This is a genomic window from Paenibacillus mesotrionivorans (genome assembly GCF_046098205.1).
Taxonomy (GTDB): Bacteria; Bacillota; Bacilli; order Paenibacillales; family NBRC-103111; genus Paenibacillus_AR; species Paenibacillus_AR mesotrionivorans.
Genome location: NZ_JBJURJ010000013.1, coordinates 170,626 through 227,936, shown reverse-complemented (window position 1 = coordinate 227,936; position 57,311 = coordinate 170,626). Strand labels below are relative to the sequence as shown.

The following is a 57,311-nucleotide window of genomic DNA, read 5'->3' as shown; positions in this document are numbered from 1 at the left end:
TTCGGATAGGCTTATAATGTCACTGGATATATCCTATTACAAGACAGCGTTTATCCTGGTATAAATACTACTATTCTCATAAGGGGGATGCAGATGACTTCCCAGATCCGGCTGCAGGCATTATCTGTTTTCCTCAAAAACCAGCGGGCGAAGCTTAACCCGGAAGCGCTGGGTTTTCCGGCAGGCACACGAAGAAGAACCCCCGGCCTGCGCCGGGAGGAGGTTGCCCAGCTGGCCGGTGTCAGCACCACCTGGTACACCTGGCTGGAGCAGGGCAGGGATGTGAAGGCCTCTGCATCCGTATTGGACTGTATTGCTACCGCTCTGCAGATGAATGCCGACGAACGGAGGTATCTTCATTCCTTGGCCTTCGACAGCAGCAGCGAGCCGGTCCCGCCCCGGCAGGAGCCTGTCCAGCTGAGCCCCTCCCTGCAGAAAATCATCACGGAGCTGGCCTATTGTCCAGTTATTGTATCCGACCGCATGTGCAATATTGTGGGCTGGAACCCGGCGGCTGCTTATGTGTTCCTGGACTTCGCGCAGATTCCACCGGAGGAGCGGAATATGATCCGCCTTTTGTTTACGCGGAAGGAATTCCGGCGGCTGGCGGTGAATTGGGAGCAGTTCTCCAGCAGCTTCCTCTCCATGTTCCGTTCCTATTACGGCGAATATGTGGGAGACGGGTGGTACGAGGATTTTTTGGAGGAGATGATGGGGGAGCATCCGGATTTTAAAGCCATGTGGGAAAACAGCCAGGTCAGCTATGCGCCGGAGGTGCATCTGGAGTTCCGCCATGCCCGGGCCGGGAGGATGGTCTACGAGCTTACCTCGTTGAAGGTATATGGCCCGGACGACCTGCGGTGCAACGTCTACACCCCGGCGCCAGACACCAACACCGAAGCCAAGCTGCGGCAGCTGATGGAAACGGAGTAAAACCTCGAACGGAGGGAAAAGGAATGTTGGCAGGCAAAATACCGACGAAACTAAACAAGGGAGATACCATTGGCATCATCTCCCCAAGCCATATCGCTGATGCAAACCGGTATGCAGGGCTTATTGCCGTTATTGAAGGCTGCGGCTTCCGGGTCAAAGCCGGGCGGAATTTGTATAAAAACACGTACGGGTATGCCGCCTCCGAGCAGGAGCGGGCTGATGATCTGAACGCGATGGTAGTTGACGATGCGGTCAGGATGTTGTTTTTCGGAGGAGGATATGGCGGTTTGGAGCTGATCCCGCTGATCGACTATGAAGCAATCCGGCGGAACCCCAAGCTGTTCCTGAGCTACAGCGACGGCACCTCCATCTTGAATGCCATCTATGCCCGCACCGGCGTTCTGACCTATTACGGCCAGGCTCCCGGCTCATTCGAACGTATCCGGCCCTATGGTCTCAGCCAATTCATGAGCCATTTGGTGGAGGGAAATCCCGGGGATCTGGTTAAGAACAGCAAGTGGATATCGCTTTATGATGGAGTAAGTGAAGGGATTCTTATGGGCGGATATCTTCTGAATGTGGCGCTTATGGCCAACACCGGAATCAGCGGAGCGGAGGCCGACGGGAAGGTGGTGCTGTTTTTGGAGGACCACGAAAAATTCAGCAATATGCCTTGTGTCAGTATGCTCTTGTCCCATCTGGAGCAGAGCCCGCTGATAGGCCGCATTTCCGGGCTGCTGTTCGGGCATTATTCCGAGAACGAAAACCCTCAGTTGCTGAATCGATTAAGTCGCTTCGGCGAGAAGCATAAGATCCCTGTAGCCTATTGCGACGACTTTGGGCATGGGGCCAATCAGGCGGTGCTGCCTATCGGCTGCCGGGCTGTTTTGGATACAAGGGAAAACAGGCTGAACTTCCATTATTCATAAAATGAGGTTATGCTTCGAACCCTGGCGGGCGTTCCCGCCGGGGTTTTTGCTGCTGCGGAACCGGTCCGAAAAAAGGGTTCTGCTGGAAAGTGTCGAATTAGTGACCCATAGTGCAGGAGCAATTGGCGCTGGCAGAGGTTGAACCGAAGACAACGTTGGTGAAAACGGAAAGCGGGGGCTGACTATGCAGACGCGGCATGTTCGCATTATGGGAACCGGCCAATATTTGCCGGAACGGATCGTAACGGATGAAGAGATGGATCACCGCCTGGGAACGCCGAAGGGCTGGGTCCGCAAAATGACGGAGGTCACGGCCCGCCATTTCGCAGGTGCTCACGAAACTTCGTCTTATATGGGGGCAAAAGCGGCGGATGCGGCGTTAGTGGATGCGGGGCTCCGCTTCCAGGATATCGACTGCCTGGTGTGCACGAGCGGCACCAAGGAGCAGGCGCTGCCCAGTACGGCGGTATTGATCCAACGGGCGTTGGGACAGGAGATGTCCGGCGTGCCCGCCTTTGATATAGATGCTACCTGTCTTAGCTTCCTGACGGGACTGGACCTGATGTCTTACCTGGTGGAGGCGGGGCGGTACCGGCATGTGCTGCTGGTGTCCTCGGAGGTTGCTTCCGCGGGTTTGAATTGGAAGGAAAAGGAGAGCGCCGCCCTGTTCGGGGACGGAGCGGCTGCGGTTGTGATCGGACCGTCGGACGGGACCTCCCGGATCGTTGGGGCGTCCATGCGCACCTACAGCAAAGGAGCGGCCCTGTCCGAAATCCGCGGAGGCGGCACCCGCATCCATCCCCGGGAACATAGTGAGGCTACGGAGGAGGACTTCCTGTTCCATATGAACGGGCAGGCCATCTTCCGAATGGCCTCCCAGCTCCTGCCGGATTTTGTGGGAGAGCTTCTGGTGCAATCGGACATGCGGATGACGGATTTCCAGGCGGTGATTCCCCATCAGGGAAGTGCCATGGCCCTTCGGCTGATGCAAAAAAAGCTGGGCATCTCCGGCGGACAGATGGTGAATATTACGCCGGACCACGGCAATACCATCGCCGCCTCCATCCCGATGGCGCTTCATGAGGCCATCCGCCAAGGGAGGATCACACGGGGGGGCCAAGTGCTGCTATTGGGTACGGCCGCGGGGCTTTCCCTCGGAGGGATGACCCTTGTTTATTGAACCTGTTTCCGGTAACGGGCGGCGTACCGTGCTGCTCACAGGCGGCCGGGCGCCGTGTACCTTGGAGCTGGCCAGAGCCTTCCACACCGTCGGACACCGGGTGCTGGTTGCCGAGAGCGCCCGCCGCCACCTGTGCCGCGTATCCCGGGCAGTGGAGCGGAGCTTCGTGGTGCCGCCGCCCAACGGGGACACCGCTGCTTTTTTGGCGGAGCTGGAAGCAATTGTGGTGCAGGAGGGTGTGGATGTGCTGATTCCCACCTGCGAGGAGATTTTTTTTGTCTCCAAGGGTTTGGAGCAATTAAAGCCACATTGCACCGTTTGGGCGGCGCCCATCGGGGAGCTGGACAGGCTGCACAATAAGTGGCGGTTTGCTCAGCTTGCCCTGGGTTTGGGTTTAAGGGTGCCGGAAACCACCCTTGTGACAAACCGGGAGGAATGGCTGGCGTTGGCGGAGGAGCAATGGCTGGAGGAAAGCCTGGTGCTGAAGCCTGCTTATTCCCGGTTTGCCTCCAAGGTTTTGTTCCTGGACAAAAGCGCTTCTACTGAACAGCGGAGGCGGGTTTTGGCGCAGACGCTGCCGCCCTTATCTCCGGAAGCTCCATGGGTAGCCCAGCGGCGGATTGAAGGGCGGCATTTGGCCACCTACAGCATCGCCTACAACGGGCATCTGCTTCTCCACGGAGCCTATCCGTGCCGCTACCGCCTGGGACAAGGAGCGTCGGTTTATTTTGCGCCGGTCCGCCATGAACGGTCCAAGGAATGGGTGCGGCAGCTGGTGCAGGCTACTGGGTTCACAGGGCAGATCGCCTTTGACTTTATTGAAGAGGACAACGGGGGGGTATATGCGCTGGAATGCAATCCCCGTGCCACCAGCGGCATCCATCTGTTCAACGGGAACGCAGGGCTGGTGGAAGCTTTTCTCCAGCCGGAGGCGCTGTATGACGCAGGATTAGTGGTGGAGCCTACGGATTCATCCGGCACCATGCTCACTTTCCCGATGCTGGCCGCAGGGTTAAGCGGCATTCGCAGCCTCCCGCAGCTGCGCGACTGGCTCAGAGCTGTGCATACCGGCCGGGATGCGGTGTTCCACCGGAGGGATATGGGACCGGGGCTGGAGCAGCTGCGGGTAGTGGCGGATGCGTGGAGAACGGCAAGGAGCCGGGGGATTTCCCTGACAGAAGCAACGACTATTGATCTAGAATGGAATGGTGAGCCATGACCAAGGCTTTGGTAACCGGAGCCACCGGTTTTTTGGGACGGCATGTTTGTTTGAGGCTGCAGGCAATGGGCTGGGAGGTGGCCGGGATGGGGCGGAACCGCTGGGCCGGGTCGGAGCTGGAGGCGTTGGGCATCCGGTTTATCCATGCGGACCTGCGCGACCGGGAACAGGCGGAGCTTGCCTGTTGGGGCCAAGATGCGGTGTTCCACTGCGGGGCGTTGTCCTCGCCTTGGGGGCCGTACCGGGACTTCCAGGCCGTCAATGTGGATGGCACCGCTCATATAACGGCAGGATGCCTGAAGCATGGGGTGGGACGTCTGGTTCATATCTCTACGCCGAGCATTTATTTTAATGGGCATGAGGAACGACTGGGGGTCAAGGAGGACGCGGCGCTTCCGTCTAAGCCGGTGAACGCCTATGCGGCGACCAAGCTGAAGGCGGAGCAGGTGGTGCGGCAGGCCTTCCGGGAGGGGCTAGCGGGATTGATTTTGCGGCCCCGGGCCATCTTCGGTCCCGGTGACACAGCCCTTTTGCCCCGGCTGATGCGGGCCAACGATACCTCAGGCATTCCACTTTTCCGGAATGGGCAGGTGCTGCTCGATCTCACCTATGTGGATAATGTGGTGGATGCCATGCTGCTGGGCTGGCAGGCGCCGGAGGAGGCGTTGGGGCAGGCCTACAACATCACTAATGGTGAACCGGCCCTGCTCAAGGATGTGCTGATGGAGCTGTTTACTATGCTGGGGATGCCCTTGCGCACGAAGAAGCTGCCGTACCCGGTGGCGTATGGGGCGGCGGCGCTGCTGGAATGGAGCCATACGCTTCTGCCCGTGCTGGGCGAGCCCACCTTCACCCGGTATTCGGTGAGTGTACTGGCTCAAAGTCAAACGCTGGATATTTCTCGGGCTCATAAATTGCTGGGGTATACACCGCAGGTGAGCCTTCATGAGGGGCTGCGCCGTTTTGCGGAATGGTGGATAGAAACGGAGGGGAGCAGGAATGAGCACAGATAATGCGGCGGGCTGCGCCCCGCTTCTGGATGGACCGCTTGTGGAGCTGACGCTGTTTGCGGCAGGGTACTGCCGTCACCCGGAGTTTTTCACCATACGGGGCGGGTCCTGGAGGCCGGTTCCATTCCCGGCAGGCTTTGCGCTGATCCGTCATCCGCAGCATGGCTATATCCTCTTCGACACCGGGTATTCCCGGCGTTTTGTGGAGGAGACCCGGCGTTTACCGCAGCTTTTGTACCGGATGATCACTCCAGTGGTATTCCGGGAGGAGGACGGTGCGGTAAGCCAGCTGGGCCGCAAGGGCATCCAAGCGGAGGAGATCGGGACTGTGGTGCTGTCCCATTTTCATGCGGATCATACGGCGGGACTGCGGGATTTCCCCCGGGCCCGGTTCATATACAAGCGGGAGGCCTATGCTGCCGTCAACAAACTAAGCCCCTTCGCTGCAGTGAAGGCCGGTTATCTGTCCGGGTTATTGCCGGAGGACTTCGGGGAACGGTCGGCTTTTATGGAGGATGTGAGCCCGTATCCGCTGCCCGGTTCATTCCCCTTCGAACACGGGTACGATCTGTTGGGCGACGGAAGCCTGGTGGCCGTTGATCTGCCCGGACATGCGGCAGGGCAAACAGGGCTGCTGCTGCGGACGGCGGAAGGGGAGGTTTTCCTCTGTGCGGATGCCGTGTGGTCCAGCCGGGCTTTCCGGGAGGACCGCAAGCCCCACCCGGCAGCGCGGATCATTATGGCGGATGCCGGGGAATACGGGCAGTCCTTCCGCAGGCTCATCCGGCTGCACCGGGAATACCCGCAGCTGCTGATTATCCCCAGCCATTGCGGGGAGGCGCTGGGCTGGACCGGAGAGGAGCGTAGGCCATGAGGGGCGCAGGCGGGTTGGGCGTCAGAGGACTTGCTCTTTTTCTCACCCATTATGTAAGGACGAAGTACAGGCGGCAATGGTCCGGTCGTGAAGCCTTGGAGCGCTGGCAGGAGCGGCAGGTTCAGAAAAGGCTCCGGTTTGTCCGCAAACACTCCCCCTTTTACCGGGAGCTCTGGGGCGGCAGGCCCTTGACGGAATGGCGAGAGTTTCCCGTCATTGACAAGGCGGTGATGATGGAGCACTTCGACCGGTTGAACACGGCGCGCATCCGCAAGAAGGAAGCCATGGAGCTGGCGCTGGAGGCGGAGCGGACCCGTAATTTTACCCCGCAGCTGGGCGGCATTACCGTGGGGTTATCCTCCGGCACTTCGGGCAGCCGGGGGCTGTTTCTGGTCAGCTCGGACGAGCAGGCGGCCTGGGCGGGTATGATGCTGGCGAAGGTGCTGCCGGGACCCTTATGGCAGCGGGAAAAAATCGCCTTTTTCCTGCGGGCCAACAGCAATCTCTATGCATCCGTGGGCAGTGGCCGGCTGCAATTCGAATATTTCGATTTGCTGGAGGACACGCAGAAGCATGTGGAGCGGCTGAACCGGTACCAGGCGAGCATCTGGGCGGCCCCGCCCTCTGTGCTCCGGCAGCTTGCCGAGCAAAAGCGCATAGGACGCTTAACCGCCGTTCCCCGGCGTATGGTGTCGGTAGCCGAGGTGCTGGACCCGGTGGACGCAGAGGTGATTCGGGACACCTTCGGCCTGCCGATCCATCAGGTGTATCAATGTACGGAAGGGTTTCTGGCCAGCACCTGCTCCCACGGAACGCTGCATCTCAACGAGGACATTGTCCATATCGGGAAGGAAGCCGTGCCGGATGACCCCGGCGGACGCAGATTTGTCCCCATCATTACGGATTTCTCCCGGACCACCCAGCCCATTATCCGCTACCGGCTGAATGATGTGCTGACGGAGGCGGAGCAGCCCTGTCCTTGCGGCTCCCCTTTTACCGCCATTGAACGGATTGAAGGACGCTGCGACGACATCTTCTATATAGAGCGGACGGAGGACGGCAAACTGAAGCCCGTTTATCCCGATTTTATCACCCGCGCTGTGCTGGCCGCCTCTTCGGCGATCCGGGAATACCGGGTGATCCAGCAGGTGGAGGAGACGCTTACGGTGGAGCTGCTGCTGCAGGACGGCGCCTCGCAGGCGGAGGTTGAACGACAGGTGACCGCTTCGGTGGAGGCGTTGATGCTTAGGCTGGGCTGCCGTATGCCGGACCTGATTTTTACCGGATACACCCATCCCGAAGGAGCCCGGAAGCTGAGGCGGGTGGAGAGGAGGTGGGCCATTGAGCGGACGCGTCTTCCTTTATAACCGTGAGAAGCTGCATCAAGTGGAGTGGCCGGACACGGAGGACGGCCGGTATGCCAGAGCTTATCTGGAGCCGCTGATGGTGCAGGGGGCAAGCGGGTTTATCCCCAATGCGGAAACGGAGCTTCTGCTGGCCCGGCTGGATGATCTGGTGCTTCCGGTGACGGTGAATTATGCGGAATACGGCAATTCCTATGTGTGCTCCCCCTACACTCATTATGTGCGTTATGCCAAGCAGGAGCTGTCCCTTCTCCAATCCCCCCTGCTGGAAAAAGGTCTGACGCTCCTGCTGGATGGATTGGGCGGGCTGATGATGCGTTCGCACATCAACCGGGTGGTGCATATCAACAACTGGCTGCTGTCCACCAATCTGTTTCCCCGTATGTCCGGCGAGCAGGCGGCAGCGGTGCTGCAGGCGGTACGGGAGCAGTTCCCGGAGCATACAGTGATTATGCGGTCCTTGAGCCCGGCCCTGCACAAGGAGCTGCTGGAGGCGCTGCGCACGGAGGGCTGCAAGCTGGTGCCCAGCAGGCAGATTTATTTGTTCCAGGCCGGTGGCCCGGACTTCGGGAATGCCAAGGCCCGCTGGTTATTGAAGCGGGATGGGGAGCTAATGGCCAAAACCGGCTACAGCTTTGTGCCCGGAGAGGCGATTACGGAGGCGGACTACCCCCGGATTGCGGAACTGTACAAGCTGCTGTATTTGGATAAATATTCCTACGATAATCCACAATTTACGGAGGCGTTTATTGCTTTGGCCCACCGGACAGGCGCTTTGACCCTCTACGGCCTGCGGAAGGATGGGCGTCTGGATGCGGTGATGGGGTATTTTTGCCGGAACGGGGTGATGACAACGCCGCTGTTCGGCTATGATACCGTGCTGCCCCAATCGGTTGGCCTGTACCGGATGTTATCCGCATGCCTGATCCGGCAGGCCCGGGAGGCCGGTGTGCTGCTTCACGAAAGCGCGGGCGCCGCCCAGTTTAAGCGGAACCGTGGCGCGGTGGCGGATTTCGAATATTCCGCTGTGTTCGACCGGCATCTGCCGCCGGGCAGGCGTTGGTGCTGGACGCTGCTGGAGCAGCTGCTGAACCGGGTGGGCGTTCCGTTGATGAGGAAGCTGAAGCTATAATCTCTCAATAAAAGAAAGGGGAGTGTGCTTATGTCAACATCTACTGAAGAATCTGCCCATATCCATTCCGGCAGTCGGGTTGCCCTGGTTACCGGAGCCTCCAGCGGCTTCGGTATGCTGATTGCGCTGGAGCTGGCCCGCAAGGGGATCCATGTTGCAGCCACCATGAGAAATCCCGCGAAGGCGGGGGAGCTGCTGCAGCTGGCGGAGAAAGCAGGAGTCTCCGGCCGGGTTCAAGTGCTCCAATTGGATGTGACGGACCCCCTCTCCATCCGGGGGGCTATCGAGGAGACCCTGCGTGTCCATCAGCGGTTAGACATTCTGGTCAACAACGCAGGGTTTGCCGTCGGCGGTTTTGTGGAGGAGGTGTCCATGGACGGATGGCGTCAGCAGATGGAGACTAATTTCTTCGGACTGGTGGCGGTGACCCAAAGCGTCATCCCCATTATGCGGCAGCAGCAGAACGGGCTGATTATCAATATCAGCAGCGTCAGCGGCCGGGTGGCATTTCCGGGCTATGGCCCTTATGCCGCCTCCAAATTTGCCGTGGAGGGGTTTACGGAAACCCTCCGGCATGAGCTGGCTCCGCTGGGCATTGGCGTTGTGCTGGTGGAGCCGGGGGCCTACCGGACGCCCATCTGGAGCAAGGGGATTGACGGCATGGTGCCGACTGCCGATTCCCCCTACCGGGAGCGGCTGGAACGCATTTCGCAATACTCCCGCCGGACGGGGGAAACCGCACCCGATCCGCAGCAGGTGGCGGATTTGGTAGGCGTTCTGGCCGATGCCCGTTCCCCCCGCCTCCGTTACACCCTGGGCAGCGGCTCCAGGCTGGCGATATGGAGCAGGGCCCTGCTGCCCTGGAAATGGTTCGAAGCCATCATCAGGCAGGGGACACGGTAAGGATGCCAAGAAGACAGATCCTAGGCCGTGTTTGCAAACCCGTTTTGCTCCCCTCGGCGTTTGCAAGCACACCCTAGCTGAGGAGGCGAAAGCTTGAGACAGGATTTTTCCAAAGTAACGGCGGCGCGGCTTTCGGAGTTGTTTCCCATTCTGCATGAGGAGCATAATCCCTTGTGGAAGACGCATTATCTGGAGGAAAAGGCATTTCTGAAATCGGTATTTGGCGGCAATCTGGTCCGCATCAGCCATATCGGCAGCTCCTCTGTTCCCGGCTTGCTGGCAAAGCCCACTGTAGATATTTTGCTGGAGATACGCAGGGATACGGACTTAAATGCGGTAACGGAACGGATGAAGGATGAGGGCTATGTGGTCAACACACCAGCGGCCGATCTGATCATGTATCTGAAGGGGTACACCCCTGAGGGTTTCCGGGGCCAGGCTTTCCATATCCATGTCCGGCACAGTGGGGATTGGGGGGAGCTTTACTTCCGGGACTATCTCATGGCGCATCCGGAGAAGGCAGTGGAATATGCCGCCCTGAAGATAACGCTGAAGGAGCAGTTTCCCCATGATCGGGACGGTTACACGGAGGCAAAAGGGCAATTTGTGCTGGCTTGCACGGAACAGGCGAGAATGGAGTTTCCGGGGAGATATACTCCGGGGGAGTAAGATGAAAAAGGAGCTTAGCCCATGGTGAATCAAAAAAAACTGGAGTTGGCTTTCAAAAAGTACAAAAAAGGCCACAATTTCGAAGGGATCAAACAGGATTACGAGGAAAGAACGGTTGATGTTCAAAATATAGTGGATTCAAATCTTATAGAAAAGGACCATATCTTACTGTTGAGCCTTGAAGAAATTTTTAGGTATTACATGTCCCTTTGGAAGCGGGATGTTCTAGTAAAGGGCGGCCATACAATAGAACCGCTGAAAGTGATGCAGATGACGGCATTTTACCAATGTATGGGACATGATTTGTACAAAGTCAAGTATCCGAAAATGCGGTTGGAGTATTCGTTCGGTGATGTTGTCAGGTCATTGATTCATTGCTCTATGTTTGGCTGGGAGAAGGAAGAGAGCCTTTTATTTGATTTTATTGTCCATCATCTGGGCGATAATTTAATGCCGGCTAAGGAATGGGAAACCCATATCTGGTTTTTGCTGGAGCTATATTTGCAATATAGGGAAAAGACTATTTTAGCTACCAACCGTCAGGTTCATTTGGCCGTGATCGATAAGTTTAGGGAAGAAGGGATTCCTTATGGAAATATCCCCGAAGACCTCCACCTTTACGCTAAGGTGTTGGAACAATGGAAAGATGCAAATGACGATGAAATGCAGCAGTTTATCGTGGAAATGTCGGAGTTTCATACCGGATTGGTCTCGGAGATCGACAAAATGGGTGAATTTGGTGATTACAGATACGGCTTTTATCCGTATGAGATCATCTATCTGATGCATGTAAGGCAAAAAATCGGCAAGCCGATTACCAATTCATTAACCGATTTCTTAATGGATACACCGGAAGCAAAGCTGGAGTTTAACAACCCCGAACCTTATCCGGAATGGGACCCGGTGATGCGGAGGATCGACGATTTTTACCGCCGCCATTATCCCGAATATCTCCCTAATACATACGGCAGTCTATTTCAATAATCCCCGGATGAACCTGGTATGAATGACGATGAGCTTGTGCAGATCATTTTCGAGGACAGGAATGTGGCAGAGGCCATTTTGGAGGATAACGGAAATACGAAGCACGAGAGAATGTTGGAGATAGGGCTTTCAACACAAACATTCTTGCATCTGGATTAAAAGGTGAAGTGCATCAGGAAATCATCCATTTTATTCTGGATTATGAAAGTAATAAAGATCTGGAGCTGGTTGCTGCGGATGAGCTCGAGGAACTGGATGATTCGGAGTATGAGCAGATTAGAGAACAGGGAGAAATTAGTGCAGACAGAGCTAATGAAAGGAGAACATATACCGCCTGAAGAGAGAGGCATACAGTATTACCATTACGGTGAGGAATAGGTTGAAGCTGAAGCGCAATCACCGGTTTCTGCGGACACAGGAGACGTTATTTCCTCCAAAAGCGGACGTCTTCCGTTTATGCGGACTGAGGTTCCGCTAATTGCCGGAAAAGCCCCCGATTGTAACACCCGCCGGGCAATTAAGGGTTTCTGGGTCCGCAAGCTCCGGAAACAAGCCCATTTTCACCAAATAGAGGATCGTGAGTCCGTAACGACGACGTTTGCCCGGTTCATTATTACATTGAAGAGGAGAGCTGTCCCATGAGTGGCTTTGCCCAAACGCCAAAACCACCGTATTATGCGGTCATCTTTAGCTCCCTGCGGACACCGGGGGATCAAGGCTACGGCAGAATGTCTGATGAGATCGAAGCCATTGTTTCCCAGCAAAAAGGCTTCTTGGGTGTGGAAAGCGCCCGGAATGAGCAGGGCTTCGGCATCACCGTCTCCTATTGGGATTCCCTGGACAGCATTCAATTGTGGAAGAACAACGCCTCCCATATGAAGGCCAAGGAAATGGGAAAAAAGCTGTGGTATGAGCATTACAGGATCCGCATCTGCAAGGTGGAATCCGACGGTTTGTTCCACTAAAACTGCCGATGGTTTAAAGAAACCATAAATTGCCAACCCTAACCCTAGGATGATCTTGAACAATCGGAGGGGTATGTATGGCAGTATTGGAGCCGTTTTGGCGGGAAACAGCGGATATTCCCAAATTTCAAACGCTGGAGGAAAATGGGGAAGCGGATGTGGTTATTGTCGGCGGCGGGATTACCGGAATCACTGCGGCTTATCTTTTGGTCAAGGCAGGACTAAAGATTGTATTGCTGGAAGCGGATACCCTGCTCAATGGCACCACCGGGCACACCACAGCCAAAATCACGGCGCAGCATGATATCATTTACGATGAATTTATCAGCCACTTCGGCGAGGATACAGCCAAGCTGTATTACCAGGCCAACAGCGAAGCTCTGGAGTGGATTCAGGAAACCGTGCTGGCCCATCACATTCCATGCGATTTCAAGAGGCAGGACGCCTTTCTCTACGCCACAACGGAACAATCCGCCCGCAAGCTGGAGACGGAATGGGCTGCCTACCAGACGCTGGGTATACAAGGCGGTTTGGTTGGGAAAATCCCCTTTGCTATCCCAATCATCAACGCGCTCAGAATGGACAATCAGGCGCAGTTCCACCCCCTGCAGTATCTGACCCGGCTGGTTCAATTCATAACCGAGGGGGGCGGCAGGATCTTCGAGCACACCACTGCGGTGAACGTGGATAAAAACGGGGAACGGACGGCTGTTCTCACGCGTGACGGACACCGTGTGGAGGCGGCCAGAGTTCTGGTTTGCTCCCATTTTCCGTTTTATGAGGGGCTGGGGCTCTATTCGGCGAGATTACACGCGGACCGTTCCTATTGCCTGGCCTGCAGGACCAAAACCTCCTACCCCGGCGGCATGTACTTGAGCGTGGACCAGCCTACCCGTTCCTTGCGCTCCGTTACCTATCATGGGGAGGAGCTTGTGATTATTGGCGGTGAAAGCCACAAAACCGGACAGGGCAAGGATACCCGGGAGCATTACCAGGCGCTGGAGACCTTCGGCAGAGAGGTTATGGGTGCGGAGAAAATCCTGTATCAATGGTCCACTCAGGACTTGGGCACCTTGGACAAAATTCCTTACGTGGGGCCGGTAACAGAGGGGGAACCCCGTATTCTTATTGCCACCGGGTACCGGAAATGGGGCATGACCACCGGCACCGCCGCCGCGCATCTGCTTGCGGATTATGTTCTGGATCGGGATACTCCCTACCGGGAGCTGTATACCCCTTCGCGGTTCCAAGCCGATCCTTCGCTGAAGAAGCTCATCAAGGAAAACGCCAATGTGGTGGCCAATCTGGTAAAAGGCAAGCTGGAAAAGCCGGATACCCACCTGGAGCAGTTGGCCAAGGATGAAGGGGCTGTTATCACGCTGGGCGGGGAACGGAAGGGGGCGTACCGTGACCGGGAGGGCAAGCTGCATATTGTGGATACCACCTGCACCCATGTGGGGTGCGAGGTAAACTGGAACGCCGGCGAACGGACATGGGACTGCCCCTGCCACGGCTCCAGATTTTCGTATACGGGTGAGGTCGTCGAAGGACCTGCGGAAAAACCCCTGAAGAAGCATCATTATGATATGCTGGACAACTTGACCGACGAGGGTTCGGGATACTAAGAGCTGCGAGGAAATTAGCGGTACTTTATTTCGTCGAAGTCTCTAAAGGCCGGTTGGTTGAAGCAGCGGAAGAGAGCAAACTTGCGGATGCTCTCTTCTTTTTTTAACGGCGGTGAGAGACGCTATTTGCCCAAAAATGGGGTGCTGCAAAATCTAACGGAAGCAGGAGACGCTATTGAGCTAAAAAAGTCCCTGCAGAGTGGAAATGGGGCCCAATAGAGGCTGTGGCCGCCGTTAGATTTGTGGAAGGAGTGTTTTTGGCGAAATAAGGGCTCTCTCTTCCGTTAGCGAACAAAACCGGCCAAACGCGGCACGTTCGTGTAGGATCTGACTCGCAAAAAAAAGTAACCAGCTCAGGCTATCAGCCTGCGAGCTGGTTACTTTGCTTTCAACCATTACCCATCGGTGCGGGTGACCTTCTTTTTGGCGATGCGGTAGCGGTAAAAAACAAGGGCGAACACCAGCATGGAGATAGCCAGCAGGGCGTACACCACATTGGAGTACATATCCATGTAAGCCAGAACGCTGTCCCAGGAATTGCCCAGAATCGAGCCTACATAAACCAGGGCCGTGTTCCAAATCAGGGAGCCCAGGGTGGTCAGCAGCAGGAAGGAGACCAGATTCATTTTGGCGCTGCCCGCGGGAATGGAGATCAGGCTGCGGATCAGGGGAACCAGTCTGCCCAGCAGAACGGTCCAGGTTCCATGCTTGGCAAACCAGGTCTCCGCCTTATTGATATCCTCCGGCTTTAGGCGCAGCACCTTCCCGTACCGGACTACAATATCCGTCAGCCGTTCGGCAGACAGCAGCCGGCCTACGCCGTATAGGCAAAGCGCCCCTGCCACAGAACCGGCCGTTGCCGCGATAATCGCGCCTATCACCGTCATGCTAGTGGTGGTGGTCATAAACCCGCCCAAGGTGAGGATCACCTCGGAGGGGATGGGCGGGAAGAGGTTCTCCACCGCAATCAACAGGAAAATTCCGGCATAGCCGAACGAATCCATAATGCTGTAAACCCATTCCTCCATCGAACTCCACTCCTTTTGTATGGTTTCTCTTTTTTGGTCTGCGCGACGGGCTACGAGAAATAATTTTTGAGCTTCTTATATATGAACAGGTCCAAAAGCTTGTACAGCACGTACACCCCGAACAAGGAGACGCCGTACACTCCTGATACCGAACTGATGATCAGCCAAACGAGTGGTGGCTGCGCCAGAAGCATTTCAACCGACGTAGCCATAGCACAAACCCCCAGCAGCAGGATGCCATACCCCAGCAAATAGTGGTGCCCGTGAGTTTCGAAGGGAACGGTGTGTTTGGACATGGCCAGAAATTCCCTGACCTGAAACTGGCTGATGACCTCCTTGGCCGCTTCTTCCCCGGACCGGCCCTGCTCCTCCAGATCCGCTGCGAAGTCTTCCAGAAAGTTGCGCAGTTCGGTTTTGTCCTCGGCATCCATCACCAATTGCTCCACATACGCCCCGATATCCCCATGCTTCCGGTATAGATTATTGACGCGGATATGCCCGATATAGTTTATCCCGCACCATAAAGCAGCCAGTGAGAAGGATATATAATAGGTCACAGCCAGCCAAAGCTGGTCTTGGGGATCGATCTGTTCGTCAATCGTATACGCCACCACACAGACCACGATGGACAGGAGCAGCACCGGACTGTAGCGCAGCTCCGCCAGGCTGAATACCTTACGGGCCCAATTTCTCATGACTCCATCTCCTCAAATAAACCGGTTCACGATTTCCGACATCAGCTTCCAGCTGGCGATATGGGTATCCAGGAGCTGCTTGCCCTCTCCGGTGAGCCTGTAATATTTGCGGCGGCCGCCGTGGCTCTGGTCTCCCCAATATGCCGAGATGGCATGATGCTTCTCCAGCCGCTTCAGGGCCAGATATAAGGTAGCCTCCTGGATTTCGAAGGCTCCTTCCGTGCGCTCCTTGATGGCCTTGGAAATTTCGTAGCCGTAATTGTCCCGGGTGTTCAATACAGACAGGATCAACAGGTCGACAGTGCCTTTCAGCATTTCCGCGTTCAAAGGGGCTCACCTCCCCCAAACCTACCTAATAATGTTAAGTACAGAGCCATTATAAAGCATAAGTACCTAACAATGCAATGTACTTGGGGATATAGCTTGCTAACATAACTTGTGTTATGCTAAGCATATGCTTAGGATATTAGGAGGGCTTATGGGAAAAAGAGCGGAGCAGCATGAGCACCGGCGTTTGCAGCTGCTGCAAATCGCCCTGGACCAGTTTATTACCAAGGGCTTCCACGGCACCTCCACAAGGGAAATTTCCAGAATCGCCGGCATCAGCTCCGGGTTGATGTTTAACTATTTCAGCACCAAGGAAAGCCTGTTTGAAGCACTTGTGGAAATCGGCTGCAGCAAGATGATTCTGGAGGCAGAGGCCGGGGAAGGGGTCAGTCCCCTTGTTCTTCTGGAAAAACAGGTTAGAGGTTTGCTGCACATGATAGCCGAAAGACCGCAGGCTGCGAAAATGTTCGTTTTTATGGCTTATGCCAGCTACAATGCGCAAGCGATTTCTCCTATAGCAGGAGCGCTCCTCACCAATCATAACCTGATTGAGCAATGTGTGCCGCTTATCGAGGAGGGGCAGAGGCTGGGTGAGATCAGGCCCGGCCATCCGATGGCTCTTTCCATGGCATTTTGGTGCTCCATACAAGGCATCGCCCAGGAGCTTGCGTTGACCCCGGGAAACCCGCTTCCCGAAGCAGATTGGCTTCTGGATATTTTGCGCGCAAGGGAGGTACGGTGATGAAGCAAACATTGGCGTTGGAAAAGATGTTTCAGCAAACAACAGGCTCCAATCGAATTTACGAGGCCGTATTGCTGGTGGAGAACACAAAGGGGGATGTGTCAGCTTGCTTCGGATACGGGGGGAAACATGCGGATTCACCCCTTACCATGGCCAGCACGGCCAAGCTGTTTACCACGGTCTGTATCCTTCAGCTATGGGAGCAGGGACGGCTGTCTCTGGAGGACAAGGTGGCCAGGCATGTGGATGAAGCGGTGCTTAAGGGGCTGCATGTGTACAAAGGCAGGGAATATTCCTTTGAGCTGACCGTGGCGGATTTGCTGTTTCAGACAAGCGGTTTGCCGGATTATTTTGAGGAAGGCAGCAATATGCGGAAGAGAACGCTCACCGAAGACTACTCCATCACATTCGCCCAAATGGTGGAGGAGACGAAGAAGCTTCGTCCCCATTTTGCACCACAGCCCGCATCGTCCAAAGCCTATTATTCGGACATCAATTTTGATTTGATGGGACACGTGATCGAACAGATCGAGGGGCTGCCCCTGGAAAAGGTGTATGAAAAGCGGATATTCGGGCCGCTGGGGCTTGCCCGGACCTATCTGCCCACTGGGCCGGAGCATACCGTGCCGGAGATTTATTACAAGGACCAACGGCTGCATCGTCCGCAGGCAATCAGCAGCTACCGGGCCAGCGGCGGGTGCATCACCACCGCGGTAGAACTGATGGTTTTCCTGAAGGGCTTCTTCAACGGCGCCTTGTTTCCGGTCCGTCTGCTGGAGAAGCTGGCGGTTTACCGGAGGCTGCAGCTTTCCATGGGGCCGATCCGTTATGGTGGAGGTTTTATGCAGATTCCGCTCCGTTCCGCAAACACCCTTTTTATGGGGAAAGGAGAGCTGTTAGGACACTCGGGAACCACTGGCTCGTTTGCGTTTTATTATCCGCTGAAGGATTTGTTTATGGTGGGAGACTTGAATCAGCTGGCGCATCCGTCCTATGCCATCCGGCTGGTGATGAAGCTGGCCATGGGGTACAAAGCATGAAGAAACCGCTTGGAAAAGCTGCAAAAACCGGCTTTATCTGCGGAGCCATTATGATTCTGGTGTTAGCCGCCGGCTTCTTCATGCCTACATGGACACCTGCCATTAAAGGGGAAAGCAGCGTCAGCATGCTGAAGCAGATTCACATAAACGGAACCGGACACGAGGTTATGATTCGTGGAGAGGACCGGAGCAATCCCATCGTCATTTTTGTCCACGGGGGTCCGGGCTGCTCCGAAATTCCTTACATACGGGAGTATCAGAAGCGGCTGGAGCGGAACTTTACCATTGTGCATTATGACCAGCGCGGCAGCGGGAAATCCTTTCACTTCGGCGAGGACTATTCCGGGCTGTCGTCGGATTTGCTGGTGGAGGACCTACTGGCTCTGACTGACTATGTAACAGCAGAGCTGGATGTTTCCAAGGTATTGCTGGTGGGCCATTCCTTCGGCACCTACATCGGCATGAAGGCGGCGGCACAGGCGCCGGAAAAGTTCGCCGCTTATATCGGCATCGGGCAGGTCGCCGATCATAGGGATAGTGAGCTGGATGGTTTGGATTTTGCCTTAGAGCAAGCTTTGGAAGCAGGAAATACCGGTGATGCGGAGCGGTTGGAGAAGCTCCGGCCTGACATCAGTGAAGGGAAGATCCTTACACCCCGTGATCTCATCCGCAAGTACGGCGGCGCAGCCAGACAGCTGAATGATAACATGCTTTATGTAAAAGGATTCCTGCTGGCGCCGGAGTATAATCTGCTGGATGTGGTCCGTTATTGGAGAGGCGTTGGACTGTCGCAGAGGATTTTGCTGGCGGAGGAATCGGAGCGGAGTATTCCAGAATTGGTGGACAAGCTGGAGATACCTTGTTTTTTTGTGATGGGGCAGTATGACTACATGACCTCCACAAAGGCGGCCCGAACGTATTTTGACGGTCTGGAGGCTCCGCGTAAGGAATTTATCCTGTTCAACGAATCCGCCCATTATCCGCAGCTGGAGGAAGAAGAGCGGTTCGCGGAGTGGATGGAGGATACTTTCCTGAGATCCATATAAGAAAAGGAGCTGCGCCCGGCAGATGATCTGTCGGAAGCGAAGCTCCTTTTTAGGTTGCGGTGGATAGCTGATTATGCCTGCTGGACGTTCAGGCCTTTGGCAAGCTCACCCAGGTCGGCTCCCTTCAAGGCGCCTTCCACCAGAGTGGGCAGCATGGCGGGGGTGCAGGCGAAGCTGGGAGTGCCGTCCCGGGCGAACTGGCGGGCTACATTCTCGTCATAGTAGGGTTTCCCGCTGTCGGAGAGGGCCAGGAGGCAGAGGGTGCGGACGCCGGATTCCCGCATTTCCCGCATACGCCGGATCAACCCGGCCTGGCTTCCGCCTTCGATCAGGTCGGAGATCAGGATGAAGAGGGTTTTTTTGGGCTCCTCCACAAACTGCTCGCAATACCGGACGGATTTGTGGATATCCGTGCCGCCGCCCAACTGGATGCCGAAGAGCATATCCACAGGGTCATTGGCGCAGGCCTCCGTTAAATCCACCACCTCGGTATCGAACACCACCACGCGGGTGGACAAGGCCGGGATGGAAGCGAAGATGGAGCCCACCACAGAGGCCCAGATTACGGAATCCGCCATGGAGCCGCTTTGGTCGATGTCCAGGATCACGGTCCATTCCTTGCTCTTGCGGGCCCGGTCGAAGTAATAGAACTTCTCCGGCACCAGGATGCCGCGTTCCGGATCATAATGCTTCAGGTTGCGGCGGATGGTCCGTTTCCAGTCGATCCCGGACAGAGAGGGCAGCGGCGTATGCTGCCTCCGGTTTAAGGCGCCGGTCACGGCCCGTCGGATATCATTCTCCATCCGGCGGACCAGATCATCCACTACCGCCTTCACCAGAAGGCGTGCGGTGTCCTTGGTTTTCTCCGGGATTTTTCCCTTGAGGGTCATCAGAGTGCCCACCATCTGAATGTCCGGCTTCACGGTGGCCAGGAGCTCCGGCTCGAACAGCAGCTGCTTCCAGCCCTTGCGCTCCATGGCGTCATTCTGGATGATGGATACCGTATCCTCGGCGAACAGGGAGCGTACGTCCCCCAGCCATTTGGCCAGCACCGGGGCGGAACGGCCCGATCCGGCGCCGCGGCGGGAGGAGCCTCCAGTGCCCGAGCCGGTACCTGTGCTTTCGCCGGTGGTGTCATCATAAATGGCCGCCAGGGCCTGGTCCATAATCCGCTCTTCCTCGGTAAGGGAGACGGCGCCGCCTGCATATTCAGCCAGACGCTCCTCGCCTGCACTGCCCAGAATCAGTCTCCAGCGGGTTACCGGAAGCTTATCCCCAGGAGCCGCCATCAGAAATCACCGAAGTCAAAATCGTTCAAGCTGTCCAGCATCGACTTCTCCTCCTCTCCCAATTCTCCGGTTACCGCTTCTGCGGTTTCTTCCGTATCCGTCCGCCACAGCTCGCCGAGAAGCTCGGCGGCCATGGTTTTCTCCTTGTGGGAGAAGGTGCTGAAGGCCCGACGCAGGAACACCAGAGCGCGGCGGAACTGCTCCTCGTCCAGACCTGCAATATACCCGTCCAGCTGCTCCCACAGATGCGGCCTGGACAGAAGGGCGTAGCGGTTGCGCATGGACAGTCCCTCGAACCATCCCGCACCCAGCTCAGCCGGGATGCCTGGGGACAGACGGCGGGACATTTCCGCTCCGGCCTCCTCAGCCGTCAGAAGGCCACGCTCCAGCAGGATTGCACAGGCCAGGCCGGAAAGCTTGGGGTTGCGGTCATCCCGGTCCGCCAGCTTCCGCAGCTCAGCGGTCCACAGCTCCCCGTCGGCCCATTCCTCATGCTCGCGGCTTAGGGCATCCAGCTGGCCCATAGCTTGGGCCATCCCCGCCGCCGCTTCGTCGCTGCAGCCCGCTGCATCGGGCAGATACAGGCAGCTGCGCACGAACAGCTGGCGCATCATGGGACCGAGATGCCCGGTCTCCACCCGGCGGAGGGTGCCATAGCCCAGCACCACTGCCAGCTCGGCGGCTGCGCCGGCCATTCCGGCCACATCGCGGCTGTCGGCGGCCAGGCGCTGGAGGACGCTGATGCCCGTCTCCATCTGGGCGGTCAGGCCGCAGAGGCATGCCATGTTGATCAGCTGCGAGGCTTCGGCGATGCTGCTGCAGGCTTCCATGCTCTGCCGCAGCTTGAAGGCGGCCGCCAGCTCCACGGTTTCCCCCAGCAGCACGGCCTCCACCAGGCGGATTTCGCTTTCGGGGGTCCATTGCAGCACCCACTCCTCCTTCCAGGAGGCATCCTGCTGGCCGCTGGCCCGATGCTGCGCAAAGCCGATGTCCAGCCAGGCGAGCCGGTGCAGGAAGCGGGAGCGCCTTAAGTCGAGCAGGGCGGCCTCCTCCGAGGAGACTCTGCGGTTTTCCCGCAGGTCCAGAGTCAGCCCCGAGGCAACGGCGGTGCGGTATTTATCCAGCTTCAGCTCCCGGAGCAGCCGGGAGAAATCATCCTGAATTGGCGTTTGGCCCACTCCCTCGGGCAGCCGGCCGATAGCCGTGCCCACATCCAGCCGGGCCAATGCCTCCGCCACTGTGCCCAGGTCCCCTTGGCCCAGGAGTGTCCGCGCGGCATCCCGCAGGTCGGCCAGCACAGTTGCGCTGCCCTCATGCAGGGATGCCAGCGCCTCCGCCAGCCGCACCGCCTCAATCACCTCGGCGGTAGAGCGGTGGGTACCTGCACGGCGCATGAGCCGGGCGGCCTCCGCCAGATAACGGTAGGGGAGCTGGGGAAGAGTCCCCTCCAGCATGGCCTCCCACATCATGGCGAAATAGTTGGGGGCGGCGTTGCCCGCCCCGTAGCCTGACATGCTGGACAGCCGGTAATAGGAATACGGCATCAGCGCCAGCTTGGAGGAGCAGCGGGGCAGCTGCCCAAGCTCGCCGTCGGTCATGGCGGGAGCCGCTCCGGCCAGAGCGGAGGCGTGGTAAGCGCCGCAAACCACTACAGTCTGCGAGGGCTTGTGCCCCTCTGCAAGAGCCTCCTGGAGGCAGCGGGCCATATACGATTCCCGCACGGCGTTATAGGCGAACTCCCCGCCGCGTTCCCGCCGCTCCGCGTCCTCCGTCAGCTCCCGCATGTGGCGGGAGAAGGCCAGGATAGCGCTGCGGTACGCCTCGGGGTTCAGATTATGCTCAAAATGACGCTCCCAGTATGTTTCATAGTTGGGCTCCCCGGCCAGCTCAGCCAGCTCCTCATAGAGGTTCCGCCGGACAGCAGCGGGGGGGCTTTCGTGAGCGGCGGGAGCTGCGCCGGGAGCCGCCACGCGGTCCTGCGGCTCCTTTGGCTCCTCCTGAGGCGTAGTAGCCGGCTCCCGGGGGGAATCCGGGTCTTGGAGGGCCAGGGTCACATCCGAGGGCAGATCCATAAAACGAACCTCTACCCCCCGGCGCACCGCCCACTTCATGGCCTGGTACTCCGGCGAATACTCCGCCAAGGGCCACATCACTGTCCGCACGGGAAGCTCCTGCGTATAGGCCAGTATGGCCACCGGCGGTTTGGCAGCGGAGGAGACCAGATGGGGGATGTATCCGGAGGCGTCGGAGGGTCCTTCGATCAGCACCAGGGTGGGCTTGATGGCCTCAAGCAGCCGGAGGAGATGGTAAGCTCCTCCGGGCGAAAGATGCCGGACACCGAACAGATGGGGGGCCTCTGCGCCTGAAGCCGCAGCTGCGGCCTCTCTTTTCAGCTCAGGCCCGGCGCTCATCCGTTCAACTCCAAGCAGGCCTGGTAAAGCCCCCGCCAATCGCTGCCGCGCTTCTTCATAATCTGGTCCAGATACTCCTTCCAGACCAGACGGTCCTTGTCATCATCCTTGACAATGGCGCCCTGGAGCCCGGCGGCCAGGTCCTGGTCCCGCAGCTCCCCGGTGCCGAAGCTGGCGGCCAGAGCCATGCTGCCCGTCAGGAGGGATATGGCTTCCGCAGTGGAAATAGCGCCGCCGGGGGACTTCACCTTTTCTTTTTTGTCCAGCGTCATGCCGCTCCTAAGCTCCCGGAAAATGGTTACTACCTTCACCAATGCTTCCTCCGCAGGCAGAGAAGCCTGAAGCTCGTAGGAAGCGGAAATTTCTGCCACCCGCTTGCGGACGATCTCCACCTCCGTCTCCATGTCCGCCGGGGCAGGCAGTACGATGATGTTGAAGCGCCGCTTCAAGGCGGCGGACATTTCATTGACCCCTTTGTCCCGGGTATTGGCGGTGGCGATGACGGAGAAGCCCTTGCGCGCACCCGTCTCCACACCCAGCTCAGGGACGGAGATGGTTTTTTCCGACAGGATGGAGATAAGGGCGTCCTGCACCTCCGAGGCACAGCGGGAAATTTCCTCGAACCGGGCAAGCCGTCCCGTCTCCATAGCCCGCATCACAGGGCTTTTCACCAGCGCCTCCTGCGACGGGCCGTTGGCCAGCAGCATGGCGTAGTTCCAGGAGTAGCGCACCTGCTCCTCCGTTGTCCCGGCAGTGCCCTGTACGATCAGGCCGGAGTTGCCGCTGATGGCGGCAGCCAGGTTCTCCGACAGCCAGGATTTGGCCGTGCCGGGTTCGCCGATCAGGAGCAGGGCCCGGTCTGTCACCAGGGTGGCGATGGCCATCTCAACCAGCCGGTTATTGCCCATGTACTTGGGCGTAATGATCTTTTTGCCTGCTTTGCCACCTGTGATAAAGGTGAGCACAGCCCGGGGAGACATGCTCCAGCCGGTAGGGGCTTTTCCCTCATCCGTTTTGCGCAGCTCCTCCAGCTCCTCCGCATACAAGACTTCTGCAGGCTGCCGCAGAAGGGCCGCTCCATTATTTTCCGCCGACTTGGTCATTTCACCATCTCCTCCAGGACATATTCGATTTGCTTTGCGCTTTCGTAGCGGTACGTGGTTTTCAGCTTGCCGAGCCGCTCGGCGTAAGAGGGAGGCAGCTTCAGCAGCTGCTCAAACATGTACCCGTCCAGGGAATAGTAGGTTTGCATGTTTTTCTGCTCCAGCAGTTGCAGCAAGAGCTCCCGGAATACTTCGGGGTCCTCACCGGCACGCTCCAAGCCTTGCAGGTATGTGGATGCATTGTCCCGGGAATTGCGGCCCTGCTTCGTCAGGAGTTTGCCGGCGAGATAGTCCCGGCAGCCCTTGTGCCCCGGTCTGGCGAATGCAGCTACCAGGTCCGCTGCGTCGTGGCGGATAGCCCAGTCCAGCCAGCGGGGGTCCCATCTGTCAGCGATGTCCGGGGCAGCGGCCATTTCCATGCGGGTATACTCCCGCAGGCTGCCGTCGGACATCAGCGTCCGGTAGGTGCGCTGCTCCTGATAGTTTATAAGAGTTTCGATAACATGGATAATTTGCGCGGTACGGGAGACGGATTTTTTGCGTCCGATGGCTTCCTTCAGCTTGTCGGTCCAGGTGTCCCCGTAACGGTCGAACAGCTCCTTCGGCGTCAATAGCCCGGCTGCCGCCCGGAAGGAATAGTCGATGCCTGGCGGATACTGCTCCTCCAGTCCGAACAAAAGCTCCAGGGCCTCCTTGGAATGGCTGTTGACCAGATATTCCGCCGCACGCTCCAACAGCACTCCCCATCCGGCAACCAGGAAGGGCTTGCTGTTGCGGACCACCTCGGCGAACACTTCCTCCAGCTCCGGCTCCCGGCTGTGGCCCAAACCCACCAAGTAATTGCTGATGCGGCTCCATGCTGCGGCCCGTTCCTTGTCCTCCACGCCCCAGCTGCCGGCAATGGCCTTCTCCACGTCCGAGCGAAGAAGGGGGATGAGCCGGCGGCTTATCTCCGGCCAGGGATGGTTGGATAAAGCGTGGGCTGCCAACTCGCTGTCCTTACCGGAGAAAGCGGCATACAGCGTCTCTGCCCCCTGCGGATCGGCAGCCTCCGCCAGTGCCAGGTAAGCCGCCTCCCGGACAGCCTTTTTCCGGTCCTTGGTATACCCGATAATGAGGTCCGTATGGCCGGGCAAGCTTCCCAAGCTTCTTACGGCGGCTGTACGAACCTCGTCGCTGCCTTCATCGGCTGCGGCCAGGATCAGCTCCGGCTGTCCGCCCAGCTTCGCCAGCAGCTGGAGCTTGCGGGCCTCCCGCTTGCCGCCCTGCAGATTGAAGGAGGCGGTCAAATAGGGAATTGCCTCCGCCCCATACAGAGGGATGATATGCTCCTGTATATAATCCGCCAGCTCCGGATACGGATCGCCCAAACCTTCGACCACCAAGGGAAACAGCCGGAGATCGGAGAAGTGCCCCTGCTTAAAGGCTTCGGTGACGATTTCATAACGGCCGCTGCCGGTTTCTGTCAGCGCCTGCTCTATAGGAGCCAACTGGCGGCAGGTGAGCCGGGTTTCGAATTTCAGCCCGCCCGAAGCCGGCAAGGGAGCTGCCTCCTCCAAGGGCTGGGCGCCGCTTTGGGTGGCTAGAATGGACCCCAACAGGGCTCCCAATTCCTGCAGCCGCCAGGCGGGTCCGGGCTCCTGGGCAGCACCGGGCTGCTCTCCGATCAGCTCTCCGATCAGCTCCCGGATCAGCTCGGCCAGCTTGCCGAACACCGGCGCCTGGGCCGCCAAGGCCTCAAACCGGGGCAGCAGCCGCTTCAACCGGTAATCGCCCGCCGCCAGTCCGCTGCCGGCTATGTACAGCCGGTCTGTCTCCTGCTTCAGCTCCAACAGTAACGCGTTGCTCATTCGTATTCCCTCCAGTCGCTTGGGTATGTTAATACAGCAGCCGGACCATGCGGTCCCGGTGAATGACAGTCAAGGGCTGGATGGCCAGCCGGCCCGTCTCCGGGCGGTGGCGGAACAGCACGAGCATACAGGCATCCTGCAGCAGCTCCGCCGGGACAAAAGGAAGCAGCTCTACGGTTCCGCGTCCCAGCTCGCCGGTGTTCTCCAGGGCAAGCTCCGCTCCTGTGCTGTCCCGGATCACATACCCTCCCTGATCGGTGAGGCGGGTTTCGGACACATGGAGCAGGAGGGCGGGGGAACGCTGGGCCAGCGGGTTCTTCAGCTGGTTCCGCACGGTCTTCAATGCCTCACCGTATGAACGGAAGGCCTGGGCCGACACTGCCTGCCAATCCCCGGCTTCCGGCGGCCGGGAGGTCCACTCCTCAAAGCGCACCCGCCGGTTCAGCCCGCCGGGATACACATACAGCTCCTTGGCTTTGGCCACCTCCATAAAGCTGTCATCCTCGCGGATATGGCGGGCGGCCTTGTAGGGCCGGTACTGAACGGTGCGGTGAATCTGATTCGTGCCCAGCTCCAGCCAAAAGCCGGTATCCACATATTCCTGACGTGCCGCATCATCCCAGTTGGCGAAGGCCAGCTGCAGAAGCTCGGCCTGCTCCTTGTACAACCCAAGCTCCTTCAGCTCGGACAGCTGCCAAACGTGGCCCAGCCATTCCTCCAGCTCGGATTCGGTATCCGGGGCGGACTCTCCCTTGCTGTCAATGCGGGCTTGAAGATACGTCCGGCCCTTCTTAATGAGGGCATGCATGGAGCCCAACTGCTCAATGGCATATTCATAACCGGAGCGGCCTCCTTCCTGAAGCAGCAGAGAGAGACGGCGGAGCTCATTTTGGGCGCCGGACAGGTAATAATTGCCCAGCTCCTTCACCTGACCCTGGAGCAGGGTTTGGGTTTTCTGGTCAACGGTGCCCAAACCCCCGTTGATGATGTTCATCAGCAGCTTGTCCAGCCGCTCCAAACCCTCCAACTGGGTATTCATTTTTTTCAAAAGAGCGGATTTGTTGGTTTTTTTGGGTTTGGCCGGAGTGGGGTTTGCTTCCTCCTGCTCTTTTTTCTCGGCGCGTTTCTCGGCCTTTTCCCGCTTGGCTGCCAGGTCCTCCGGAACAGGCGCTTCGGTGAAGCTTTGGCCGTTGATATAGGCGTATAACAGGCCCAGCGCATGTTTGCAGGGGAATTGGCGACTGGGGCAGGTGCAGCGGAATACCGGTTTTTCCGGCTGGGCAAAATCCGCCGAGGTGGAATAGTTGGAGCTGCCGCTGCCCTGGCATTCGCCAAACAGCAGATCGCCGGTTTCGGAGCGGTGTAACCCGACGAATTTTTTCTTTTGAACCAGCCCCTGTGCGTTCTTGATGGTGGCGCTGTTAGGGGCCAGGGAGTCGGCATAAGCCGCAGTAACTTCAATCACATGGATGCCTCCAATCCTGATCTCCAAAGTGGAATTTCCAGTGCTTGCCTATGAAAAAGTGTAACATTGTTCCAAAATTCTATCAATTCAGCCGATAGACTCATATAATTAGTGCCCAAATTAGTTCTCCCAACAGTAACCCAAAGCGGGAATTTGCTCCCCGGAGGTTGCCGGAATCGACCCCCTCTCATCATTGTTATTGCGTACAAGATGAAATCATGCCCGGCGGGAAGTTTGAAATCGTGCCTGGCGGAACGTTTGAAATCGTGCTCAGCGGAACGTTTGAAACCATGCTCGGAGACACGTTTGGATTTGGGCTCGACGGGACTATTTCGAGCCGGGCTCTGAATATTCCTTTAAAGGAATATTCTCTATGAGGTATACTCGGGGTATGAAGGAAACCTTATTTGCACTTGCTGAGCGCAACCGATTGCAGATTGTGGAGCTTTTGCGGGATGGACCACTGACGGTGGGGGAGATTGCCGGGCGGCTGGGCTTGCAGCAGCCCCAGGTGTCCAAGCATCTCCGGGTGCTTCACCATGCGGGCTTGGTGGCCATACAGCCGGATGCCAACAGGCGGATCTACCAGCTGCGGCCGGAGCCCTTACAGGAACTGGATGTATGGCTGGACACCTTCCGCCGTATCTGGGATCACCGTTTTGACCGGCTGGACCGGTATCTTGAAGACTTGCAGCAGAAGCGTACCAATGAGGAGAAGCCCTCTTAGTCCGACAGTTATTATGAGGAGGAAATGATGATGAGTGAAAAGCTGTCTCGTCCGCAGTTGGTCATCACCCGCACCTTTAACGCCCCCCGGGAGCATGTTTTTCAGGCATGCACTGAGGCGGAGCATCTGAAACATTGGTGGGGGCCGGAAGGCGCCGCGCTGCATGTAGTGGAATTTGATTGTCGCCCCGGCGGCGTGTTCCGTTATTACACGGAGACGGAGGAGGGCGTGATGTGGGTGAAGCTTGTCTATCAGGAGATTGCCGCACCGGATCGTCTGGTGTTCGTCAATTCCTTCTCCGACGAGGAGGGGAAGCTGATTCGCGCTCCGTTCTGGCCCGAATATCCGCTGGAAATCCGCAATGAGTTCACCTTCACGGAAGAAGGTGGACGGACGACGCTGACGATGACCAGCGCTCCTGTCAATGCCGGTCCGGAGGACCTGGCGTTCTTCGCCTCTGTCATTCCCGATGTGGAGGAGGGCTTCGGCGGCACCTTCGAGCGGTTGGCGTTGTATGTGGAGAAGCTCCGGGAATAACACAACAGCAAAGGATAAAAAGCCCCGTGCTGCGGGGCTTTTCTGTTGGGCGCATTTTAGGATTTGCAGCGTCAGACTCCCTTTGCCCGGCGGGTTGAGGTGCGGCATTCTAACGGAAGCAGAAGCCCTTATTTGGCCAAAAATAGGGGATTCAAAATTCTAAAGGAAGCAGGGGACGTTATTATGCTAAAATGGGGCCTGCAGCAGGCTGTTTTGGTCAAATAACGGCGCTCACCGCCGTTAGAATTCTGCGGGTGGCCTTTTCGCCGAAATAGCGGCTCTGGCCGCCGTTAGCTGCTCAACCCGGGTTTCGCGGCTGCTTCCAGCCGATAGAGTTACCTGCTCTGACTACCGCCCCAGCTCATAAGAGCGGTAGCGTTGATTGCCGCTGGACACCACCAGGCTGCCTTGTTCGACCAGCTGGCGGAGGAGATGGCGGGTTTGGCGTTCCGATATTTGCAGATGGTTGGCAAGCTCCTTGGGTATAAAGGGGCGTGCCAATCTGCACGCAAAACGCAAGGCCTCCGCCTGACCCCACCCTAATCCCGACGGAACGGAGATAGAGAGGAAACGTCCAACGAACGCCAGTGTCAGTTGCTTGCACACCGCCGGATCATCCCGTATGGACAAATATGCGATGGGCAGAAATACCCAATCATCCAAAGCAAGCAAAGCCTGCTTCAGGCATAAATCCTTAAAACGCCCCGCCTCAATGTCCCGGGCATGGGTACGGTAATCCTGAATCTCGATGCAGCCCTTCGCCCCGCCTCCCGGAAGATAAGCAAGGTCAAGATAACGGCAGCCGTTGTTCATATCCCGCACCTCAAATTCGGGGTACAGGAAGTCGAAATTTCCAATGGCCGGAAACCAGATAGTCCGCAGAAAAGCTTCTGTACTATGGTTTAACCCCTTTGCCAGCAGCTCTTTTCTGCGGGGATTTGACGCCACCTTAATCTGCTCAGCCAACCATTGCTCATATACCAAATTGAATACGTTCATCCTTCCACCTCTTTGTCCATATGTACGCAAAAAGCCGCCTCAGTAGCAGCAGGTTCCTTCAAACCGGCTGTTACCAAAGCGGCATGTGCTTCACGCCAACGTAGTTGTATAGTTGATATCTGCATTATAGCATAATTAGGGTTTTCAGCGTCCAGAAGTTTTTCGGGACGGTTGATGCACAGGTTCTAACGGAAGCAGAAGCCTTTATTTGCCTGAAAACAGTGCGTTCGAAATTCTAACGGAAGCAGGGAACGCTATTTTGCTAAAAAAGGGCGTGTGGCGGGCAGTTTGGGCCAAATAACGGCGCTCACCGCCGTTAGAATTGCGAAGGGGGCATTTTCGCCGAAATAGAGGCTCTCACCGCCGTTAGAGCTCGAACCCGGTGGCACAGAGGCGGGGAGAGGCCCGAAAGAGGGGGGAGTTTGCCGACTTACCAAAATCCGAACGGCTTTTGCAAAGCCGCCGGTCCTGCAGCCCGTTATAATGACCCTAAAGGAGGCGTCCCAATGGACAGCTTGAAAGTATTGGAAGGCGTAGTGGAATACCTGGAGCAGCTGGCTGTCAGCGCCGATGAAGTGGATTACAAGGTAGTCAGCCAATTGGCAGGGAGTCCCGCTCCTTTATTCCAGCGGATATTCGTGTATGTCACCGGCGTGACCATCGCCGAGTATGTGCGGAGGCGGCGTCTCACGCTGGCGGCCTGGGACATAAGGAACAGTGAGGACAACAAAATCCTGGATACCGCCCTCCAGTACGGGTTTGGCTCCCATGCGTCCTTTACCCGGGCGTTTAAAGAGCACCACAAGGCCTCTCCCACGGAGATCCGGCAGGGAACAGCCAAACCTGCGGATTATCCCCGCATTTCATTTACCAATCTGAGAATTGTAGGAGGAAAGCGCATTATGGCGGAGCTGAAGAAAATTGAATACGTGGAATACGGACCGCGGAAAGTGGTAGGGATGATGAAACGGACCACCTTCCAGAAAGCAGGGGAGGAATGCTGGGGGGCGGCTTTTGGGCAAGGGGTGTTCGACCGGCTGGCAGCCTTGGAGGAATGGGTGTGTAAGGATCTGGACCCGTATATCGGGCTGGGGCATATGAGCAAATTCGCCGGGCAGGATGAATTCCAATATGTTATCGGCAAATTCGTGGAGCGGGAAGCCCCCGTTCCGGACGGTATGTATGACGAGCCGGTCCCCGCCGGGACCGTGGCCAAAATGTGGATTGAAGGCGATACGCTCAACGACATTATCGATTGCGCCTACCTGCTTGCCACGGAGGCAATCGCTAAAACAGGGTACAAAATCGATCATGAGCAGTTCTACTGGTGCGACATCTACACCTATGCCCGATATTGCACCCCGCTGGAAAAAGGGGAAAAAATCATGCTGGACTATATCATGCCTGTGATAAAGGACGAATAGCGGCCGGCTCTTCCACTCTGTTCTGCTACAGACGCTTCTCCCATACATAACTGGTGAAGGCGGGGACAAACCCCAGCTTTTTGTAGAAGGCCATGGTGGACCCCACATACACCTTCTCCGCGCCGTATCCGCTCAAACGGTGCAGGCCTTCCCATATGACGGCGCGGCTCAGCCCCTTCAGCCGGGCCTCGGGGATCGTCCCTACCGGCTCCAGAATGCCGTGCCGGTTCACCGGGTCATACCACAGTGTGCAGAAGGACACCACTTCACCGTAGGCATCTACCACCGATAAATCCAATTCGGCACGGTAATCAGGCGCCTCCTTCATCCGTTGGAAGGCCAGAGGCCAGGTTCTGTCCTCCGCTGCCGAATAGTAGCCAAAAGCCTTGGCATGGGCCAGGGCCTTGGCCTCCGGTGTAACTTCGATCCCTGTTTTCACATAGAAACCCTCCGGCAGCACCGACCGGGCCACATTCGTAAAAGACAGGACAGATAAGGTATCCTCCCCGCCCAGCTTGGTATAACCGCGCTCATAAGCAATGGCCTCCCGCAGAGTGTCACCGGCCGGAATTCGCAGCCGAAGCACCCGCTGGTCCTTATCCTGCAACGGCAGGGTGTGCTCGGCAAAGGCAAACATCTCCTCTAATATGGAGGTGGTTAATGGAGTGCGGACCTGGAAAAAGGCTTCGCCTCTATTTTCCCCTTCGGAGTTGACCACCCCCGTGATAACCCCGTCGGCGTCTTCCCAAATGCCTACCGTTTGCTCCCAGCTATCGTATGTATTATTCATGGTATGGCTGACCATCCGGCAAAAATTCCAGCGGTCAATCAGCCAATTTCCCAGATTACCAGATTCCGCAAAGCTCTCCACTATCATATTCCGTACAGCCATAAAATCGCCGTTACGGTATCCGCGCAGCTTTAAACTCATAGCTATCCCTCCTAGTGCTTCGTGTCCGGCTTGGATTGCCGCTGCTGCTCAGGCTCCGGACGTTTCCCATTTTATCAGAAAATGGAAACAACCCCTATACCGCAAATCGTTATAACCGTTTTATCAAAATGCCTGACAGTATACCGGAGGAAGGCCGGCATGTTCAACGGAAAACATGCGAAGGGTCAAACGAATATAGATTTTCGTGATGCTTGGAAGAAATGGTGATTTACGATTCGTCTCCTGCCAAGGTATAGTAAGGGTTGAATGTCATGTGAGCCGATCGAGGATAAACACATACACCCATACACCAGGTTAAGGGGGCGCATCATGAAGAAAACATTTCTCCGCAAATTGGCAACAGCCTTCATTACGCTGGCCGTGCTGTATACGCTGATTGCCGGCGGGGTGCATCTGTATAAGAATGCTGAGATTATGAAGGTTCAACTGGACAACCAAAGGAGAGCCTTCACGGAGCAGACTCAAACCAGACTGGACATGAAGCTGAATGTGGCTTTGAATTATGTGAATCAGCTTCGAGGCAACCAATATGTGCTGGAGTATGCATTGAATCCGGCTGCCAATAACTTCGCGATGACACAAGTATTCAAAGAATTAAAGGGAAATTTGAATGCGTTTACAAATCTGGGGTATCAAATTGATTTAGTAGCCCTGCATGATGATACCGTCATTATGCCCCAAAACACCTTAAGCCGAAGCTATTATTATCAAGGGCTGGGCTTCAGCGCCGAGGAAATTGAGCACCTGGAGGAATTGGAGAGAAGCGGGGCATGGTCCAAGGTTTATCTGGCTCATACGCCATATCCGTCAGACAGAGCACCGGAAATTGAGGAGCGGCTGGTTTTTGCCCGGAAGGAAAGCTTGGCCAACGGAGGAGAGCTGATGTTTCTTATCTCCTTTTATAAGAATATGCTCCTCCCGCAATTGAAGGGACAGGAGGATTTCGGAATTCTCTTTCAGGAACGCGTATGGGTAGATGGAGCAATGGACCGGAAACGTCTGGCAGTGCCTGATCTGCTGGCCGCTGCTGAGGTTACTGCCGATTCCACCGGCTACAGCAAATTTCCCTTGGACAGCCGCTCCATTCATATGGTCCGTTCCACAACCCTGGACAATATCGCCTATGTATATCTGGCTACAGAGGTGTCCCTTGGCCAAAGCCTGTGGCCTCTGGTGCGGAACACAGCCATGGTTTATGCGGGAATGGCTCTGTTGGGGGCTGGTTTGGCTTTTTTCATGGCCAACCGAATGTATAGGCCTATCCGGAGAATTACGGCCATATTTACGGATTACAGTGATGGGAAAGGGACAGATGAGTTTTCGTTTATCCAGAATACGGCCAGCGAAATTAGGGAGACCAATAATACGCTTCGGGAAACCATCAGCCATCACAAGCTTTCCATGAAGAGCAAATTTCTCCGCGATCTGCTGTTCGGTATTCTGACCATGGAGCAGGCACAGCAAGGGCTGGTCCGGTACGGATTGGAATGGCTCGGGCAGGAATCCACCGTGGTTCTGTTTGATTTTCCCGAGGAGAAGGATTGGGAAAACGAATATTCCTTGGAGGCCATTCTTCAGATCAAATCCCGGACGATGGAGATGATCCGCGGCCAGATTAAAGAGCTTATGCTCTGCGAAGGTGTGGAGGTAGACCAATCCAGCTATGCCATTCTGATTCCGGAAGTTCGGCTCGAGCCGATCAAGCGGATGTTAGTGGCGGCGGTCGCGGAGGTGGAGGCGGAATTTGCCATATCAATAGCGGCTGCTGTTGGCCCCCCTGCCTGCCATGCGCATCAGCTGAAGAATTCCTATAAGCCGGCATGGCGTTTACTGGAGCAGCGGCTCGTGTGGCATAAGCAGTCCGTATTGACTTACGAGGATCTGGCCCGGATGCAGAAGCTGGATTATTATTACCCGCTGGAGATGGAGCGGGAGATGATTATCCATATCCTTCAGGGCAATGCCGGGCAGGCCACGGAGCTTCTGGATCATGTGCTGGAGGAGAATCTGGGGGCTGGCAGGCTGAATGAGAATGCGCTGCCGTTTTTTCTGTATGCGTTTCTGTCCACGATTAATCGTGCCCTGCAGCAGATGAGCCGAACCGAATCGGAAGTATTCGCCGGGGAGCAGTCTGTCCGTGATATGCTCCTGTCCGGCCGGACAGAGGAGGAAACGCGACGGCGGCTTTATGCGTTGGTTGGGCGGCTGGTGGAGGCGGCGGGCCAGAAGAACCGGGACATGGACCGTTCCGTTGTTCACCAGATGATTGATTATATGCATGCCCATTACCAAAAGGATATTGGCTTGGCGGATCTTGCGGAGCATTTCAACCTCTCATCCAATTACATCAGCTTCTTGATCAAGGAGCATATCGGAGATAACTTTAAGGACTATCTCAACGAATACAGAGTCAGACAAGCCAAGCGGATTATCAGTGAAACGCCGGATATCAAGGTGAATGACCTGGCAGGAATGGTGGGCTGCAACAATGCCAATACCTTCATCCGCATCTTCAAAAAATACGAGGGAGTGTCCCCCGGGCAATATCTGAAGCAACACCAATAACACGCAGCGCTGCGTGTTATTTTCTTTTATTGCAAGCGGATTCATAAAAATCGTGAAGGCTGTAGAAAATGTACATTTCGGACTTTTCGGGAATATTGGATACCATCGTAAGTAATGATGATTTACGGGAACCAAACCCTCCTGATAGGATAAGGCAGACCAGAGAAAAAGCGTTTTCATTCCACGGATAAAAACGCACATACAACCAAAAGGAGTGAAGGCTTAATGGAGCAAAAGCTGATAAGCCGGGAGAAACGCCTGGGTATACAGCTGGATTGGCAGACCATACTCGGAAGGCTGTCCCGGGACCGCTTTTTTTATATGCTGCTGATCCCTTTTATGATTTGGTACATCGTATTCGCTTACAAACCCATGTACGGCCTGCAAATTGCATTCAAGGATTTCAGCGTGTTCAAAGGGATTGCCGGCAGTCCCTGGGTGGGATTTGAGCATTTTATGACCTTTTTTCAAGGACCTTATTTTCTGCGCACCATCAAGAACACATTGTTAATCAGCTTTTACAGCCTGGCGTGGGGTTTTCCGGCGCCGATCGTTTTGGCGCTGCTGCTTCATGAGGTCCGCAATGCCGTTTTCAAAAAAACGGTGCAGACCCTCACCTATCTGCCCCACTTCATCTCTATCGTAGTTGTGGCAGGGATTGTCACCAACTTCCTGGCTCCGGGCAACGGGTTGATCAATATCGTCCTGGAGAAGCTGGGGCTGGAGAAGATCTATTTTCTGACCGTGCCGGAATATTTCCGGACCATCTTCGTCTCCATGAATATCTGGAAGGAGGCGGGCTTTGGTGCTATCCTGTATATCGCTGCCCTTTCGGGGATCAACCCGGAGCTTTACGAAGCTGCAGTGATTGACGGCGCCAGCAAGTGGAAGCAGATGTGGAATGTCACGCTGCCCGGTATTCTGCCCACCATAATGATCATGCTGATCCTGCGGATCGGACATATTCTGGATGTGGGGTATGAGGCTATCATTCTGCTTTACCAGCCGGCTACCTATGAAACCGCCGATGTCATCAGCACCTATATGTATCGTGCCGGAATCAAGGAGGGCAGCTACGATCTGACTACGGCAGTGGGGCTATTCAACTCCGCCATCGGTCTTTTGCTGGTGATTATTGCCAACAAGCTAAGCAAAAAATTTACGGACAGCGGTCTGTGGTAAGAGTGCGCCGTCATTCGCCAACCAAGGAGTGATTTATTCATGAAACAAACCTCCGGAGAGAAGCTCTTCTCTGTTTTTAATCATATCTTTCTAACACTGCTGGCCTTTGCCACCCTGTATCCTTTTTTGTATGTACTTTCCGCCTCTATCAGTGCAGGGGATGCGGTTGTGAACGGCAGCGTTATGCTGTGGCCCGTTGATGTAACGCTGGATGCATACCGTCAGGTATTCAAAGAGGAGTCCATCTGGCTGGCATATGCCAACACCATCTTCTATACGGTGGCGGGAACCGTCATCAACGTTGTGCTGACCATCATGGGGGCCTACCCCTTATCCAAAAAACGGCTGATGGGCCGGGAAGTAATCGGCTTTTTTATTGCCTTTACCATGCTGTTCAGCGCAGGGATGATTCCCTTCTATCTGAATCTGCGGGACTTGAGCCTGCTGGACAGCCGGATAGCGATTCTGTTCGCTTTTGGCATTACCACCTTCAATGTAATTATTCTGCGGAGCTTCTTCCAGTCCATCCCGGAGGAGATGGAGGAGGCAGCGAAGGTAGACGGGGCCAGTGACTTCCGCATCATGTGGAATATCGTGCTTCCGCTGTCCAAACCCTCCATTGCCGCCATTTCTCTTTTTTATGCCGTAGGCCGCTGGAACAGCTATTTTTGGGCAATGATCATCCTGCAGGATGAGCGCAAAATTCCTCTTCAGGTGCTCTTGAACAAGCTGGTGGTAGAAATGAAGCCCACTGCCGAAATGATTGGCGCCATGGATGCGGTGGCCTATTCCCAAGAGACGGTTATTTACGCCACCATTATCGTTTCGGTCATTCCAATCGTAATTGTGTATCCGTTCATCCAAAAATACTTTGTTCAGGGTGTGATGATCGGTTCGATCAAAGGGTAACAGGCTTGGGGTTTTGCCCGGACCGTCCTGCGGCTTGCAGAGAAGAGTCCGGATCAGATAGATAATAATGTTCTACCACTCAAGGGGAGGCAAAATGAAGATGAAAACAACCAATCGGAAGTGGAAGCGTGCTGTTGCCGGAGCGGTGGTCTTTTCTGTGGCAAGCGCCTTATTTGCAGGCTGCGGGGGCGGTAAGGAAGACGGTATTGTCTCCGGGACCAGTCCGGCTCCAAGTACTCAAGCAACGGCAGGAGCAGCGCAAAATTTTTTAGCCAGCAAAACGCCTGTCACCATGTCCATTCACATGCACAGCTTTGGCGCTTTTGATGATGCATGGCCTGTATTCACGGAAGCGGCGAAACGCACCAATGTCACTCTGAAGGGCACCATTGCCAAAACGGTGACGGACAAGAATGAAGCCTTCAACCTGATGGTTGCCTCCGGAAATATTGCGGACATTGTAACCAGCACTAAGGTGAATATGGATAAGTTCGGGCAGGAAGGTGCCTTCGAGCCCTTGAACGATTTGATTGATAAACATGCCCCGAATATCAAAAAATTTCTTGAGAAGCGCCCGGATGTGAAGGCAGTGGGTACAGCCGCGGACGGCAAAATGTATTTTCTCCCCTTCGCTCCGGACGGGGAGGCCGCTTCCGGCTGGTTTATCCGCCAGGATTGGCTGGATGCTTTAGGTCTCCAAACACCCAAGACCGTAGATGAATACTACAAGGTGCTGAAGGCTTTTAAGGAACAGGACCCCAATAAAAACAAGAAGGCTGACGAGGTTCCTTATTTCACCCGGGACAACAATACGGCTGTATACGGCCTCTTGGCTTTGTGGGGAGCTGACCATGATTATTACCTGAAGGACGGCAAAATTGCCTTTGGTCCCATTGAACCAACCTTCAAAACGGGAATATCCGCTATTGCCCAATGGTATAAGGAAGGGTTAATCGACAGGGAGATTTTCACCCGTGGCGCCAAGGCCAGAGAAGTTATGCTGGGAGACAATATCGGCGGTTCGACACGGGATTGGTTTGCCAGCACTGCCGCTTTCAATACCTCTCTGAAGGATAAGGTTCCCAATCTCAATTTTGTGCCAATCGCCCCTCCGGCCGATATCAACGGCAAAGTAGTGGAGTATACGGCCAGAGCCACCGTTTCCACCAATGGCTGGGGCATTTCCTCCAGCAGCAAATACAAGGAGGAGGCCATTAAATATTTTGACTACTGGTACACGGAGGAAGGAAGAAGGCTGGCCAACTTTGGCGTGGAGGGGATCACCTATCAGCTTGTTGACGGCAAGCCCAAATTTACCGACGAAATTCTGAAAAGCGGTGCTGTAACCCAAACCTTGTGGAAGTACGGCGTAAATCTGGAGTTCGGCTATCACCAGGATTTCGAGTACGAGCGTCAATACCTGAATCCTGTTGCAGAAAAAGGGATGTCGGAATACATCAACAACAAATATCCCCGCCAGCAAATTCCCACACTGGCCTATACTTCAGCGGAAGAGAGCAAGCTGAAGAATCTGGAGTCCAATATCAAGACCTACGTGATGGAAAGCTCGCAGAAGTGGGTGCTTGGCGCCGAGCCGGTTGAGGGCAATTACAACGCCTTTGTCGCTCAGCTGAAAACGATGGGGGTTGAGGAGGTATTGAAAATTAAAAATGAAGCCTACGCCCGTTATGTAAAAAAGTAGGCTGCCCGCAGATACGTCCTAAACAACAACCAAGAAAAGGATGGAGCGCCATGCTATTGAATGTGCTGCACAGGCCGGTGACCGGCGTGAATTATCCGTATTACAAGCTGCAGCAGGAATACGCACACAGATTGAAGCTGAAGGTCACTTTGGTTATTCCGGCAGCTTCGCTGGAGGATGACCGGATGGTGGAGGAGATCCTCCGGGATCAGCAGGAATATGGCGATGAGCTGGCTCTGTGGCTGTGGAGAGGCCGGCCGGAGTGGGGAGGCAATGCTCCCTATTGGCTGCTCAGCAAGGAAAACAAACGAAAGACCCTGGCGCATGATCTTGAGCTCTTCCGGGGCAAGCTGGGACAGGAGCCGGTTTCCATCGGCAGCTACTTGTTCGATTCCCAGTCCATGGAGTTGATCCGTGAGCTGAGTCCTTCTACTACAACGGTGACGGCGGGCTGCTTTGAGGAGGGCACCAAGGTTTTTCATGGCTGCAATCATTCATGGTATCTGTTTTCGGAGGGGATGTCCTGGGGACCCTGGTATGCGGCTAAAGGCCATTCCTTCCGCCCTGCCGCAGATGAGTCCGATTGGAGCGGACTGGTGGCCATCCCCCATCTCAGCAGAGATTTAGCCCTGGCCTATGAGGGGCGGAACGACTTCTTCGCCAGCCATCCGGCCAATGTGCAGCGGGGGTTAGCCAACCGGGGATTACGCCATCCTTACGATTTCAATCTGATTGACCAATACCGGATGCAGGAGAATATGAATGACGGGTATTCCTTCTACCATGTGCATGTAAGCCCGCCTTGGCTGGGGGACAATCCCAATGTGCAGGACCCGCCCGAAATCTCTCAGCAGATTTACCTGGAGACTCTTGAGTATTTGGCCCAACTGCGCGACGAGGGCAGCATCCGGGATATGCATATGAAGGAATTCGGAGAATGGTATAAGTTGAATATCCCGTTTCATCAACCGGCAGTAGCCTTGGGCAAGGATATGCTCTACGGGTCCGGCAAGCATTATATGTGGTATATCGACCCGGCTTTCCGTGTGTTGATTGATGCCAATCAAGGGGGCTCCATCGGTGATTTGCGTCCCTATGCAGGCAGGTTCGCCGCCTATTCCGGACCGGATTCGCCCATGCGGGAAATGGCCAGCTATCCGTACCTGATCCAATCTCAGCTGCGTACAGGGACGGTGCATCATTCCTCTGACGGGGCAAGGACGACCTTGTATGTAACTGCCGGTACGCAGACCCTGGATTTATGCGAATGTCAAACCCGGGTAGCCGCCGTGGACCGCGACGGAAGCAGAACACGGGTGACACTCACACCGGCAGCACTGCATTTCAAAAGCGGCCTGAAGGCGCAGATTGAAACGGTCTATGAATTTACCGGTGAAGGTGTTATCCTGATCAACCGGAGGCTTCTGAGCATTTCTGATCCGGCGCAGCAGTTGGGCATACAGGAATACTTTAAGGGCTGCTACGGCTTTACGGAGTATGCGGAGGATCTTCATGGAATTGTCCTGGAGGTGTGCGGCGAGGAAAGCCGGCAGGAGCTGGCCTTCCAATATGGCTCGAGAAGCATAAAGGCCGTCCGGGGGCAATGGGCAGCCGCTTCTATTCCGCAAATTTCAACCAGGGTTGCTTTGGAATCTATGAATACGGCTTGTTTGTCTGCAGAAGCGGAAGAGGGGCATCTCTTTAATCCGTACTTTACCTTAAAGCTGAATCATATCCTTTCGGACGACAGACGGGAGGCGGCAGCATGTCTGACCATACGAAAAGCTTAGTTTACCGGTGCCCTCTGTGTCTGCATGCCGGCAATGACGTTACTCTCAGGCAGGAGCAGGGGGACTACAGATGCCTGAGATGCAGCTTTACCGGAAGCCGTGAGGATATTCTGGATCTGTACGAGGATTACCGCAAGCGCTACAAGCTGATGGGCTCCAGGGTCACCCTGGAGATGCAGCAGAAGATGTAAAGGAACCGGCCCGCCCCCAGTCCAAGCCGGCTTGGGAGCGGGATAGCCGGGTGAGGGGAAAGCTGTCCCGGGTACAGCCGTAATGGGGCAGCTCTGTTTTTACGGCTTTTAGAAAGCGCTTACTTTTTCTGGAATTTCCACGATGGAAAGGAGAATGAATGTGATGCAAAGGAAATGGATAAAGGCGGTTAGCCTGTGGCTGGCCATTCTTCAAATGCTGCTGCTGGTTCAAGCCTTTATACCTGCAGGAACCGGTGCGGCTGCGGAGGGAGCGTTTCGGACAGTCATGGCTCCGGTAATGGATGCGCATGTTAACAGCGGGTCTTCAACCACCGCTACCAATTACGGAAAAAAAGCGGTGATGGAGCTGAAGGAAGGCGGAGGGGCATTTAACCGCAGAATTTTTCTCCAATTCCCTGCTGTCAACGCGGGTCCTTTCAATCAGGCTATCCTCCGTCTGTATTTTAACGATGCCGGTCCTCTTCCCCAGGAGCTGTCCTTGTATGCCGTAACTGACGAGGGATGGACGGAAGACGGGCTGACCTATGCCAATCAGCCTCCCCATTCCGAGATTGTGGGTAAAGCCCTGGTAGGCGGTGCGCCGGGATGGTACCAGTGGAATGTAACGGATTACGTCTTGAGCCGAAATTCGGGGGAGGTAATTTCCTTTATGCTGAAGGGAACCAATACCAGCTCGAACCGTACAGTCAGCAGCAAGGAGGGGGCGAATCCGCCGCAGCTGATCCTTGATTATGATGTGACCGCTCCTGTTTTGGAGGCGGCAGCGGTAAGCGGGGAAAACCGCAGGCTGGAGCTCCGTTTTAACGAATATCTCCGGACAACCGGCCTAAACGGACTTCTACCGGCCATTTCCCTGTCCCGGGACGGGAACCTGTTTACTCCGCTTTCACCGGAGGACTCCGCAGCTATACTGGGAGATACCCTGTCTGTCGTATTGGCCGACAGGCTTAGCTTGCCGGGCGCCAAGGTACGCATAAACGCCAATGCCTTGTCCGATGAAGCCGGCAATGCCATCGGCCATGAACTCCTGATCGGAGAGCTGGCATATGACGCCACTGCCCCTGTGCTGAGCAGCAGTGTGGAGACAGACCGCACCAACCGGATATTGACGGTTTCGGCGGATGAGCCGCTGTTCCGTTCAGCCAGTGATGAAGCGGCCCTGAAAGCCGCCGTATCCTTTGCACAAGACGGGATAGCTTATGCCCCTTTGAAGGAAGGAGACACCGCAGCACTTGCAGACGGCAAGCTTGTGGTTACTCTGGAATCCAAGCTGGCTGGAAACCAAAATAAGCTCCGTATTGAGCCTGATGCTTTGAAGGATGAGGCGGGCAATCTGGTGGGGATGCCTTATGTATCCGACTTCATAACGGCTGACACGGCTGCTCCGGTCCTGGAGAAGGCTTATGCGGTCAACATGAACAGGAAAATCATGCTGGTGTTTGATGAGCCGGTGTTCAACGCCTTATCCGATGAGACGGCCTTCCATAACGGCGTTTATTACTCCGATGACAATGGCGGGGAATATCGGCCCCTGAATGCTGCGGACCATGTCAGCATAAACGGTCAAACGGTATCCATTTCCCTGGACAGCCCGATTGCCGGGGAAGGCAACCGAATCCGGCTTGCCGCCAGCAGTATCATGGATGCATTGGGGAATAAGCAGAAAGCTGACCAGATATCGCCATCCATCACAGCTGCGGACACCGCCTATCCGTATCCCGCCCCTCTGGAAAGCACCTTGGAGCTGGCGATGATGGACTCGGCCAATATTATCTTCGGCAACAAGGATGCGGCCCAGGGCTCCTTCTCGGAGCTGAGAGGGAGCAAGTCCTTCGAAGCCATCGTGCAGGCCGTCCTCTCGGGCAATCGTGACCCTATGCTGGTTGAACGCTGCGTGGAGGTTATCCGCAAGATGCTGACCATAGGAGCCAATATGCCCAATCTCCAGGCGGGGCTGGATTCCCGCGGTCATTCCTCCATGGTGTCCTCTGCCGCTCTGCTGTGGAATGATGAGGAAATCATGAGCTTGCTGACGGAGCAGGAGCGCTCCAAGCTGGCGGTTTTTTTCAAAGCCGCCTTGATCAGCACGGTCTTCACGACAAGCGAGTATGATCAATATGGCAGCAGAAGAACGGCCGCCCGCCTGGCGATGAACGGAGATCCCAATACCTATACCGGCAACCCCAACTACTGGGAGCCCAATATGACGCTGCTGTATGCATCTTCCTTTGTGCTGGGGACGGAGAATGTGAAGGGGCTCTTGCAGCAATATGATCACGGCGCGTTTGTTCAGGAATTGATGGATATGGGACTGACGTCTGTTTATGCCAGCTTCGCCAGTACGCTGAATTTCGGATCACAAGCTGCGAAAGCGGCTATGGTGGAAGGAATTGTCCGCAATCCGGGCTGGTCCTTCAAAGGCGTGACCTTGGATGAATTTCTGGCTAACCCCATGAGGATGTTTGCCAAGGCCCAGGATGGGACATGGGACCATATCGCCCAGGATGGCGATTATATGGGCGAGCCGGGAATGGAGCATGAATTCGCATCCTCCGATGCGGACGGGCCGCGGGAGAGTGCTACCTATGCGGTGCTCGGCATCGATCCCTCCTTGCAGAACCGGATGCTGATGCATATGTTCGGTTATTGGAACGCCCCTGGCAATGAAGCTATGCGTGACCGTATAGCCAAGCTCCAAGCGGTGGGTGTATCCGATTATTATGCCAAGACCGTCAACGGGTACTATTCCCAATCCCGGGCCGGGACCAAAACGGAGCATACCACGGCGGATATCTATCTTTGGGAGCTTCTTATTTCCATAGGGGGTATGAATCCGGCGGCCTTCCATGATTCCTTCGATTACAAGGAAGGTGTTTCCGCCCTGACCGACCATTGGGTACCGGTAAGCGGAGCTTGGAAGGAAAAGCAAGCGGTCATTATTCCCTACAATGTAAAGGACCCGCTGACACGGGCGGCAGGAGCTGTCCCTTTTGATCCCTTGGAACAGGTTCTGGCGGTTTCGGATCATGCTGCTGAGGCGTCCTTTATCCATACGAAGGCGCACTTTGGCAATATCAGCTATCTTGCCTGGGTTCGGCCCGGGCACCTGGCGGGAGAGTTCGGCATCGCCGGCCGGGTGCAGGACGGAAGCAACTATTATCTGCTTTCGTATGGGAACGGCAAGCTATCCATCAAATCCGTAACCGGCGGTGTTACGCAGACGCTGGCAGAAGAGCCCATCGCCCTGAATCCGGGAGTCTCTTACCGGTTTCGCGGGGTATTCACCGGAGATACCATTGAATTGCATCTAAACGGGCAAAAGAAGCTGACTGCTCACGACAGCAGGTTTGGCTCCGGTGCGGCAGGCTTGTATTCGGAGCGGGCGAATGCTTCCTTCGACGCTGTTCTGATTCAGCCTACCACGATGCCGGAGGGCAGTCACTTATAACCTGAAAGCCTTGACACCCCGCCACGGGTGTGTATAATGGGCATCAACCGCATAAAAAGCTTTCTAGGGTTCCGCAGCTTTAGGCTGGCCTGGTCCGAGAGAAGGCGGCAGTCTTCGGACTGTTGACACGGAGGGACAAAAGCCCGGGAGAATAGCTGCATTCAGCAGTTTATTCTTCCGGGTTTTTTACGTTTATCTACCGGGCTGCGGGAAACATAGAACCATAAGGAGGAGAAACCATGGACAGAAATTGGGCATCTGTCGGTATAGCGGCGCTTTTCGAGGTGGGCTGGGTGATCGGGATGAAGCATGCGGAGGGACTGGTTGAAATCACCGGAACCGTTATTGCCATTATCGCCAGCTTTTATCTGATGATCCGGGCTTCCCGGGCGCTTCCGGTAGGTACGGTGTATGCGGTGTTTGTCGGGCTGGGAACCGCCGGAACGGTGGTTGCGGAGCTGCTGCTTTTTGATGCGCCGGCAAACGGGTTGAAGATTCTTCTGATCGCGCTTTTGCTGGCCGGGGTTACCGGCTTGAAGCTGCTCAGCCCGCAACCAGAAACGGAACAGGAGGCAGGATAAACCATGGAATGGATGTTTCTCATATTGGCCGGATTGTTTGAGATGCTTGGTGTAGCCATGATTAATAAACTGAATAAGGAACGGAGCTGGAGAGCCTTCCTTTACATGGCGGGCGGTTTTGCGCTAAGCTTTCTTTTCCTGTCCCAAGCCATGAAGGTGCTGCCGATGGGTACAGCTTATGCCATATGGACGGGCATCGGGGCTTCCGGCGGTGCGATTCTCGGAATGGTGATCTACGGAGAGCCCCGTAATTTGCCGCGGGTTCTTTGTATCGCAACGGTGCTGGCCGCCGCTGTGGGCTTAAAGCTGGCGGGGTGATTGGAACCGACACGCCAAAACGTGAATAAGCAGGTAAACACTTAGAGTGCGGTCTAAGGTTTTACCTGCTTTTTTATATGTAGTGAGGCAATGAGGGAGGCCGGGCTTCCGGTTATCCCGGTATTTCCTTCGCGCTTTTCACCGGCTTGGCCTCCAGCCTCAGGAACTCAAAGCTGACGCTGCAGCTTTTGCCGATGGGGGCTTGGGCCAGGATACCTGCCTTGATTTTCTCCGGCGCATCCATGCTGAAGTAGCGGATCAGCGTCCAGGCTGTACCATCCAATGAATAATAGAAGCCGAAGCAGCTGCCGGACCGCAGCACTCTCAGGTAGGGCTGAACCTCGCCGATGACATGAGAGGGACAGTCATCGGAAACCGCTCTTGTGACAACGCTTACAATGGAAGGCCCCGTTTTCCAATTTTCGTAACACAGCTTTGCCCAGCGGGCTTCGTCCGCCATAATCAGCAGGCATCCCGCATCATACCACTTTAGCATTTTGATGCCAACCCGTGTGGTCAGATCAAAATCCCCCTTTACCTCCGCATACAAGAATGGCGCTGTCACATCAATGCTTCCGATCTCCGGATCATTAAAAAAGTTAGTGGACCGCGGAGCCTCCACCACCAGCCCCTGAGGCCCAAAGCTCCACTTCTCCGGCTCATTCAGCCAAAAAAGGCCGTTGGCCATTCGCATGCCTTCCATTCCCTGAAACAGATTCATTCCATTCCAGCTCCCGTTGTTATAAGTTTAAGGTTCTGCAGATATGTCCATTGTTTTTTGTTCGCGCAGGATGTCCGACTTCATCGTATCAAATAAACTGCTTCTTTTCCAGCATTTAGAAAGCGCGCTTTTTTCCGGAGAGGGCTTAGGCCTCTCTTTTTTTGTTCATATTGAGTTCATAAATCTGCGATACCATGCCAATATCAACGGATCAGGGAGGCAATGGAGATGGAGAAAAAGAAAAGAGAGGCAAGTGCCGCCGGCGGACAATGGGCGGTGGAAGCCAGCGGGCTGGTCAAAACCTTCGGGGACAACCGGGCCGTGGACGGGGTAAATCTGCATGTGAAGACCGGCAGTATATACGGGGTGCTTGGACCGAATGGGGCAGGTAAAACCACCACCATCCGGATGCTGGCGACGCTGTTAAGGCCGGACGCGGGTTCGGCGCAGATTTTTGGGCATGATGTGGGAAGAGAGCCGCATATAGTGCGGCAGCTGATCGGTGTCACGGGGCAATATGCATCCGTGGATGAATCCTTAAGCGCCACGGAGAATCTGGTGATTTTCTCCCGGCTGCTTGGGTTGTCCCGGGTGGACGCGAAGAGGAAGGCGGCGGAGCTGCTGGAGGAGTTCGGTCTGACAGAGGCAGCGAAGCGGCCCCTGAAGAATTTCTCCGGGGGAATGCGGCGCCGGCTGGATCTGGCCGCCAGTCTTATCGCCCAGCCGCCGCTGATCTTTCTGGATGAACCGACTACCGGTCTTGATCCCCGGACCCGGGCCCAAATGTGGGAAACCATCCGGCGTTTGGTCAAAACGGGCTCCACTGTGCTTTTGACCACCCAGTATCTGGATGAAGCGGATCAGCTGGCGGACCGGATCGCTGTTATCGACCGCGGCCATGTGGTAGCGGAAGGTACGGTGGATGAGCTGAAAATGTCGGTAGGCACTGCATCCCTGCAGCTGCGGGTGGCGGAGCCGCTGGAAACGGAGCATGCACGACGGAAGGTGGAGCAGGTGCTGCAGGTGCGGGCGGCGGTTTCGGCGGAAGCCGGAAAAATTACGGCACCAATGTCCGATCCCGACAAAGTTGCGGATCTGCTTATCGCCCTCCGGGAGGACGGAATCCGCCTGGCGGAAATGAGCATGCAGAAGCCGACGCTGGATGAGGTGTTCCTGACCATTACCGGAGATGCGCCGGCAGAAGATAAGCCGTCCGGGCAGCACGCGGCAGCACATCAATTGAAGGAGGCAAACGTATGAGCCAGACCACCATTACACCCGGGGCAGCCCGCCAACTGAAAAGCCGCAACAGCCTGGGCCAGACGATCCGGCATTCCTTGACCATGGCCTACCGGGGTTTGCTCAAAATCCGGCACACACCGGAACAGCTATTTGATGTTACGATTCAGCCGATTATTTTCACCCTGATGTTCACCTATATCTTCGGTGGTGCTATCTCCGGGGACGTGGCCAGCTACCTGCCCATAATTATTCCCGGGATTTTGGTTCAGACGGTTATTACTACCTCGGTCGTCACGGGGGTCCAGCTGAGGGAGGATATGGACAAAGGGGTGTTCGACCGCTTCAAGTCCCTTCCCATCGCGCGGATTGCCCCGCTGGCGGGGGCTCTTCTGGCGGACACGGTCCGTTATACCATTGCCACTGTGCTGACCTTTGTCATGGGATATCTGATGGGCTACCGTCCTGCGGGAGGCGTGGAGCATGTGGTGCTTGCAGGGCTTTTGGTTATAGGCTGCTCCTGGGCCATCAGCTGGATTTTTGCCTTCTTTGGAGTGATTGCCCGGACGGCCTCCAGTGTACAGGGGATGTCCATGATCATTCTGTTTCCTCTGACCTTCTTATCCAATGCTTATGTGCCTGTGGAAACCATGCCCAAATGGCTTCAGTGGTTTGCCAACCTCAACCCCATCTCCCATCTGGTGAGCGCCGTCCGGGAGCTGACCAATTCCGGCAGTGTGGGCAGCGATCTGGTAATCTCCCTGGTGGGGGCGGCTGTAATTGTGGCGGTGTTCGCTCCGGCAACCGTGCGGGCATATATGCGTAAGGCATAGGGCAAGGCAGAACGCCGGCAACGGCGTTTTTGCTGCAGCCGGGAGGCTTGACTAGGCGATATCAGGCAAGGTTTTCGTGGAGGTGGCGTTATGACCCGGATATTGGTCGTGGATGACGACTTGCATATACGTGAAATGGTGCGGCATTTTCTTAAGGTGGAGGGCTGGGAGGTGCTGGAGGCCTCGGATGGGCGGGAGGCTCTGGCTGTGCTGGCGGATACTCCCGCGGATCTGGTGATCCTGGATATTATGATGCCGGGTATGGACGGCTGGGAGCTGTGCCGCGAGCTAAGGGAGCAGGAGGAGAATCTGCCGCTCCTGATGCTGACCGCCAAGGGGGAGGCTGCCCAGATTGTGAAGGGTTTTGCCCTGGGCACGGACGATTACATCGTCAAACCCTTCGACCCCATGGTGCTGGTTGCCCGGGTCAAGGCGCTTCTGAAGCGGTACCGGATTCTCTCCTCCCAAATGGTGCAGCTGGGAAGTCTGGTGCTCCGGCGGGACACGTACCAATGTATGGACGGTGCGGAGGAGATTACGCTCCCCTTGAAGGAATTCGAGCTGCTGTTCAAGCTGGCGGGTTATCCCGGCAAAACCTTCACCCGGGACCAGCTTATTGAGCAAATCTGGGGGTATGATTACGAAGGGGATGAGCGGACGGTGGATGTGCATATTAAACGGCTGCGGGAGCGGTTCCCGGAGGGGAGCCATACCTTCCGGATCAGCACCATCCGCGGTTTGGGTTACCGGCTGGAGGTTATCCAGCCATGAAGGACAGACGAAGTGTTCTCCATTTTGCCGGCGGTGTCCTGATGGTCATCGGGTTTCTCCTGCTGTGCTGGACAGGGATGTACATGGTGACCGAAGCTGTTTATGGCAGATTGGGCTGGGAGCCGCACGGCCTGCTGGCCTTTCAGATCAATGCGGTGCTAGGCTTTATTCTGTTCGGGGTCGTCATCTCGATAATCGGGCCGCTTCTCCGGCCCAATGAGCATAAGCTGTTTACCGAGCTGATTGAGGTGATGCGCCGGATTTCCCGCGGCGATTTTCAGGTGGACCTGGCTCCCATGCTGGACCAGATAGGGCGGCATGAACGGGAGCGGCATCCTTTTGCCCAACTGGTAACCACTATTGATGACATGGCGGCCAATCTGAAGGAGATGGAGGAGCTGCGGCAGGAGTTTATCTCCAATGTTTCCCATGAGATCGGCTCCCCCTTAACCTCGATTATGGGCTTTGCCAAAGCGCTCAAAAGCGGTGCGCTGGACCCGGAGGAGCGGGAGCGTTATCTGGATATTATCGAGACGGAATGTATCCGGCTCTCCAAGCTCAGCGACAATCTGATGAAGCTGGCGGTGCTGGATTCGGCGAAATCATCCGTCCACCCCGGCACCTACAGGCTGGATAAGCAGCTTATTTCTCTTATTCTGGCCTGTGAGCCCCAGTGGGAGGCCAAGGATATTGAGATGAATCTGGAGCCCGGGGAGGTGGTGATTACCGCTGACGAGGACTTAATGAGCCAGGTATGGCTCAATCTGCTGCATAATGCCATCAAATTCGCTCCACATGGCGGGAGGATCAACGTCACCGTTTCCCGGGAGGGCGGTTATGCAGCGGTGCGGGTGGCGGATAACGGGCCGGGGATTACCGGAGAGGACCAGCCTCGTATCTTCGAGCGGTTCTACAAAGCGGACAAATCCCGCACCCGGTCAGGCGGGGGCAGCGGCCTGGGCCTGTCCATCGCACACAAGATCGTGGAGATGCACGGAGGCACCATCTCTGTAGCTAGCCGGCCGGGGGCGGGGGCGGTCTTTACCGTTCTGCTGCCGACAGCGGCTCCGGGGGAAGGTTAGCCGTGAGTCGGGGCTGGGAGATACAACGAAATTCAGTAGTTGGCTGGAGCTACAACGGAACTCAGACGATGGCTGGAGCTACAACGGAACTCAGGAGCTCTTACAGCCTAAAAATTGGTGTTTGGGGACGTTAACGGAACTGAGAGCCCCTTAGCTGGGATTCTGGCGGTAATTTGTATGGATTTTGTGTGCTAAGAGCGTCTCAGTTCCGTTACGTTTTGTTATTGCTGTAAAATCCCCTTTAAGGGCTTCTAAGTTCCGTTAGCGGGGGACGGAGCCTTGTTCAACCCTCTTGGAGCCTCATGGAGATGGAAACCTCGCTGCCTCAAAATTTGTCGCACGCCCAACGCTCATGATAAAGCCTGAGGGTCCACTTTGAATGATGAAAAGCACAGTAACGGAATCTCCCGCATTTAATTGTGCAATCGTATTAACGTTCATAAAATTATCGCCATTGCTCCCTGCAGCTATCAGCTTTGAAACCTCAACCACCTGGATATTATTGACCGCTATACTTAAGTAAATAAGACTTGCCGTTGAATTGCTAAATGGATTATAACCGACATTCGCCGAGATGGCGTAAACACCGGATTGTGCAGGGACAAAAACGGAAGGCGAGTATTCATTATTCAGATCAAATATTTCATTGGGAAACGATACGGTTACATAGGTGCCGCTGCTTACGCTTTGGAGGGTAGTGTAGCTCTCTGCCCGGAACGCAGATTGCGGTACTGTAGCATTTGTGCCTGCAGCACCAGTCGGCCCGGTAGCCCCGGTGTTGCCCATAAGGCCGGCAGGCCCGGTGGCTCCGGTGTTGCCCATAAGGCCGGCAGGCCCGATGGCTCCGGTGGTGCCTGCAAGGCCAGTAGGCCCGGTGGCGCCTGTGTTGCCCGCAAGGCCGGCAGGCCCGGTGGCGCCGGTAGCGCCTGAAACTCCTGCAGCTGCTAAAAACACCAAATCATCAACGAGCATTGGTGCCCCTCCCGCCTGGGCTTGTGTGCTTATAATCACGTATGCCCATGCTGTACCTGCGGGGGAAATGGAGGTTGCGGCATAAATTTCGCGCCAATTCTCTTCTGTAACATCCGGGAGCCTGTTTGCCGGAATCCTCATATACAAAGCCAAACCCAGATCCTGATAGGAAGCATCGAAGTATGAAACCTGAATGATCACTGGCGACGAGATGGAAGTCCCTGCCTTACCCAATGACACCATCATTTCATATGAACTGCCAGGGGTTACAGAGATAAATTGGCCAACGTATCCAGAGGCAGCGGAGGGAATAAGTGCAGCATTCATATAAGAATGCGACTGCTGGGTGGTTATAACCGCATTCTGTGTAACCCATCCCGAAAGCCCCGATTCAAAACTTCCATTAAAAGCCAGGTTCACGATCCCCACATTGCCACCCCCTATCAATTAGTATAAAAGAAGATTGCTATAACTATTTTATGTGCAGTCAAAACAGCCCGACACGACCATTAACACAATGTGCTTTCCTGATAGAGAGATTTCAGCCAAACCAAAACGCCAAAAACCGCCGGAAGACTTCCAGACGGTAAGGGTTATGCATATGGGAAGTTAGCAATTTGATTAAATCTTATATTCTTTCAAAGCTTTTTTATGAAGTCAGTCGCGATATGGAATGCCTTTATTCGGCGTACGGTTAGTGTTTCCTGAGAGGAGCCTGCTTTCAGCTTTGGCAGCACGTCTTGGCACCGTCTTATCATTGACGCAATTGTCTCAACAGCTTCTTCCAGTTCTTCCTTCGTCATTTCTCCCTCGAATGATTCTTCTCCAACAAGGCGCATGGATTCCCTTTTGATCAACGCAATTGAGATATAGTATGCCTTTAATTCCCGGACAAGCCTTGTATGCTGGAAAGTACCTGCCGTTAACTTCTGTTGCGCTTTTTCACACTTGTTAATCGTGGAAGTGATAGACCGGAGTGCTTCCTCCATTTCCTCCTTCGTATATTGACCCATGGCGAATCCTCCTTTTATAAAAAGAAATATTACCAGCATCATAACATTCGGCAGAACAAATTGCCTATCTTCTTCAATAGAAGCGTGTGGCGGGTATTTTCCTTTTTTGTAAAGTATTGATTGCTCTTCTGGTTGATGGTACGATGGATAGCCGATTGTGAAAACAAAAAAAAGGAGCTGCCATGGACGAAAAAACCTATTACCTGGTTTATGAAGAGCGATACAAGCTGGTGTATGAGGCAGGAGTGGAGAGATGGGGGCATGGGGAGGATGATGTTGGGCTTCGGGCCAGCTTGACTGAATGGGTGGATCGCTGCAATCTGAGAGGGAAACGGGTTGTGGAGTTTGCTTGCGGGGAAGGGGCATCCGGAGTCATCTTGTCCCAGCTGGGCTGCCTGTATCACGGAGTGGATGTGGCTCCCTCGGCTGTCGCCAAAGCCCGAGCCGCCTTGGCGGGTTATCCCGGGGCAAAGGTGACCGTTTTGGACATGGCGCATGAACCGGTGGAGGGGCAATATGACGCTGCCCTGGATGTGATGGGCTTCCACATGTTGGTGGTGGATGCGGACAGAGCTGCTTACTTGCAGAATGTTCACTCCTGTCTGAAAAACGGTGCGCCCTTCTTTCTGTTCCGGGAATCTTACCGAGAGCATGCGGATGACAGCCCGGTGGATTCCTTTGAACGCTGGCTGAAGCTTACCGGAGATGATTACCGGACGCCCCAGACCCGCTGCGCCGGACCTGCCGATGCGCAGGTTGAAGTGCAGATTCCTATGGTCCCGGCCCGGGCGAAGACGGAGGCGGGTTATCGGAAGGAGCTGCTGGAGGCAGGCTTTGTGGTGGACTGCTTCCAACCGATGATGACGGACATGCAGATCGTTTCTTCGGCGGCAATCTATGCGCATAGGCCGTAGACGCACTGAAGGAGCGCAACGAACTCAATGAACTCGAAAAAACGAGTATAAAACGCCCAAAACCGTGCTAAGAGCTGCTTTAACTCGAAAAACCGAGTACAATATGCCCAACGCGGACCCTGGGGCCGAATTAAGCTCGAAAAACCGAGTACAAAGTGCCCAAACCCGGGCCCAGAGCCGGATTAAACTCGAAAAACCGAGTTCAGTCTCACCCCTCAAAACCGAGTTAAACCCAACCCCAAAAACCTCCCCTTACGGCACCGGGCCGCGCAGGAGAGGTTTTTTGAGCTTCGCCTTACTTTTTCACAACGGGAATCCACACTTCGGAGACGTAGCGGCCGTTGCCCAGATTATGGTACATCTCGAACTCGGGGCCCTCCGCATGCTCATACCCCGAGGTGGGGAACCATTCCGGATAGATCCGTTTCCATACTGCTTGAATGGCCTCGGTGGTTTGTTCATCCGTATGCTCTCCGGTAGGGAAAATCGCCCACGTCAGCGCTGGCACCTCCAGCACGGCAAAGCTGCCCGTGTCAGCTTCCACCGGTACCACGGCTCCGATCATATACGTAAAATACCGTTCACGGAAGTTGTACAGCGCTGCATGAAGCATATCCTTGTTTTTGTCCAGCCCGAAATGGTTGCTGAGACGTTCCAACGAACCGTCCGCAAACCCCGTCTCCCACATCTTGGGGATATCTGCGTACTGCTTGCCGTTGGCGCAGTCCATGTCAGCTGTAAGCCCGGCCATTTTAAAAGGCTGCTTTTCCTCAATACGATAATTCATTTCTACATCTCCTCGGATTGAAATATGGAAGGAGAGCCTGGGAAAGGCCTTCAGTGCAGCACCTTTGCCGCGGGCTGCCGTGGGCATGATCCCGTGAAGCTGCTTGAACGCCCGGGAAAATGCCTCCGGCGAGTCGTAGCCATATTTCAGCGCCACATCAATCACCTTGACGTTCCCCTCCTGCAGCGCGAAGCCTGCCAGCGTCAGCCGTCTGCGCCGGATATACTCGGACAGATGAACGCCCGTTATGAACGAAAACATCCGCTGGAAATGGGTCACCGAGCAGCAGGCGCGTTTGGCCGCTTCCGCCGGGTCCACCTCCTCTTCAAGATGGTTTTCGATATAGTCCATGGCACTTTTCATCCGGTCCAGCCACTCCATAGCATCTCCTCCTGTAAACCCAGTGTATCAGGACCGCAGCGGAAAAACCGTGCAGCAGCCGACCCGAAATGATCATGGTCTTTATTATACCCGCTATGGAAAAGGGCTGGTAGTGCATCTACCCCCTTGTACCATGTATAATGAAAGTATATACAACCCACAGGAGGTTCGACGTTGAGAAAATATAATTACATGCGCCCGATTCTGCTGATTGTAACCGCTCTTTTGGTAAAAAACCTGGTGACTCTTGTATGCGGTCTGCTAGGGATGGAGGCGGCAGCGGCAGAAAATATGGGTTTTATGAGCATGGTCCTGGCGGCACTCATTCTGTATATCCGTATGACCAAATCCCGGCGCAAATAATCCGGAGCCAGAACCAGGGAATCCTGCTTGCAAAAGCAGGATTTTTTCCGTACCTGTTGACCCTCACCTAAGAGGAGGCCTTATTCTGTTTTCAGAAAGGAGGTACACCATCTGTACACCGTGAAGGATGTTTCCGTTTTGTCGGGAGTGACGGTCAAGGCACTCCATCATTACCACAAGATTGGCCTGCTTCTGCCCTGCGGGATTACGGAGGCCGGGTACCGTTTATACGGGCAGGCGGAGCTGGAGCGGCTGCAGCAGATACTTTTTTACCGGGAGCTGGATTTTACACTGGAGGAAATCGGGCAACTGTTAAGAGGCGAAACCAACCGCGCCGCCATTTTGGAAGGCCAAGAGGAACTGCTGCTACTTCGCAAACGCCGGTTGGAGACCATCATTGACACATTGCAGCACTCCATTGCCACAAGCAGAAAGGGAGATACGATGAGCGAAAAGGACATGTTCCGCGGCTTCAATAATGAGGAAGAATGGAAGGAAGCACTCCGTGAGCAGTCGGAGCATCTGGAGAAGGAATACGGGTTCGACCTGCTGGAGGCTAATCCTGTGGAAACCGCCCGGATGAATGAGCTGGCGGCGGAAGCGGCGGCATTTATGGACGGAATGGCCAAGGCGCTGCAGACGGGTGTCCGGCACGACGATCAGCAGATTTTGGGCTTAATCGGCAGCCATTTATCCTTCTTGGGAAACCATGGACTGGGCGCAACTGCAGAAGAATTTGCCGTGCAGACACGGTTTTTCCGGGAGGATGATTTCCACCGGAGCATGCTGGAGAGCCAGCAGATCGGGTTATCCTATTATTTGGGGGCCGCCTCAGAGGCTTACGCTGCCGTTCATGAATAGTGTCCTGCAAGATCCGTTCCGGATATGTCGGGAAGCCTAATCCATCTTCCTGTTACGATGAATATGAAAGGAGGCTGAACAATATGGAGCCGCTTATGCAGCTGAACGAAGCCATGCGTTATATCGAAGCCCATTTGGAGGAAGAGATTGATTTTGACCGGGTGGGCCAACTGGCCTGCTGCTCGGAATATCACTTCCGCAGGATGTTTTCTTTTCTAAGCGGACTGCCGCTGGGGGAATACATCAGGCGCAGGCGGCTGGCGCAGGCGGCGCTGGAGCTTCGGGACACGGGAGTCAAGGTCATTGATCTGGCTCTGAAATATGGCTACGATTCGCCGGATGCGTTCACCAGAGCGTTCCAGAATCTTCACGGCTTGACTCCTACCGAGGCCAGAAAACCCGGAGCCAGCCTGAAGGCCGTTCCGCCCATGACCTTTCAATTAACCGTTACGGGAGGAAATGATATGGATTACCGCATCATCGAAAAGGAAGCATTCTCTATTACAGGTTTGCACAAAAGAGTACCGCTTCAATACAATGGAGTGAATCCGGAGATCGCCAAAATGTGGGCCAGCCTGACTATGGAAGACATTGTGGAGCTGAAGGGGCTGTCCAATGTGGAGCCTGCCGGATTGGTCAGCGCTTCGCTGAACTTCTCCGAAGGCCGCGCCGATGGCGGCGAATTGGACCATTATATCGGGGTAGCGGTGGATGCGCCGCCTGCAGGGAAGTGGGAGAGCCTCGCCGTTCCTGCGGGAGCCTGGGCTGTGTTTACGGCGGTGGGGCCTTTTCCGGAGACGCTGCAAAAGGTCTGGGGAAGCATCTATGCCGAATGGTTTCCCATGTCCGGATACGAGGCCGCGCCTGGCCCGGAGATGCTGTGGAATGAAAGCAAGGACACGTCCAAGCCGGATTACAAAAGCGAAATCTGGATTCCGGTGAAGAAAAAAGGCGGCTGACCCAAGGTTGACAGGCCCGCGCGGATTCACTATACTGGCTGTAGCATATCCAGTATGCGTGGAAAAAGCCCCAGTAGCCGCTTTGTCTCTGTCCCAGAAAGCCGGGGGTGATGGAACCCGGTACACATGAAGCGCGTGAATTACAGCTTTGGAGCATCCCGGCTTGTCCGGGCGGAAAGGCGGACGTTATCCCGCTAAACGAGTGGCTTGAAGGTTTGTTTGGCGTTGCGTTATGTGCGCGCGGCTGAGCTTCAGGCAAAATGGGTGGTACCACGGTTATTACAGCCGTCCCTGTGTCCGGTTACGGGCAGGGGCGGCTTTTTGCATTTTTCTATTACCTCAAAGGAGTGTTTACACGCATGAATATTATTGATGAACTGCAATGGCGGGACGCCATCAACCAACAAACGGACGCGGAAGGCCTGCGCCAATTGACCGAGGAGAAGGCCGTTTCCCTCTATTGCGGTGTTGACCCGACTGGCGACAGCATGCATATCGGCCACTTGATTCCTTTTATGGTGCTCAAGCGGTTCCAGCTGGCCGGCCACCGTCCGGTAATTCTGATTGGCGGCGCCACCGGCACCATCGGTGATCCCAGCGGCCGTCAATCGGAGCGTTCTCTGCAAACCCTGGAGCAGGTGCAGGAGAATGTGGACAAGCTTACCGCTCAGATGAAAAAGCTGTTCCTGACCGAAGGGGACAACCAGATCCGGATGGTCAACAACTACGACTGGACCCACAAGATCAATGTCATTGAGTTCCTGCGGGATTACGGCAAAAACTTCAGCATCAACGCCATGCTGGCGAAGGATGTGGTGGCCAGCCGTCTGGACAGCGGGATTTCCTTTACCGAATTCTCCTACCAAATTCTCCAGTCGCTGGATTACCTGCATCTGTACCAGCACGAGGATGTGCAGCTGCAGATCGGCGGCTCCGACCAGTGGGGCAATATTACCAGCGGCCTGGATCTCATCCGCAAGAAGGAGGGCTCTGAGGCCAAGGCCTTCGGCCTGACCATTCCTCTGATGCTGAAGTCCGACGGCACTAAATTCGGCAAAACCGCTGGCGGTGCGGTGTGGCTGGACCCGGAGAAAACCACCCCCTACGAATTCTACCAATTCTGGGCCAATACCGATGACCGGGACGTGGTGAAATATCTGAAATACTTTACCTTCCTGAGCAAGGAGGACATCGATGCATTGGCCGCCAAGGTGGAGAGCGAACCCCACAAGCGTGAAGCACAGAAGGCACTGGCGGAGGAAATGACCCGCTTTGTGCATGGCGAGGAGCTTCTGGCCCAGGCGCTGCGGATTACCGCGGCCCTGTTCAGCGGTGACATCAAGTCTTTAAGTGCAGAGGAAATTGAGCTGGGTTTCAAGGAAATGCCTACCTTCGAAGGCGGCCGCGAGCCCAAGAATATTGTGGACTGGCTGGTGGATCTGGGGCTGGAGCCCTCCAAACGGCAGGCCCGCGAGGATATTACCAAAGGCGCCGTTTCACTCAATGGGGACAAGATCACCGACTTGGCCTTGGAGATCACAGAGGGTATGGCCATCGGCGGGCGGTTCATTATTGTCCGTAAGGGCAAGAAGAATTACAGCCTAGTGAAGCTGTCCTAGGAGCGGGCACATGAATGGGCCAATGATCGTTACCCTGGCTACACTTGCCGCCGCTTCCGCTCTGTTCATCTCCGGCAAAATCCGCGCCGATCTGGTTGCGGTTGCCGCTCTGATCGTACTGATGCTAGCCGGTGTCCTGAAGCCTGAAGAGGCGTTGGCCGGTTTTTCCAATTCTGTGGTTGTAATGATGATCGGGCTGTTCGTAGTAGGCGGTGGGATTTTTCGTACCGGGCTGGCCAAGCTGGTGAGCCGCAAGCTGCTCCAGCTGGCCGGAACCAATGAGACCAAGCTGCTGCTGATGGTGATGCTGGCTACAGCGTCCATCGGCGCATTCGTCAGCAACACCGGTACGGTGGCGGTGATGATGCCGATTGTGGTAAGCCTGGCTTACAGCGCGGAAACCACACCGGGGCGGCTGTTGATGCCCTTGGCCTTCGCCAGCAGCCTAGGCGGTATGCTCACCTCCATCGGTACACCGCCCAATCTGGTGATTCAAGAGGCATTGAAGGCAGGCGGCTACGGGGAGCTGAAGTTCTTTTCCTTTGCGCCTACCGGAGCGATCTGCCTGGTGACGGGGATTCTGGCGATGCTTTACCTGCGGCGGTTCCTTCCCAAAAACGAAGGTGGTGCAGCGTCCAAGTCGCGGAAGCGATCGGCAGGTGAGCTG

At 55.6% G+C, this 57,311-nt stretch carries 53 protein-coding genes and 1 riboswitch (1 of these 54 running past the window's edge); of the genes, 39 read left to right on the top strand and 14 right to left on the bottom strand.

The window, feature by feature from the left end:
* Positions 1-93 precede the first annotated feature (93 nt).
* The 14 genes from ACI1P1_RS19995 (at position 94) to ACI1P1_RS19930 (ending at position 13,787) form a co-directional block, all read left to right on the top strand.
* A complete protein-coding gene (locus ACI1P1_RS19995) occupies positions 94-933 on the top strand; it encodes a helix-turn-helix transcriptional regulator (RefSeq protein WP_416218214.1) in 840 nt (279 codons plus the stop codon).
* Between the two features lie 23 nt (positions 934-956).
* On the top strand, positions 957-1,862 hold the full coding sequence (locus ACI1P1_RS19990; RefSeq protein WP_416218213.1) for a S66 peptidase family protein: 906 nt from the start codon (positions 957-959) through the stop codon (positions 1,860-1,862).
* Between the two features lie 184 nt (positions 1,863-2,046).
* Positions 2,047-3,042, top strand: coding sequence for a beta-ketoacyl-ACP synthase III (locus tag ACI1P1_RS19985; protein WP_416218212.1), 996 nt, complete (start codon positions 2,047-2,049; stop codon positions 3,040-3,042).
* Positions 3,032-4,261: an ATP-grasp domain-containing protein gene (locus tag ACI1P1_RS19980; RefSeq protein WP_416218211.1), complete on the top strand. Its 1,230-nt coding sequence runs from the start codon at positions 3,032-3,034 to the stop codon at positions 4,259-4,261. Before ACI1P1_RS19985 ends, ACI1P1_RS19980 begins: the two co-directional genes overlap by 11 nt.
* Positions 4,258-5,274, top strand: coding sequence for an NAD-dependent epimerase/dehydratase family protein (locus ACI1P1_RS19975; RefSeq protein ID WP_416218210.1), 1,017 nt, complete (start codon positions 4,258-4,260; stop codon positions 5,272-5,274). Before ACI1P1_RS19980 ends, ACI1P1_RS19975 begins: the two co-directional genes overlap by 4 nt.
* A complete protein-coding gene (locus tag ACI1P1_RS19970) occupies positions 5,261-6,145 on the top strand; it encodes an MBL fold metallo-hydrolase (RefSeq protein WP_416218209.1) in 885 nt (294 codons plus the stop codon). The genes ACI1P1_RS19975 and ACI1P1_RS19970 overlap by 14 nt, the downstream gene beginning before the upstream one ends.
* The gene (locus ACI1P1_RS19965; protein WP_416218208.1) at positions 6,142-7,512 is read left to right on the top strand and encodes a F390 synthetase-related protein; all 1,371 of its coding nucleotides are present in this window, start codon (positions 6,142-6,144) and stop codon (positions 7,510-7,512) included. Before ACI1P1_RS19970 ends, ACI1P1_RS19965 begins: the two co-directional genes overlap by 4 nt.
* On the top strand, positions 7,487-8,641 hold the full coding sequence (locus tag ACI1P1_RS19960) for a GNAT family N-acetyltransferase (protein ID WP_416218207.1): 1,155 nt from the start codon (positions 7,487-7,489) through the stop codon (positions 8,639-8,641). The genes ACI1P1_RS19965 and ACI1P1_RS19960 overlap by 26 nt, the downstream gene beginning before the upstream one ends.
* A gap of 30 nt (positions 8,642-8,671) precedes the next feature.
* Complete coding sequence (locus tag ACI1P1_RS19955; protein ID WP_416218206.1) at positions 8,672-9,544, top strand: SDR family oxidoreductase; 873 nt, start codon at positions 8,672-8,674, stop codon at positions 9,542-9,544.
* Between the two features lie 93 nt (positions 9,545-9,637).
* On the top strand, positions 9,638-10,213 hold the full coding sequence (locus ACI1P1_RS19950; RefSeq protein ID WP_416218205.1) for a GrpB family protein: 576 nt from the start codon (positions 9,638-9,640) through the stop codon (positions 10,211-10,213).
* A gap of 21 nt (positions 10,214-10,234) precedes the next feature.
* On the top strand, positions 10,235-11,197 hold the full coding sequence (locus tag ACI1P1_RS19945; protein WP_416218204.1) for a hypothetical protein: 963 nt from the start codon (positions 10,235-10,237) through the stop codon (positions 11,195-11,197).
* A 167-nt stretch (positions 11,198-11,364) separates the two neighbouring features.
* Positions 11,365-11,535 (top strand): hypothetical protein, encoded by a 171-nt coding sequence (locus ACI1P1_RS19940; RefSeq protein WP_416218203.1) that lies wholly within the window; start codon positions 11,365-11,367, stop codon positions 11,533-11,535.
* Between the two features lie 300 nt (positions 11,536-11,835).
* A complete protein-coding gene (locus tag ACI1P1_RS19935; protein ID WP_416218202.1) occupies positions 11,836-12,162 on the top strand; it encodes an antibiotic biosynthesis monooxygenase family protein in 327 nt (108 codons plus the stop codon).
* Between the two features lie 77 nt (positions 12,163-12,239).
* Positions 12,240-13,787, top strand: coding sequence for an FAD-dependent oxidoreductase (locus ACI1P1_RS19930; RefSeq protein WP_416218201.1), 1,548 nt, complete (start codon positions 12,240-12,242; stop codon positions 13,785-13,787).
* Positions 13,788-14,182: 395 nt separating this feature from the next.
* On the opposite strand, the gene ACI1P1_RS19925 is transcribed toward ACI1P1_RS19930, so the two are convergent.
* From ACI1P1_RS19925 to ACI1P1_RS19915, 3 genes are read right to left on the bottom strand one after another with little or no spacing between them, the layout of a single operon-like run.
* Entirely contained in the window at positions 14,183-14,815 is a 633-nt protein-coding gene (locus ACI1P1_RS19925; RefSeq protein WP_416218200.1) for a DedA family protein, read from the bottom strand.
* A gap of 50 nt (positions 14,816-14,865) precedes the next feature.
* Positions 14,866-15,510 (bottom strand): hypothetical protein, encoded by a 645-nt coding sequence (locus ACI1P1_RS19920; RefSeq protein ID WP_416218199.1) that lies wholly within the window; start codon positions 15,508-15,510, stop codon positions 14,866-14,868.
* A 12-nt stretch (positions 15,511-15,522) separates the two neighbouring features.
* Positions 15,523-15,837, bottom strand: coding sequence for a PadR family transcriptional regulator (locus tag ACI1P1_RS19915; RefSeq protein WP_416218198.1), 315 nt, complete (start codon positions 15,835-15,837; stop codon positions 15,523-15,525).
* 151 nt (positions 15,838-15,988) lie between these two features.
* Between ACI1P1_RS19915 and ACI1P1_RS19910 the strand changes: the two genes are divergently transcribed.
* From ACI1P1_RS19910 to ACI1P1_RS19900, 3 genes are read left to right on the top strand one after another with little or no spacing between them, the layout of a single operon-like run.
* Complete coding sequence (locus ACI1P1_RS19910; RefSeq protein ID WP_416218197.1) at positions 15,989-16,579, top strand: TetR/AcrR family transcriptional regulator; 591 nt, start codon at positions 15,989-15,991, stop codon at positions 16,577-16,579.
* Complete coding sequence (locus ACI1P1_RS19905; protein WP_416218196.1) at positions 16,579-17,619, top strand: serine hydrolase domain-containing protein; 1,041 nt, start codon at positions 16,579-16,581, stop codon at positions 17,617-17,619. Before ACI1P1_RS19910 ends, ACI1P1_RS19905 begins: the two co-directional genes overlap by 1 nt.
* The gene (locus ACI1P1_RS19900; protein ID WP_416218195.1) at positions 17,616-18,665 is read left to right on the top strand and encodes an alpha/beta fold hydrolase; all 1,050 of its coding nucleotides are present in this window, start codon (positions 17,616-17,618) and stop codon (positions 18,663-18,665) included. The genes ACI1P1_RS19905 and ACI1P1_RS19900 overlap by 4 nt, the downstream gene beginning before the upstream one ends.
* A gap of 71 nt (positions 18,666-18,736) precedes the next feature.
* Here ACI1P1_RS19900 and ACI1P1_RS19895 read toward each other — a convergent pair whose 3' ends face one another.
* From ACI1P1_RS19895 to ACI1P1_RS19875, 5 genes are read right to left on the bottom strand one after another with little or no spacing between them, the layout of a single operon-like run.
* Positions 18,737-19,954 (bottom strand): VWA domain-containing protein, encoded by a 1,218-nt coding sequence (locus ACI1P1_RS19895; protein WP_416218194.1) that lies wholly within the window; start codon positions 19,952-19,954, stop codon positions 18,737-18,739.
* Positions 19,954-22,365, bottom strand: coding sequence for a DUF5682 family protein (locus ACI1P1_RS19890; protein ID WP_416218193.1), 2,412 nt, complete (start codon positions 22,363-22,365; stop codon positions 19,954-19,956). Before ACI1P1_RS19890 ends, ACI1P1_RS19895 begins: the two co-directional genes overlap by 1 nt.
* Positions 22,362-23,468 (bottom strand): AAA family ATPase, encoded by a 1,107-nt coding sequence (locus ACI1P1_RS19885; RefSeq protein WP_416218192.1) that lies wholly within the window; start codon positions 23,466-23,468, stop codon positions 22,362-22,364. The genes ACI1P1_RS19890 and ACI1P1_RS19885 overlap by 4 nt, the downstream gene beginning before the upstream one ends.
* Positions 23,465-25,318, bottom strand: a complete 1,854-nt coding sequence (locus tag ACI1P1_RS19880) for a HEAT repeat domain-containing protein (RefSeq protein WP_416218191.1) — start codon at positions 25,316-25,318, stop codon at positions 23,465-23,467. Before ACI1P1_RS19880 ends, ACI1P1_RS19885 begins: the two co-directional genes overlap by 4 nt.
* A 28-nt stretch (positions 25,319-25,346) precedes the next feature.
* A complete protein-coding gene (locus ACI1P1_RS19875; RefSeq protein ID WP_416218190.1) occupies positions 25,347-26,783 on the bottom strand; it encodes an SWIM zinc finger family protein in 1,437 nt (478 codons plus the stop codon).
* Positions 26,784-27,156: 373 nt separating this feature from the next.
* Here ACI1P1_RS19875 and ACI1P1_RS19870 point away from each other — a divergent pair, with 373 nt between their 5' ends.
* Positions 27,157-27,510, top strand: a complete 354-nt coding sequence (locus tag ACI1P1_RS19870) for an ArsR/SmtB family transcription factor (protein ID WP_416218189.1) — start codon at positions 27,157-27,159, stop codon at positions 27,508-27,510.
* Positions 27,511-27,534: 24 nt separating this feature from the next.
* The gene (locus ACI1P1_RS19865; protein WP_416218188.1) at positions 27,535-28,047 is read left to right on the top strand and encodes an SRPBCC family protein; all 513 of its coding nucleotides are present in this window, start codon (positions 27,535-27,537) and stop codon (positions 28,045-28,047) included.
* Between the two features lie 348 nt (positions 28,048-28,395).
* Here the strand turns inward: ACI1P1_RS19865 and ACI1P1_RS19860 are convergent, their stop codons facing one another.
* Positions 28,396-29,046 (bottom strand): transcriptional regulator, encoded by a 651-nt coding sequence (locus ACI1P1_RS19860; RefSeq protein WP_416218187.1) that lies wholly within the window; start codon positions 29,044-29,046, stop codon positions 28,396-28,398.
* Between the two features lie 506 nt (positions 29,047-29,552).
* On the opposite strand from ACI1P1_RS19860, the gene ACI1P1_RS19855 reads away from it, so the two are divergent.
* On the top strand, positions 29,553-30,470 hold the full coding sequence (locus ACI1P1_RS19855) for a helix-turn-helix domain-containing protein (RefSeq protein ID WP_416218186.1): 918 nt from the start codon (positions 29,553-29,555) through the stop codon (positions 30,468-30,470).
* Positions 30,471-30,495: 25 nt separating this feature from the next.
* Here the strand turns inward: ACI1P1_RS19855 and ACI1P1_RS19850 are convergent, their stop codons facing one another.
* Complete coding sequence (locus ACI1P1_RS19850) at positions 30,496-31,401, bottom strand: GNAT family N-acetyltransferase (RefSeq protein WP_416218185.1); 906 nt, start codon at positions 31,399-31,401, stop codon at positions 30,496-30,498.
* A 330-nt stretch (positions 31,402-31,731) separates the two neighbouring features.
* Here ACI1P1_RS19850 and ACI1P1_RS19845 point away from each other — a divergent pair, with 330 nt between their 5' ends.
* The 9 genes from ACI1P1_RS19845 (at position 31,732) to ACI1P1_RS19805 (ending at position 44,129) form a co-directional block, all read left to right on the top strand.
* Positions 31,732-33,987, top strand: coding sequence for a helix-turn-helix domain-containing protein (locus ACI1P1_RS19845; protein WP_416218184.1), 2,256 nt, complete (start codon positions 31,732-31,734; stop codon positions 33,985-33,987).
* Between the two features lie 225 nt (positions 33,988-34,212).
* Positions 34,213-35,169, top strand: a complete 957-nt coding sequence (locus tag ACI1P1_RS19840) for an ABC transporter permease (RefSeq protein ID WP_416218183.1) — start codon at positions 34,213-34,215, stop codon at positions 35,167-35,169.
* 39 nt (positions 35,170-35,208) lie between these two features.
* Positions 35,209-36,078, top strand: coding sequence for a carbohydrate ABC transporter permease (locus tag ACI1P1_RS19835; RefSeq protein ID WP_416218182.1), 870 nt, complete (start codon positions 35,209-35,211; stop codon positions 36,076-36,078).
* A gap of 100 nt (positions 36,079-36,178) precedes the next feature.
* On the top strand, positions 36,179-37,780 hold the full coding sequence (locus tag ACI1P1_RS19830) for an extracellular solute-binding protein (protein ID WP_416218181.1): 1,602 nt from the start codon (positions 36,179-36,181) through the stop codon (positions 37,778-37,780).
* A 50-nt stretch (positions 37,781-37,830) separates the two neighbouring features.
* Positions 37,831-39,570, top strand: a complete 1,740-nt coding sequence (locus ACI1P1_RS19825; protein ID WP_416218180.1) for a hypothetical protein — start codon at positions 37,831-37,833, stop codon at positions 39,568-39,570.
* A complete protein-coding gene (locus ACI1P1_RS19820) occupies positions 39,546-39,761 on the top strand; it encodes a hypothetical protein (protein ID WP_416218179.1) in 216 nt (71 codons plus the stop codon). Before ACI1P1_RS19825 ends, ACI1P1_RS19820 begins: the two co-directional genes overlap by 25 nt.
* 163 nt (positions 39,762-39,924) lie before the next feature.
* On the top strand, positions 39,925-43,230 hold the full coding sequence (locus tag ACI1P1_RS19815; RefSeq protein WP_416218178.1) for a CBM96 family carbohydrate-binding protein: 3,306 nt from the start codon (positions 39,925-39,927) through the stop codon (positions 43,228-43,230).
* A 52-nt stretch (positions 43,231-43,282) separates the two neighbouring features.
* A riboswitch (guanidine-I (ykkC/yxkD leader) is annotated at positions 43,283-43,382 on the top strand.
* An 87-nt stretch (positions 43,383-43,469) separates the two neighbouring features.
* Positions 43,470-43,811: a DMT family transporter gene (locus ACI1P1_RS19810; RefSeq protein WP_416218177.1), complete on the top strand. Its 342-nt coding sequence runs from the start codon at positions 43,470-43,472 to the stop codon at positions 43,809-43,811.
* 3 nt (positions 43,812-43,814) lie between these two features.
* Positions 43,815-44,129, top strand: a complete 315-nt coding sequence (locus ACI1P1_RS19805) for a DMT family transporter (protein ID WP_416218176.1) — start codon at positions 43,815-43,817, stop codon at positions 44,127-44,129.
* A 112-nt stretch (positions 44,130-44,241) separates the two neighbouring features.
* Here the strand turns inward: ACI1P1_RS19805 and ACI1P1_RS19800 are convergent, their stop codons facing one another.
* Positions 44,242-44,850 carry a DUF1349 domain-containing protein gene (locus tag ACI1P1_RS19800; protein ID WP_416218175.1) on the bottom strand — a complete coding sequence of 203 codons (609 nt, stop codon included), beginning with the start codon at positions 44,848-44,850 and terminating at the stop codon, positions 44,242-44,244.
* A gap of 228 nt (positions 44,851-45,078) precedes the next feature.
* On the opposite strand from ACI1P1_RS19800, the gene ACI1P1_RS19795 reads away from it, so the two are divergent.
* The 4 genes from ACI1P1_RS19795 to ACI1P1_RS19780 all read left to right on the top strand — a co-directional run bounded on the left by ACI1P1_RS19795 (position 45,079) and on the right by ACI1P1_RS19780 (position 48,775).
* The gene (locus tag ACI1P1_RS19795) at positions 45,079-46,110 is read left to right on the top strand and encodes an ATP-binding cassette domain-containing protein (protein WP_416218174.1); all 1,032 of its coding nucleotides are present in this window, start codon (positions 45,079-45,081) and stop codon (positions 46,108-46,110) included.
* Positions 46,107-46,922: an ABC transporter permease gene (locus tag ACI1P1_RS19790; protein WP_416218173.1), complete on the top strand. Its 816-nt coding sequence runs from the start codon at positions 46,107-46,109 to the stop codon at positions 46,920-46,922. The genes ACI1P1_RS19795 and ACI1P1_RS19790 overlap by 4 nt, the downstream gene beginning before the upstream one ends.
* 90 nt (positions 46,923-47,012) lie before the next feature.
* On the top strand, positions 47,013-47,693 hold the full coding sequence (locus tag ACI1P1_RS19785; RefSeq protein WP_416218172.1) for a response regulator transcription factor: 681 nt from the start codon (positions 47,013-47,015) through the stop codon (positions 47,691-47,693).
* Positions 47,690-48,775, top strand: a complete 1,086-nt coding sequence (locus tag ACI1P1_RS19780; RefSeq protein ID WP_416218171.1) for a sensor histidine kinase — start codon at positions 47,690-47,692, stop codon at positions 48,773-48,775. The genes ACI1P1_RS19785 and ACI1P1_RS19780 overlap by 4 nt, the downstream gene beginning before the upstream one ends.
* 300 nt (positions 48,776-49,075) lie before the next feature.
* Here the strand turns inward: ACI1P1_RS19780 and ACI1P1_RS19775 are convergent, their stop codons facing one another.
* Together ACI1P1_RS19775 and ACI1P1_RS19770 are read right to left on the bottom strand one after the other, a co-directional pair.
* Positions 49,076-50,176: an NTTRR-F1 domain gene (locus ACI1P1_RS19775; protein ID WP_416218170.1), complete on the bottom strand. Its 1,101-nt coding sequence runs from the start codon at positions 50,174-50,176 to the stop codon at positions 49,076-49,078.
* Between the two features lie 209 nt (positions 50,177-50,385).
* Positions 50,386-50,760: a hypothetical protein gene (locus ACI1P1_RS19770; protein ID WP_416218169.1), complete on the bottom strand. Its 375-nt coding sequence runs from the start codon at positions 50,758-50,760 to the stop codon at positions 50,386-50,388.
* A 182-nt stretch (positions 50,761-50,942) separates the two neighbouring features.
* Between ACI1P1_RS19770 and ACI1P1_RS19765 the strand changes: the two genes are divergently transcribed.
* Positions 50,943-51,674 carry a class I SAM-dependent methyltransferase gene (locus tag ACI1P1_RS19765; RefSeq protein WP_416218168.1) on the top strand — a complete coding sequence of 244 codons (732 nt, stop codon included), beginning with the start codon at positions 50,943-50,945 and terminating at the stop codon, positions 51,672-51,674.
* 295 nt (positions 51,675-51,969) lie between these two features.
* Here the strand turns inward: ACI1P1_RS19765 and ACI1P1_RS19760 are convergent, their stop codons facing one another.
* Positions 51,970-52,842, bottom strand: coding sequence for an AraC family transcriptional regulator (locus ACI1P1_RS19760; RefSeq protein WP_416218167.1), 873 nt, complete (start codon positions 52,840-52,842; stop codon positions 51,970-51,972).
* 174 nt (positions 52,843-53,016) lie between these two features.
* Between ACI1P1_RS19760 and ACI1P1_RS19755 the strand changes: the two genes are divergently transcribed.
* From ACI1P1_RS19755 to ACI1P1_RS19735, 5 genes are all read left to right on the top strand, one after another.
* Complete coding sequence (locus ACI1P1_RS19755) at positions 53,017-53,205, top strand: hypothetical protein (RefSeq protein WP_416218166.1); 189 nt, start codon at positions 53,017-53,019, stop codon at positions 53,203-53,205.
* A gap of 147 nt (positions 53,206-53,352) precedes the next feature.
* Complete coding sequence (locus ACI1P1_RS19750) at positions 53,353-54,066, top strand: MerR family transcriptional regulator (RefSeq protein WP_416218231.1); 714 nt, start codon at positions 53,353-53,355, stop codon at positions 54,064-54,066.
* Between the two features lie 83 nt (positions 54,067-54,149).
* Entirely contained in the window at positions 54,150-55,025 is an 876-nt protein-coding gene (locus tag ACI1P1_RS19745) for an AraC family transcriptional regulator (RefSeq protein WP_416218165.1), read from the top strand.
* 359 nt (positions 55,026-55,384) lie between these two features.
* Positions 55,385-56,644, top strand: coding sequence for a tyrosine--tRNA ligase (gene tyrS / locus ACI1P1_RS19740; RefSeq protein WP_416218164.1), 1,260 nt, complete (start codon positions 55,385-55,387; stop codon positions 56,642-56,644).
* A gap of 10 nt (positions 56,645-56,654) precedes the next feature.
* Positions 56,655-57,311 carry the start of an SLC13 family permease gene (locus ACI1P1_RS19735; RefSeq protein ID WP_416218163.1) on the top strand. The gene runs 1,212 nt beyond the window's last position, so 657 of the gene's 1,869 nt are visible here — the first part of the coding sequence; it begins with the start codon at positions 56,655-56,657; its stop codon lies off the right edge, out of view.

Bases quoted from the DNA above. Each gene is read 5' to 3' on its own strand.
- ACI1P1_RS19900 (WP_416218195.1), top strand. From the start codon at position 17,616: ATGAAGAAACCGCTTGGAAAAGCTGCAAAAACCGGCTTTATCTGCGGA.
- ACI1P1_RS19955 (WP_416218206.1), top strand. From the start codon at position 8,672: ATGTCAACATCTACTGAAGAATCTGCCCATATCCATTCCGGCAGTCGG.
- ACI1P1_RS19805 (WP_416218176.1), top strand. From the start codon at position 43,815: ATGGAATGGATGTTTCTCATATTGGCCGGATTGTTTGAGATGCTTGGT.
- ACI1P1_RS19815 (WP_416218178.1), top strand. From the start codon at position 39,925: ATGCAAAGGAAATGGATAAAGGCGGTTAGCCTGTGGCTGGCCATTCTT.
- ACI1P1_RS19770 (WP_416218169.1), bottom strand. From the start codon at position 50,760: ATGGGTCAATATACGAAGGAGGAAATGGAGGAAGCACTCCGGTCTATC.
- ACI1P1_RS19895 (WP_416218194.1), bottom strand. From the start codon at position 19,954: ATGGCGGCTCCTGGGGATAAGCTTCCGGTAACCCGCTGGAGACTGATT.
- ACI1P1_RS19795 (WP_416218174.1), top strand. From the start codon at position 45,079: ATGGAGAAAAAGAAAAGAGAGGCAAGTGCCGCCGGCGGACAATGGGCG.
- ACI1P1_RS19935 (WP_416218202.1), top strand. From the start codon at position 11,836: ATGAGTGGCTTTGCCCAAACGCCAAAACCACCGTATTATGCGGTCATC.
- ACI1P1_RS19825 (WP_416218180.1), top strand. From the start codon at position 37,831: ATGCTATTGAATGTGCTGCACAGGCCGGTGACCGGCGTGAATTATCCG.
- ACI1P1_RS19845 (WP_416218184.1), top strand. From the start codon at position 31,732: ATGAAGAAAACATTTCTCCGCAAATTGGCAACAGCCTTCATTACGCTG.
- ACI1P1_RS19820 (WP_416218179.1), top strand. From the start codon at position 39,546: ATGTCTGACCATACGAAAAGCTTAGTTTACCGGTGCCCTCTGTGTCTG.
- ACI1P1_RS19965 (WP_416218208.1), top strand. From the start codon at position 6,142: ATGAGGGGCGCAGGCGGGTTGGGCGTCAGAGGACTTGCTCTTTTTCTC.
- ACI1P1_RS19925 (WP_416218200.1), bottom strand. From the start codon at position 14,815: ATGGAGGAATGGGTTTACAGCATTATGGATTCGTTCGGCTATGCCGGA.
- ACI1P1_RS19760 (WP_416218167.1), bottom strand. From the start codon at position 52,842: ATGGAGTGGCTGGACCGGATGAAAAGTGCCATGGACTATATCGAAAAC.
- ACI1P1_RS19910 (WP_416218197.1), top strand. From the start codon at position 15,989: ATGGGAAAAAGAGCGGAGCAGCATGAGCACCGGCGTTTGCAGCTGCTG.
- ACI1P1_RS19785 (WP_416218172.1), top strand. From the start codon at position 47,013: ATGACCCGGATATTGGTCGTGGATGACGACTTGCATATACGTGAAATG.
- ACI1P1_RS19885 (WP_416218192.1), bottom strand. From the start codon at position 23,468: ATGACCAAGTCGGCGGAAAATAATGGAGCGGCCCTTCTGCGGCAGCCT.
- ACI1P1_RS19850 (WP_416218185.1), bottom strand. From the start codon at position 31,401: ATGAGTTTAAAGCTGCGCGGATACCGTAACGGCGATTTTATGGCTGTA.
- ACI1P1_RS19995 (WP_416218214.1), top strand. From the start codon at position 94: ATGACTTCCCAGATCCGGCTGCAGGCATTATCTGTTTTCCTCAAAAAC.
- ACI1P1_RS19985 (WP_416218212.1), top strand. From the start codon at position 2,047: ATGCAGACGCGGCATGTTCGCATTATGGGAACCGGCCAATATTTGCCG.
- ACI1P1_RS19970 (WP_416218209.1), top strand. From the start codon at position 5,261: ATGAGCACAGATAATGCGGCGGGCTGCGCCCCGCTTCTGGATGGACCG.
- ACI1P1_RS19880 (WP_416218191.1), bottom strand. From the start codon at position 25,318: ATGAGCAACGCGTTACTGTTGGAGCTGAAGCAGGAGACAGACCGGCTG.
- ACI1P1_RS19920 (WP_416218199.1), bottom strand. From the start codon at position 15,510: ATGAGAAATTGGGCCCGTAAGGTATTCAGCCTGGCGGAGCTGCGCTAC.
- ACI1P1_RS19865 (WP_416218188.1), top strand. From the start codon at position 27,535: ATGATGATGAGTGAAAAGCTGTCTCGTCCGCAGTTGGTCATCACCCGC.
- ACI1P1_RS19840 (WP_416218183.1), top strand. From the start codon at position 34,213: ATGGAGCAAAAGCTGATAAGCCGGGAGAAACGCCTGGGTATACAGCTG.
- ACI1P1_RS19930 (WP_416218201.1), top strand. From the start codon at position 12,240: ATGGCAGTATTGGAGCCGTTTTGGCGGGAAACAGCGGATATTCCCAAA.
- ACI1P1_RS19810 (WP_416218177.1), top strand. From the start codon at position 43,470: ATGGACAGAAATTGGGCATCTGTCGGTATAGCGGCGCTTTTCGAGGTG.
- ACI1P1_RS19945 (WP_416218204.1), top strand. From the start codon at position 10,235: ATGGTGAATCAAAAAAAACTGGAGTTGGCTTTCAAAAAGTACAAAAAA.
- ACI1P1_RS19860 (WP_416218187.1), bottom strand. From the start codon at position 29,046: ATGAACGTATTCAATTTGGTATATGAGCAATGGTTGGCTGAGCAGATT.
- ACI1P1_RS19745 (WP_416218165.1), top strand. From the start codon at position 54,150: ATGGAGCCGCTTATGCAGCTGAACGAAGCCATGCGTTATATCGAAGCC.
- ACI1P1_RS19790 (WP_416218173.1), top strand. From the start codon at position 46,107: ATGAGCCAGACCACCATTACACCCGGGGCAGCCCGCCAACTGAAAAGC.
- ACI1P1_RS19870 (WP_416218189.1), top strand. From the start codon at position 27,157: ATGAGGTATACTCGGGGTATGAAGGAAACCTTATTTGCACTTGCTGAG.
- ACI1P1_RS19780 (WP_416218171.1), top strand. From the start codon at position 47,690: ATGAAGGACAGACGAAGTGTTCTCCATTTTGCCGGCGGTGTCCTGATG.
- ACI1P1_RS19835 (WP_416218182.1), top strand. From the start codon at position 35,209: ATGAAACAAACCTCCGGAGAGAAGCTCTTCTCTGTTTTTAATCATATC.
- ACI1P1_RS19890 (WP_416218193.1), bottom strand. From the start codon at position 22,365: ATGAGCGCCGGGCCTGAGCTGAAAAGAGAGGCCGCAGCTGCGGCTTCA.
- ACI1P1_RS19975 (WP_416218210.1), top strand. From the start codon at position 4,258: ATGACCAAGGCTTTGGTAACCGGAGCCACCGGTTTTTTGGGACGGCAT.
- tyrS (WP_416218164.1), top strand. From the start codon at position 55,385: ATGAATATTATTGATGAACTGCAATGGCGGGACGCCATCAACCAACAA.
- ACI1P1_RS19830 (WP_416218181.1), top strand. From the start codon at position 36,179: ATGAAAACAACCAATCGGAAGTGGAAGCGTGCTGTTGCCGGAGCGGTG.
- ACI1P1_RS19905 (WP_416218196.1), top strand. From the start codon at position 16,579: ATGAAGCAAACATTGGCGTTGGAAAAGATGTTTCAGCAAACAACAGGC.
- ACI1P1_RS19855 (WP_416218186.1), top strand. From the start codon at position 29,553: ATGGACAGCTTGAAAGTATTGGAAGGCGTAGTGGAATACCTGGAGCAG.
- ACI1P1_RS19765 (WP_416218168.1), top strand. From the start codon at position 50,943: ATGGACGAAAAAACCTATTACCTGGTTTATGAAGAGCGATACAAGCTG.
- ACI1P1_RS19800 (WP_416218175.1), bottom strand. From the start codon at position 44,850: ATGAATCTGTTTCAGGGAATGGAAGGCATGCGAATGGCCAACGGCCTT.
- ACI1P1_RS19990 (WP_416218213.1), top strand. From the start codon at position 957: ATGTTGGCAGGCAAAATACCGACGAAACTAAACAAGGGAGATACCATT.